The organism is Staphylococcus sp. FSL W8-1270 (genome assembly GCF_038007165.1).
GTDB classification, from domain to species: domain Bacteria; phylum Bacillota; class Bacilli; order Staphylococcales; family Staphylococcaceae; genus Staphylococcus; species Staphylococcus hominis.
Genome location: NZ_JBBOWQ010000001.1, coordinates 1 through 57671 on the forward strand (window position 1 = coordinate 1; position 57671 = coordinate 57671).

A 57671-nucleotide genomic window follows, 5' to 3' on the forward strand; every position below is an offset into this window, starting at 1 on the left:
ATGTCGGAACAAGAAATTTGGAAAAAGGTATTAGAAGTAGCTGAGTCAGAGATTTCGAAAACAACGTTTAATACGTTTTTAAAAGACACTGAACTTAAAGAAATTCGCGACAATGTTGCTTACATCTTTGTTATTCATGAGTTTTATGCTGATTGGTTAAACTCAAATTATAAAGATGTAATTCAAACAATTATGAAAGACATCATTGGTTATGAAGTTGATCCAAAATTTTACACTGCTGAACAACTCGCTGAACTTGATGAAACGAGTCGTAAACAATCAAATACTGTAAACAAAACGTCTGCCATTGATGATAGCCATGATGATATCGATCAATTTAATACGCATAATACGTTTGATACATTTGTGATTGGTCCTGGCAACCGCTTCCCACATGCAGCAAGCTTAGCTGTAGCTGAAGCACCTGCACAAGCTTATAATCCATTATTTATCTATGGAGGCGTAGGATTAGGGAAAACGCATTTAATGCATGCCATTGGTCATCACGTACTAAGTAATAAACCGAATGCCAAAGTGCTTTATACTTCAAGCGAAAAGTTTACAAATGATTTTATTAAATCCATTCGTAACAATGAACCTGAAGCATTTAGAGAAAAATATAGAAATATCGATGTATTATTAATTGATGATATTCAATTCATTCAAAATAAAGAACAAACACAAGAAGAATTTTTCCACACATTTAATGAATTACATCAAAATAAAAAACAAATTGTTATTTCAAGTGATCGTCCACCTAAAGAAATAGCAAAACTTGAAGATCGCTTACGTTCTCGATTTGAATGGGGTCTCATTGTTGATATCACGCCACCAGATTATGAAACACGTATGGCCATCTTGCAGAAAAAAATCGAAGAAGAGAACTTAGAAATTCCAGCAGAAGCATTGAATTATATTGCAAATCAAATTCAATCAAATATTCGTGAACTTGAAGGAGCTTTAACGCGTTTACTTGCTTATTCAAAATTACAAGGTAAACCGATTACAACAGAACTTGCTGCTGAAGCATTAAAAGATATTATTCAAGTTCCCAAATCTAAAAAAATCTCGATTCAAGATATTCAAAAAGTAGTTGGGCATTATTACAATGTACGCATCGAAGATTTTAGTGCTAAGAAAAGAACAAAGTCGATTGCATATCCACGACAAATCGCAATGTATCTATCTAGAGAATTAACTGATTTTTCATTACCAAAAATTGGTGAGGAATTTGGAGGACGCGATCATACTACAGTTATTCACGCACACGAAAAAATTTCGAATGATATTAAGGCGGATCCAATTTTCAAACAAGAAGTCGAAGATTTAGAAAAAGAAATACGTAAACAGTAATAGGAAATATGAATCTGTTATATAACAGCATTGCTAAAATATGACATTCAATATCAAAGATGATTGTGCTTCTAAATAATTTTATAAATATAGCAAGAATCTAGAAAAGGTTAAATTGTGGATAATGTGAAGAAGTAATACACATCATTAACAACTTATCCACATGTGTATAACTTTGATATAAAAGGCGTTTCATGAGATATCCACTAATCCACAAGCCCTACTACTATTACTATGATTTTAAAACCTATATAATTTAAGTATAAACGACTGGAAGGAGTTTAAATTAATAATGGAATTTACAATAAAAAGAGATTACTTTATCACACAATTGAATGATACATTAAAGGCAATCTCACCAAGAACAACTTTACCAATTTTAACAGGTATCAAAATTGATGCTAAAGATAATAATGTTATTTTAACTGGTTCTGATTCAGAAATTTCAATTGAAATCACGATTCCTAAACAAGTAGATGGAGAAGATATTGTTGATATTACTGAAACTGGATCAGTGGTTCTTCCTGGTCGTTTCTTTGTTGACATCATTAAAAAATTACCAGGCAAAGATGTTAAATTATCAACAAATGAACAGTTTCAAACCCTTATCACATCAGGACATTCAGAATTTAATTTAAGTGGTTTAGATCCTGAACAATATCCATTATTACCGCAAGTATCACGTGATGATGCAATTCAATTATCTGTAAAAGTACTTAAAAACATTATTGCGCAAACAAACTTTGCAGTGTCCACCTCAGAAACACGCCCAGTTTTAACTGGTGTGAACTGGCTTATACAAGATAATGAATTAATATGCACTGCTACGGATTCACACCGCTTGGCTGTAAGAAAATTAAAGCTTGAAGATGAATCGGAAAATAAAAATGTTATTATTCCAGGTAAAGCATTATCTGAATTAAATAAAATTATGAGTGATAATGATGAAGACATCGATATCTTCTTTGCATCTAATCAAGTATTGTTCAAGGTCGGTAACGTAAACTTTATTTCACGTTTATTAGAAGGTCATTATCCTGATACAACACGTCTTTTCCCTGAAAACTATGAAATCAAATTAGGATTAGATAACGGAGAATTCTATCATGCGATAGATCGTGCGTCATTACTTGCACGTGAAGGCGGAAATAACGTAATTAAATTAAGTACTGGAAATGAGGTTGTAGAATTATCATCTACATCACCAGAAATCGGTACAGTAAAAGAAGAAGTTACAGCAACTGATGTTGAAGGTGGCAATTTGAAAATTTCATTCAACTCAAAATATATGATGGACGCATTAAAAGCAATTGATAATGATGAAGTTGAAGTAGAATTCTTTGGTACGATGAAACCATTTATCTTAAAACCAAAAGCAGATGATTCAGTCACTCAACTCATTTTACCAATCAGAACATACTAGTCATTAAAGATTAATTAAAAAGTTAAAGTAGAACAGAGTTCTTATTGAATTACTGTTCTACTTTTTTATTGATTAAAACAGTAATTTTAAACTATCTCAGAGGTTCATAGTGAAGCTAAATTTAGTAAAACGTGGTTTTTATCTACAACTCATTATATTCGCTGAAATAGGCCTTAAAATTAAAAATTGAGATATTGTCTCTGATTATTTTTGTCATAATTTCAAAAAATCATCTATTTTTTACATAACAATTTAAAATAACAAAAACTTATTTAAAAGTAAACGGTTTCACACTTCATTTTAAATGAAATTTATTCCTAAAAAAGGTATAATATAGTAATGATATATAAAGAAATGGAGTGATTATTTTGGTTCAAGAAGTAATAGTTGAAGGCGAGATTACGTTAGGTCAATTTCTTAAAACAGAAGGTATCATCGAATCAGGTGGACAAGCAAAATGGTTCTTACAAGATTACGATGTTTTATTAAATGGCGAACGTGAAACACGTCGTGGAAAAAAGCTAGCTGACCAAGATCGTATCGACTTCCCTGATATTCCAGATATCGATTCATTTATTATTATTCATCAAGGTGAGCAATGAAGCTTAAAACACTCCAATTAGAAAACTATCGTAACTATGAAGCGGTTACGTTAAATTGTCATCCTGAAGTGAATATTCTTATTGGAGAAAATGCACAGGGAAAGACAAATTTACTTGAATCAATTTACGTCCTTGCTTTAGCTAAAAGTCACCGAACCTCCAATGACAAGGAACTTATACGGTTTAACTCTGAGTATGCTAAAATAGAGGGTGAGCTAAGTTATAGACACGGAACCATGCCATTAACGATGTATATAACTAAAAAAGGTAAACAAGTTAAAGTGAACCACTTGGAACAAAGTCGACTAACACAGTATGTTGGACATCTAAATGTGGTTCTTTTTGCACCTGAAGACTTAAATATTGTTAAAGGTTCTCCTCAAATTAGAAGACGATTTATAGATATGGAATTAGGGCAAATTTCTGCAGTATATCTCAACGATTTAGCTCAATATCAACGTATTCTCAAACAAAAAAATAATTATCTTAAGCAGTTACAACTTGGTCAAAAAACAGATAAAACGATGCTAGAGGTTTTAAATCAACAATTTGCACAATATGCGCTTAATGTCACTTTAAGACGTGAGCAATTTATTGAAGAATTAGAGGCTTTAGCACAGCCTATCCACGCTGGTATTACGAACCAACGTGAAACATTATCTCTAAAATATTTACCAAGTATTAAACTTAGCGATACAAGTAAAAATAAGAGTGAATTATTAGATGAAGTCATCACGTTATTGAATGAATATCAACAACGTGAAATGGATAGAGCAGTATGTTTATACGGTCCACATAGAGATGACTTAGGATTTAATGTGAATGACATGGATGCTCAAACCTATGGATCTCAAGGTCAACAAAGAACAACCGCTTTATCAATTAAACTAGCAGAAATAGAATTAATGAACATTGAAGTCGGAGAATATCCGATTTTATTATTAGACGATGTCTTAAGTGAACTTGATGATTCTCGTCAGACGCATTTACTCAGTACAATTCAACATAAAGTACAAACCTTCGTAACAACTACATCGGTAGACGGTATTGATCATGAAATCATGAATAATGCGAAACTTTACCGAATTAATCAAGGTGAAATTATTAAGTAATAGAAAGTGATGGTGAATACATTGTCAGATGTAAACAACACAGATAATTATGGTGCTGGACAAATACAGGTATTAGAAGGACTTGAAGCGGTACGTAAACGCCCTGGTATGTATATTGGCTCAACTTCAGAAAGAGGTTTGCATCATTTGGTATGGGAAATCGTTGATAACAGTATTGACGAAGCGCTAGCTGGATATGCTAATCAAATTGAAGTAGTGATTGAGAATGACAACTGGATTAAAGTGACTGACAATGGTCGTGGTATTCCTGTCGATATTCAAGAAAAAATGGGACGTCCCGCAGTAGAAGTTATTCTTACTGTACTTCATGCCGGAGGTAAATTCGGTGGTGGCGGATACAAAGTATCTGGTGGACTACATGGTGTAGGTTCATCTGTAGTAAATGCGTTATCACAAGATTTAGAAGTGTATGTACACCGTAATGAAACAATTTATCATCAAGCATACAAAAAAGGCGTGCCTCAATTTGATCTTAAAGAAATAGGTAGTACGGATAAAACAGGTACAGTGATTCGCTTTAAAGCAGATAGTGAAATCTTTTCAGAAACAACAGTTTATAATTATGAAACACTTCAAAAACGTATTAGAGAATTAGCATTCTTAAATAAAGGTATTTCAATTACACTAAGAGACGAACGTGAAGATGAAGAACAACGTGAAGACACGTATCATTATGAAGGTGGTATTAAATCTTACGTTGAATTACTGAACGAAAATAAAGAACCTATTCATGACGAACCTATTTATATTCATCAGTCAAAAGATGATATCGAAGTAGAAATTGCAATACAATACAATAGCGGTTATGCTACAAACTTATTATCCTATGCGAATAATATCCACACATATGAAGGTGGTACACATGAAGATGGCTTTAAACGTGCACTTACACGTGTCTTAAACAGTTATGGGACTCAAAGTAAGATTATTAAAGATGATAAAGAACGTCTTTCAGGTGAAGATACACGTGAAGGTTTAACAGCAGTTGTCTCTATAAAACATGGTAATCCACAATTCGAAGGTCAAACGAAGACGAAATTAGGTAACTCTGAAGTACGTCAAATCGTTGATCGATTATTTTCAGAACACTTTGAACGCTTTTTATATGAGAATCCAAATGTTGCAAGAATCATTGTTGAAAAAGGAATCATGGCGTCAAGAGCACGTGTAGCAGCTAAAAAAGCGCGTGAAGTGACACGTCGTAAATCAGCATTAGAAATTTCAAGTTTACCTGGTAAACTGGCAGACTGTTCAAGTAAAAATCCTGATGAAAGTGAAATTTTCTTAGTTGAGGGTGACTCTGCCGGGGGGTCTACAAAAGAAGGTCGTGACTCAAAAACACAAGCGATTTTACCGTTGAGAGGTAAAATATTAAATGTGGAAAAAGCACGTTTAGATCGTATTTTAAATAACAATGAAATCCGTCAAATGATTACAGCATTTGGTACAGGCATAGGTGGCGAATTTGATATTTCTAAAGCCCGTTATCATAAGATTGTTATCATGACAGATGCTGATGTAGATGGTGCGCATATTCGTACATTATTACTTACATTCTTCTACAGATTTATGCGTCCATTAATTGAGGCTGGGTATGTATACATCGCTCAACCACCATTGTATAAGCTAACACAAGGTAAACAAAAATATTACGTCTTTAACGATCGTGAATTGGATAAATTAAAAGCTGAACTAAATCCTACTCCAAAATGGCAAATTTCTCGTTACAAAGGTTTAGGTGAAATGAATGCCGATCAATTATGGGAAACAACAATGAATCCTGAAAATCGTATGATGTTACAAGTAAAACTTGAAGATGCAGTAGAAGCGGATCAAACATTTGAAATGTTAATGGGTGACGTTGTTGAAAATCGTAGACAATTTATCGAAGATAATGCAGTTTATGCTAATTTAGATTTCTAATTTAACTTAATGTGAACTGACTATAAAAGGAGGATATCTTGATGGCTGATTCTCTACCACAATCAAGAATTAATGAAAGAAATATAACCAACGAAATGCGCGAATCATTTTTAGACTATGCGATGAGCGTTATCGTTTCACGTGCATTACCAGATGTACGTGATGGTTTAAAACCTGTACATCGTCGTATTTTATATGGTCTAAATGAACAAGGAATGACTCCAGACAAACCTTATAAAAAATCAGCACGTATTGTTGGGGACGTTATGGGGAAATATCATCCACACGGCGACTCTTCAATTTATGATGCTATGGTAAGAATGGCACAAACCTTTAGCTATCGTTATCCTCTTGTTGATGGTCAAGGTAACTTTGGTTCAATGGATGGTGACGGTGCTGCGGCAATGCGTTATACCGAAGCAAAAATGACCAAAATCACATTAGAACTGTTACGTGATATCAATAAAGATACTATTGATTTCTTAGATAACTATGATGGTACAGAAAGAGAGCCCGAAGTCTTACCTTCTCGTTTCCCTAACCTTTTAGTGAATGGTGCTTCAGGTATTGCGGTTGGTATGGCTACAAATATTCCACCACACAATTTAACAGAAGTCATTGACGGAGTCTTACGTTTAAGTCAAAATCCTGATATCACAATCTCAGAATTGATGGAAGATATTCAAGGTCCTGATTTTCCAACTTCTGGCTTAATTTTAGGTAAAAGTGGCATTAGACGTGCCTATGAAACTGGTCGTGGATCAATTCAAATGCGTGCACGTGCATCAATAGAAGAACGTGGCGGTGGTCGTCAGCGTATTGTTGTGACTGAAATTCCATATCAAGTGAATAAAGCAAGAATGATTGAGAAAATTGCAGAATTAGCGCGTGAGAAAAGAATTGAAGGTATCACAGATCTTCGTGACGAAACAAGTTTACGTACAGGGGTAAGAGTTGTTATTGATGTACGTAAAGATGCCAATGCAAATGTTATTTTAAATAATTTATATAAACATACACCATTACAAACATCATTTGGTGTAAATATGATTGCCCTTGTGAATGGTCGACCTAAATTAATTAACTTAAAAGAAGCGCTTGTTGAATATTTAGAACATCAAAAAACAGTTGTACGTCGTCGTACAGAATACAATTTGAAAAAAGCGAAAGATCGTGCACATATCTTAGAAGGTTTAAGAATTGCGCTGGATCATATTGATGAAATTATTTCTATTATTCGTGAGTCTGACACAGATAAAGTGGCGATGGAAACATTGCAAGAACGTTTTAAATTGTCTGAACGTCAAGCTCAAGCCATTTTAGATATGCGTTTACGTCGTTTAACTGGGTTGGAGCGCGATAAAATTGAAAATGAGTATAATGAATTATTAAGTTATATTGCAGAATTAGAAGAGATTTTAGCAAATGAAGATGTATTACTTCAACTTGTTCGTGATGAGCTTACAGAAATTAAAGAACGTTTCGGTGACGAACGTCGTACTGAAATTCAATTGGGTGGTTTAGATCACTTAGAAGATGAAGACTTAATCCCTGAAGAACAAATTGTCATCACTTTAAGTCATAACAACTATATTAAACGTTTACCTGTATCTACATATCGTTCACAAAACAGAGGTGGACGAGGTGTACAAGGTATGAATACCTTAGAAGAAGACTTTGTCAGTCAACTTGTAACATTAAGTACACATGATAATGTTTTATTCTTTACGAATAAAGGCCGTGTTTATAAGTTGAAAGGATACGAAGTACCTGAATTATCTCGTCAATCTAAAGGTATTCCAGTCATTAATGCGATTGAGCTTGAAAATGATGAAGTGATTAGTACGATGATTGCCGTAAGAGATTTAGAAGATGAGAACAGTTTCTTAGTCTTTGCTACTAAAAAAGGTATTGTTAAACGTTCTGCATTAAGTAACTTCTCTCATATTAATAAGAATGGTAAAATTGCGATTGGCTTTAAAGAAGATGATGAATTAATCGCAGTTCGTCTTACTGATGGTAAACAAGATATTTTACTTGGTACAGCACATGCCTCATTAATTCGATTCCCTGAAAATAGTTTACGCCCACTAGGTCGTACAGCTTCAGGTGTGAGAGGTATTTCTCTAAGAGAAAATGACGTAGTCGTAGGTTTAGACGTAGCCTATGCTGAAAGTGAAGATGAAGTTCTAGTCGTTACTGAAAAAGGTTATGGTAAACGAACACCTGTAAGTGAATATCGTTTATCTAATCGTGGCGGTAAAGGTATAAAAACAGCTAAAATTACAGAACGTAATGGTAATGTTGTATGTATTACAACGGTAAGCGGTCAAGAAGATTTAATGATTGTAACAGATGGTGGTATTATTATTCGTCTACAAGTTGAAGATATTTCTCAAAATGGCCGTGCCACACAAGGTGTGCGATTAATGAAATTAGGCGATAATCAAGCCGTATCAACCGTTGCGAAAGTCATTGATAAAACTGAAGATGAAGCTGCAACTGAAGTGGCACAACAAACAGAAAATGTGAGTGCCCAAACTACAGAAAGCGCAAATGAACAAGTGATAGATGATACGACACCTGGTAACGCTTTGCATACTGAATCTGATGAAGATGATGAAGATGATGAACGCATCGAAGTAAGACAAGATTTCATGGATCGTGTAAATGAAGATATTGAGAATGATTCAGATCAGAATTAAATATAAAAATAAGACTTCCCACATATAGGGAAGTCTTATTTTTATTATTTATCGTTCTAATTCTTTCATTACATAAGGAATTTGATTAATTAATTTTGAAGGGGGCACAACGTACATTTTTTCAGAAAGTTTTTCACCAATATAACTGTGAATATAAGTTGCGCTCGTAACGGCATCTTGTAAGCTATCAAATTGACCTACAAAACTTGTAATCATACCAGCTAATGTATCACCCATACCACCTGTAGCCATTGCAGGTGTGCCAATTGGTAATTTGTATTCTTTATCTTTAAAGAAGATTTCTGTACCGTGTTTTTTTAGTACTACAGTAGCACCTAATTTATCCACAGCTTCTCTATTTCTTTCATACGTTTGTTCTTCAATAGGAATACCACTTAGACGTTCCCATTCTTTTTGATGTGGTGTAAAGATAACACGACATGTAGGAATATCAGGTTTAAGTTTACAAAATATTGTAATTGCATCACCATCTACAATTAAGTTTTGGTGGGGTTGAATATTTTGTAGTAAGAAAGTAATCGCATTATTTCCTTTAAAATCAACGCCAAGACCTGGTCCAATTAAAATACTATCTGTATTCTCAATCATTTTTGTTAACATTTTAGTATCATTAATATCTATTACCATTGCTTCAGGACAACGTGAATGAATGGCTGCATGATTAGTAGGATGTGTGGCTACAGTAATTAAACCACTTCCACTAAAAAGACATGCACGGGCAGCTAACATGATTGCTCCGCCTAAATTTGCACTACCACCAATTAAAAGAATTTTTCCATAATCACCTTTATGCGTTTCGTCATTACGTTTAGGAATTGTCACATTAGTTAATGTTTCCATATGATGAATCCTCCCTATTTAGATTCGAAAGTCATAACTTCTATATATTAAATCAATGAAATGATGAGTTATTAAGACAAGCGAAAATATCATGTGCATTTTAAATACAATAGAAAATATTATACCTGCTTAAGCGTTTCGTCAACACTATTTTAAATAAATTTATAAATGCTAAAATTGACAGAATTTTAACGTATGTAGTTTGTTATATTTGGTTGAGGTAACTGCTTGAAAATTATATATGACTTTGCTATATTAAAATTAACTTAATAAAGTATTGTTCGTAGGCTAAGTAACATAAGGGTATTAATTTCAGAGAGCTTGTGGTTAGTGTAAACAAGTAATTAATTTTTATGCGAATCTACCTACTTATATTGAACAATCGGTTTTAACCGTTATCGATAGTGGAGTGCAATTTAGTTTATTTAATTAAATTGTTAAATAGGGTGGCAACGCGTAGACCACGTCCCTTGTATGGGGACGTGGTCTTTTTTTATTTTAAATCGCTATGGTCACTCAATATAAATTTTTTGGAAGGATGAATATTATATGTTAGACATCAAGCAATTCAGAGACGAAACGGACAAAGTTAAGAGCAAAATTGAATTACGAGGAGATGATTCAAAGGTTGTTGATGAAGTATTAGAATTAGATAATCAACGTCGTGATTTAATTGGTAAAACAGAAGAAATGAAAGCACGTCGTAACAAAGTAAGTGATCAAATCGCTGAAAAAAAACGTAATAAAGAAGATGCAGATGACGTCATTAAAGAAATGCGTGAATTAGGCGATGAAATTAAAGAAAATGATGCAAAATTAAATGAAGTAGATAACAAAATTCGTGATATCTTAATTCGTATTCCAAACTTAATTGCAGATGACGTACCACAAGGTGCTGACGACACTGAAAATGTTGAATTAAAAAAATGGGGTACGCCTCGTGAATTTGATTTTGAACCAAAAGCGCACTGGGATTTAGTAGAAGAATTAAAAATGGCTGATTTCGAACGTGCTGCAAAAGTATCAGGTGCGCGCTTCGTTTATTTAACTAAAGATGGTGCTTTATTAGAACGTGCATTAATGAACTATATGTTAACAAAACATACAACACAACATGGTTATACAGAAATGATGACACCTCAATTGGTAAATGCAGATACAATGTTTGGTACAGGCCAATTACCTAAATTTGAAGAAGATTTATTCAAAGTTGAAAAAGAAGGCTTATATACAATTCCAACTGCAGAAGTGCCATTAACAAACTTCTATAGAAATGAAATTATCCAACCGGATGTGTTACCAGAAAAATTCACTGGTCAAACTGCATGTTTCCGTAGTGAAGCGGGATCAGCTGGTAGAGATACAAGAGGTTTAATTCGTTTACATCAATTCGATAAAGTTGAAATGGTACGTTTTGAAAAACCTGAAGATTCTTGGGATGCATTAGAAGATATGACTCAAAATGCCGAAGCAATTTTAGAAGAATTAAAATTACCATATCGTCGCGTGATCTTATGTACTGGAGATATTGGTTTCAGCGCAAGTAAAACATATGACTTAGAAGTATGGTTACCAAGTTACAATGACTACAAAGAAATTAGTTCTTGCTCAAACTGTACTGATTTCCAAGCTCGTCGTGCTAACATTCGTTTCAAACGTGATGCTTCTTCTAAACCAGAATTAGTACACACATTAAATGGTAGTGGACTTGCAGTAGGTCGTACATTTGCAGCTATCGTAGAAAACTACCAAAACGAAGATGGTTCAATTACAATTCCAGAAGCACTTGTACCATTTATGGGCGGCAAAACAGAAATTCGTCCAGTCAACTAATCATTAAATAGAATTCAACTCATAAAGTGATAGAGTGACATAGTCCTCTATCGCTTTATTTATTTTTATATTAAATAAGACTGCCCTGAGAAAGGTAAATTTAAAAATATCGAAAATTTCTGATATTTTTAAAACATTGAAGTATCAATATTTCTAAACGCCCTTCTCTCTAACCTCACTCAAACGGACGTCTAAAGATATTGAAGCGTCTATTAGATTATATTAGACTAAATTTAATTAAAATATATAGTCAATTTGAAAATACATATATAAAGGGGGAGCTAACATGACGTCACATGTAACATTTCAACAAGGAGTCAAAGAATGTATTCCAACACTACTAGGATACATCGGTATAGGACTATCATTTGGCATTGTGGCAGCTTCTCAGGATTTTAGTGTTCTAGAAATTCTTCTGTTATGTTTATTGGTTTATGCAGGCGCAGCACAATTTATTATTTGTGCTTTAGTTATTACTGGTACACCTATATCAGCAATCGTGTTAACAACGTTAATTGTGAATTCCCGCTTCTTTTTATTGTCTATGACATTATCACCTAATTATAAAGATTATGGTATATGGAATCGTTTAGCTTTGTCTTCTCTTCTTACTGACGAGACCTTTGGGGTTGCTATAACGCCACACTTAAAAGGGGAAACAATTAATGACCGATGGTTACATGGATTAAATATTACTGCTTATTCATTTTGGGCAATCGCTTGTGTGTTAGGAGCAGTCTTTGGGAAATACATCTCTCATCCTGAAATGTTAGGATTAGACTTTGCGATTACAGCTATGTTTATTTTCTTGGCTATGGCTCAATTTGAAACGATTACACGTTCCAAAATAAGTATATATATCGTATTAATTGCGTTCGTTATTGTAATGATGTTCATTTTAAGTTGGTTGATGCCCTCTTATGTGGCCATTCTTGTTACATCAATTTGTGCTGCAACACTTGGGGTGGTGATGGATCGATGACGATAACTGGACATATGCTTTTACTCATCGTTTTATGTGGATTAGTGACATTAATTGTACGTGTCGTACCTTTTTTAATGATTTCACGTATTCAACTGTCAGAAACAGTCATCAAATGGCTGTCGTTTATTCCAATTTCATTATTCACTGCGTTAGTTATTGATAGTTTTATCGTTCAACATAAAGGCATGCAGGGCTTTGAATTAAATATTCCATTCATTGTAGCAACCATTCCTACAGTCATTATCGCAATTGTGACGCGTAGTCTAACCATCACTATTATTGTAGGTATTATATTCATTGCAGGTATACGATGGTTCTTTTAACCCATTTATTTACTGCGCATTGAAGTTAACTAGACAATTGTATTAAAATAAATTTAAATTAAACAATGCAATCAATATATAGATACTCTTATTTTGAGAAGTAGAGGGAATTGGCCCTATGAAGCTTCAGCAACCGACAAATCATTGTACGGTGCTACAACCAACGAGATACTCGAATGATAAGTACTAAAGTATTATCGCTTCACACTTTTAAAATTAAGAGTAGAAGCGATTTTTTTATTCTAAGGAGGCATAGCATGACAAATTATACAGTAGATACATTACATTTAGGTGCTTTTACAACAGAATCAGGTGAAACAATTGAGAATCTAAAATTGCGTTATGAGCACGTAGGTTATTCGGGACAACCGCTTGTTGTGGTTTGTCATGCTCTGACTGGTAATCATTTAACTTATGGTACAGATGAACATCCTGGATGGTGGCGTGAAATCATTGATGGTGGTTATATGCCAATCTATGATTATCAGTTTCTTACTTTTAATGTTATTGGAAGTCCTTTTGGTTCAAGCTCCCCATTAAACGATGCTCATTTTCCTAAAACAATAACATTAAGAGATATAGTTAAGGCAATTGAATTGGGAATAAAGGCCCTTGGATTTACTAAAATCGATATTTTAATTGGTGGCAGTTTAGGTGGCATGCAAGTGATGGAATTATTATATAATCATCAATTCGAAGTAGATAAGGCAGTCATCTTAGCAGCTACAGATAAAACCTCTTCATACAGTCGTGCTTTCAATGAAATTGCACGTGAAGCGATTCATATTGGAGGTAAAGAGGGACTTAGTATTGCAAGACAACTTGGATTCTTAACCTATCGTTCTTCAAAAAGTTATGACGCGCGTTTCACACCAGATGAAGTAGTCAATTATCAACGTTATCAAGGTAATAAGTTTAAAGAATCCTACGATTTATCGTGTTACTTAACGATGTTGAATGTCTTAGATAGTCATCATCTTGATCGTCAGCGCGATGATGTGGATGAGGTCTTCCAATCTTTAAATACAAAAGTACTAACTATGGGCTTTACAGATGATTTGTTATATCCAGATGATCAAGTCAGAGCAGTAGGAGAACGTTTTAAATATCATCGTCACTTTTTTGTTCCAGACAACGTAGGCCATGATGGTTTTTTACTTAATTTTAATGACTGGGCGCCTAACTTGTATCATTTTTTAAAAGTTTCGAAATTCAAACGAAAATAATAGATAAGAGAACAGTTAACACATTTGTTTAATTTGAATATAGAGGTTAAAATAGACGTTATAGTCAAAAAAGTATAGGAGTGGCGAATGTGTTTTCAAAAGTACATCCTAAAGCAATGATTATAGGAACTATCGTGCTTGTAGCAGTTGCTTTAGTTACGTATGTATTGCCAATAATTGGTCTGATTCTATGTTTATTCGCTACCATTCCAGGGATTATCATGTGGCATAAATCAATTGCTACATTTGGAATTGGAGCTTTACTCACTGTAGTCATCACGACCTTATTAGGGAATACCTTTGTATTAAGTGCCATGATTCTAGTTTTATTACTAAGTTTTGTAATTGGCCAATTATTAAAAGAACGTACATCTAAAGAACGCATCTTATATATTACAACAATGTATATAAGTATTGTGACGTTAATTGCATTTATGTTATTACAAGCGTTCAAAAAGATTCCAAATACCGAAGTATTGATTAAACCAGCAAAAGACGCAATGAACAATGCGATTGTAAATTCAGGCGTTGAATCAGATTATAAGATCATCTTAGAAGAAGGATTTCGTCAAATGGCTGTTCAACTTCCAAGTTACATCATTATTATGGTCTTTCTTTTAGTTTTAATTAATATCATCATTACATTTCCAATTTTACGCAAATTCAAAGTAGCAACACCTATGTTTAGACCTTTATTTGCTTGGCAGATGAATCGCACATTATTATGGATTTACATGATTGTGCTAGTATGTGTGATGTTTGCGATGAAACCAAGTATATTCCAAAGTATCGTATTGAATTTCGAAGTTGTGTTATCATTATTAATGTATATCCAAGGATTGAGTTTGATTCATTTCTTTGGAAAGGCCAAACGATTACCTGATGCGGTATCTATATTATTAATGGTCGTGGGGACAGTGATTTCACCCTTTACGCATATCGTATCATTACTTGGCGTACTTGATTTAGGAATTAACTTAAAACGAATGATTAAAAAATGACTTTAAAAAGTGAATAGAGGTGGAAGAATGAACCGTCAATCCACTAAAAAAGCATTGCTTATTCCTTACATTTTGATGGTGCTTACGGCAATTGCAATTGTTATTGTAGGGTTTATATTTAAACCTTTAATTGCAACGTTTACGGCGATTGCTTTAACCATTATGATCGTCATTAGTGCGGTATTGATTAAACAAGCATTATCAAAAATGGATCATTATGTGGATAATCTGAGTGGTCATATTTCAGCAGGAAGTAATAAAGCAATTAAACGCATGCCAATTGGTTTAGTTGTGATTGATGCTGACGATCACATCGAATGGATCAACCAATATATGTCTGAACATCTAGAAACGAATGTCATCTCAGAACCAGTCAATGAAGTTTTTCCGAATATTCTTAAGCAACTTGAAAGAATACAAGAAATAGAAATCGAACATGGTCAGTACCATTATCATGTGCGTTATTCTGAAGAAGAACGTTGTTTATATTTCTTCGATATTACAGAAGAAGTACATACAAATGAATTATATGAAGAATCAAAGCCTATCATTGCAACGTTGTTTTTAGATAACTACGATGAAATTACACAAAATATGAATGACACACAACGTTCTGAAATCAACTCAATGGTGACACGTATTATTAGTCGATGGGCAACTGAATATAACATTTATTTTAAACGTTATAGTTCAGATCAATTCGTAGCGTATTTAAACCAAAAAATCTTAGCAGAAATAGAAGATTCTAATTTTGATATTCTAAGTCAGTTACGTGAAAAAAGTGTAGGCTATCGTGCACAATTGACATTAAGTATTGGTGTTGGTGAAGGTACCGAAGATTTAATTGAACTTGGTGAATTATCTCAATCAGGACTTGATTTAGCCTTAGGTCGTGGAGGAGACCAAGTTGCAATTAAAAACATGAATGGTAATGTCCGCTTTTACGGAGGTAAGACTGACCCGATGGAAAAACGAACACGTGTTAGAGCACGTGTTATCTCTCACGCATTGAAAGATATCTTAACTGAAGGCGACAAAGTGATTATTATGGGACATAAACGTCCCGACTTAGATGCGGTTGGCGCAGCTATTGGAGTATCTCGATTTGCGTCAATGAATAATTTAGAAGCATATGTGGTACTTAATGAAGAAGATATCGATCCAACATTAAGTCGTGTGATGGAAGAAATTGATAAAAAACCTGAATTGAAAGAACGATTTGTGACATCTGATGAGGCTTGGGATATGATGACGTCAAAAACAACGGTTGTTGTGGTAGACACACATAAACCTGAAATGGTATTAGATGAAAATATTTTAAATAAAGCGAATCGTAAAGTAGTCATTGATCATCATAGACGTGGAGAAAGCTTTATTTCAAATCCATTACTCGTTTATATGGAACCTTATGCAAGTTCAACTGCAGAACTTGTCACAGAGTTATTAGAATATCAGCCAACAGAACAACGTTTATCACGTTTAGAATCTACAATTATGTATGCAGGTATTATTGTTGATACACGTAATTTTACATTACGAACAGGTTCAAGAACGTTTGATGCGGCAAGTTATTTACGTGCGCATGGTGCCGATACAATCTTAACGCAACAATTCCTTAAAGATGATGTTGATACGTATATTAATCGTTCTGAATTGATACGTACAGTTGAAGTTCAAGATCACGGTGTCGCGATTGCTCACGGTTCTAATGATAAAATCTATCATCCTGTAACAGTTGCACAAGCTGCGGATGAATTGTTAAGTTTAGAAGGCATTGAAGCTTCTTACGTTGTAGCGAAACGTGAAGATAATCTTATTGGTATTTCAGCACGTTCATTAGGCGGTATTAATGTTCAATTAACAATGGAAGCCTTAGGTGGCGGAGGTCACTTAACAAATGCTGCAACGCAAATAAAAGGTGTCACTATAGAAGAAGCAATCGAGCAATTACAACAAGCAATTACTGAACAAATGAGTAGGAGTGAAGATACATGAAAGTAATATTTACACAAGATGTTAAAGGTAAAGGTAAAAAAGGTGAAGTTAAAGACGTGCCAGTAGGTTACGCAAATAACTTTTTATTAAAAAATAAATATGCTGTTGAAGCAACACCAGGTAATTTAAAACAATTAGAACAACAAAATAGACGTGCTGAAGCGGATAGACAACAAGAAATCGATGATGCTAAAGCATTAAAAGCAAAATTAGAAGATATCGAAGTTGAAGTAAGTGCTAAAACTGGTGAAGGCGGTAAATTGTTTGGTTCTATTAGTACAAAACAAATTGCTGACGCATTAAAAAATCAACACGATATTAAAATTGATAAACGTAAAATGGATTTACCACACGGTATTCACGCGTTAGGTTATACTAATGTACCTGTTAAATTAGACAAAGAAGTTGAAGGTACAATTCGCGTACACACTGTAGAAAAATAAAAAGATTTAGGACAAATAGGTAGTCCATTCTTTTAAAAGCAATTCATAGAAAGATATAATGTTGCACTAGCATGTCGAAAATTTTAAGATAGATGGGTGTAATGATTGATGGATAATATGTATGATCAAAGACAAATGCCCCATAACAATGAAGCTGAACAGTCTGTCTTAGGTGCAATTATTTTAGATCCAGAATTAATAGGTTCGACTCAGGAGGTATTACTTCCTGAGTCGTTTTATAGAGGTGCACACCAACATATCTTTAGAGCAATGATGAACTTAAACGAAGATGCTCATGAGATTGATGTAGTCACGTTAATGGAACAATTAACGAAAGAAGGTACATTAAGTGAGGCTGGTGGCCCTCAATATTTAGCTGAATTATCGAATAATGTACCGACGACACGTAATATTGAATACTATAGAAATATAGTTGCTAATCTTGCGCTTAAACGTCGATTAATTCAAACAGCTGATAGCATTGCGAATGATGGGTATAATAATGAGCTTGAATTAGATGCTATTTTAAGTGATGCTGAAAAACGTATTCTTGAACTCTCAGCAAACCGTCAAAGTGATGGATTTAAAGATATTAGAGATGTCTTAGGTCAAGTATATGAGACTGCAGAGGAACTTGATCAAAATAGTGGGCAAACGCCGGGTATTCCTACTGGATACCGCGATTTAGACCAGATGACTGCGGGCTTTAATAGAAATGATTTAATTATTTTAGCAGCCCGTCCTTCTGTAGGTAAGACTGCCTTCGCACTTAATATCGCTCAAAAAGTAGCTACTCATGAAGATAACTATACAGTAGGTATTTTCTCACTTGAAATGGGTGCTGATCAACTTGCGACACGTATGATTTGTAGTTCAGGAAATGTAGATTCTAACCGTTTAAGAACAGGGACAATGACAGAAGAAGACTGGAATCGATTTACGATTGCAGTAGGTAAATTATCGAGAACAAAGATTTTTATTGATGATACACCAGGAATTCGTATTACAGATTTACGATCAAAGTGTCGTCGTCTTAAACAAGAACATGGTCTTGATATGATTGTCATTGACTATCTACAACTTATTCAAGGGAGTGGCTCACGCTTTTCAGATAATAGACAACAAGAAGTCTCTGAAATCTCACGTACGTTAAAAGCCATCGCTCGTGAATTAGAATGTCCCGTTATCGCACTGAGTCAGTTATCTCGTGGCGTAGAACAACGTCAAGATAAACGACCAATGATGAGTGATATTCGTGAATCAGGATCAATTGAGCAAGACGCAGATATTGTTGCGTTCTTGTATCGTGATGATTATTATAATCGAGGCGATGGTGAAGAAGATGACGATAGTACGCAGTTCGAACCTCAATCCAATGACGATAATGGTGAGATTGAAATTATTATTGCCAAACAACGTAACGGCCCGACAGGCACAGTGAAGTTACACTTTATGAAACAATATAATAAATTTACAGACATTGATTATGCACATGCAGACATGTCATAAAAATATTTTTTACCGTACATTATTATTATTTTTAATATAAATGTACGGTTTTTATTTTGTTTTTAAAAAGGGAAGTTAAGTGAAGTATGTGTATTAAACATTTGTAAAACTGACTTGAAATACTGGTAAATTAACAATTTTAAAGGTTTTTTAATAAAAAATACGTATTTATTTGACTGATGTGAATGCTATTTTTAATGTTCGATTTTTATTTGCATTATATGAAACGTATTGATAGAATACTTAGTGGTTAATTGAGAAAACTTTGGAGGTGCTCACATGTCATCAATCGTAGTAGTTGGGACACAATGGGGAGACGAAGGTAAAGGTAAAATTACAGATTTCTTAGCAGAACAAGCAGATGTGATTGCGCGTTTTTCAGGTGGTAATAACGCAGGTCATACTATTCAGTTTGGTGGAGAAACATATAAATTACATTTAGTACCATCAGGTATTTTTTATAAAGATAAATTAGCAGTGATTGGTAATGGAGTGGTTGTAGATCCTGTTGCATTATTAAAAGAATTAGACGGTTTAAATGAACGTGGTATTTCTACAGATAATCTACGTATTTCAAACCGTGCGCAAGTCATCTTACCGTATCACTTAGCACAAGATGAATATGAAGAACGTCGTCGCGGCGATAATAAAATCGGTACAACGAAAAAAGGTATCGGACCAGCTTACGTAGATAAAGCACAACGTATTGGTATTCGTATGGCTGATCTATTAGAAAAAGATACATTTGAAAGACGTTTAAAAGAAAATATTGAGATTAAAAATGCATATTTCAAAGGGATGTTTAATGAAACTTGCCCACACTTTGATGAAATGTTCGATGAATACTATGCCGCTGGTCAACGTTTAAAAGAATTCGTTACAGATACAGCTAAAATTTTGGATGACGCTTTCGTAGCTGATGAAAAAGTTTTATTTGAAGGTGCACAAGGCGTTATGTTAGATATCGACCATGGTACATATCCTTTCGTAACGTCAAGTAATCCTGTTGCAGGTAACGTGACAGTAGGAACTGGCGTGGGTCCAACCTTCGTATCTAAAGTGATTGGTGTATGTAAATCTTATACATCTCGTGTAGGTGATGGTCCATTCCCTACTGAATTATTCGATGAAGATGGTCATCATATTAGAGAAGTAGGTCGTGAATATGGAACGACAACAGGACGTCCTCGTCGTGTAGGTTGGTTCGACTCAGTTGTATTACGTCACTCTCGTCGTGTAAGTGGTATTACAGACTTATCTATTAACTCAATTGACGTTTTAACAGGTTTAGATACAGTTAAAATCTGTACAGCATATGAGTTAGATGGTGAAACAATCACAGAATATCCAGCAAACTTAGATCAATTACGTCGTTGTAAACCCATCTTCGAAGAATTACCTGGTTGGACAGAAGACATTACAGGTTGTCGTACATTAGAAGAATTACCTGAAAACGCACGTAAATACTTAGAACGTATTTCTGAATTATGTGGCGTTCATATTTCAATCTTCTCTGTAGGCCCTGACCGTGAGCAAACAAACCTATTAGAAAAATTATGGTAAGAAAAGCGTATAGATCTAGAGCAATAACATGCTAAGAGCGAAAATCGGTTTTTGATTTTAGAGATTAGCATATGATGGATGAGAGAATTACGTTTCGAATCTCGTTAATAATAAAGCATTTAATGGTATACATCTAACGTTGTTAAAGTGACTCACTTTAGCAACGTTTTTTATATATAAAATAAGATAATGATAACCGTATCATTTAAATTTGAATATGAATTAATAATGTAAAAGTAAAGAAAAAAAGTATATTGTTATGTAATCTATCTTCAAAACAACTCTTTTTTTCTAAAAATTAAGGAATTATAAAAAAATATTAAAATTATGTAAAAAAGTTCTTGTCTTTAAAATAAAAGCTATGCTATAATCTATCTTGTGCTTAAGAACGGCTCCTTGGTCAAGCGGTTAAGACACCGCCCTTTCACGGCGGTAACACGGGTTCGAGTCCCGTAGGAGTCACCATTTTAGGTCTCGTAGTGTAGCGGTTAACACGCCTGCCTGTCACGCAGGAGATCGCGGGTTCGATTCCCGTCGAGACCGTATTGCTTATCCAAAAGGGTAGGCATTTTTTTTATGCTTTTTTAATATTGCGTCTTTATTTTTATAAATGTATAGATGTTATCATGAGTAAAACGATGTGTGTATTACAAATAGGTGACGTCGCAATATATTTTTAATATTTCTCTCTTTTTTTATACATCTTTTATATATCACTCTTAATTTTCAACGATTATCCTCTATCATCATTTTGTAACATTGTACCGTTTCAGTCTTCCTACGACTTTTGTCCAATATTCAAGGCGCTCAACTTATTTGTAATATAAAACGAGAGTGGTAAACTTTAAATTAATGTTATTCTATAATTTTAAATATGAAAATAGAATTAAGTGAATATTAATGTTAAATTATATAGTAGATAAACGTGCGTTAAGACGTAAGATAGCGCCATATAATACAGTTAATGTTTTACTCAAAATATAATAAACATTAAGGTTTAAACTACAATTTGAGAAATGAGGTTTATAGATATGGCTAGAAAAGTTGTTGTAGTTGATGATGAAAAGCCAATTGCGGATATTTTAGAATTTAATTTAAAAAAAGAAGGCTATGAAGTTCATTGCGCTTATGATGGTAATGATGCAGTCGATTTAATTTATGAAGAAGAGCCAGACATCGTATTGTTAGACATTATGTTACCTGGTCGTGATGGTATGGAAGTATGTCGTGAAGTACGTAAAAAATACGAAATGCCAATTATTATGTTAACAGCGAAAGACTCAGAAATTGATAAAGTATTGGGCCTTGAATTAGGCGCTGATGATTATGTGACGAAACCATTTAGTACACGTGAATTAATTGCACGTGTGAAAGCAAACTTAAGACGTCACTATTCTCAACCTGCGCAAGAATCAGAAGGTACAACGAATGAAATTGCGATTAAAGATATCGTGGTTTATCCCGATGCCTATTCAATTAAAAAACGTGGTGAGGATATTGAATTAACACATCGTGAATTTGAATTATTCCACTATCTTTCAAAACATATGGGTCAAGTTATGACACGTGAACACTTACTACAAACGGTTTGGGGCTACGATTATTTTGGAGACGTGCGTACAGTGGATGTAACCATTCGTCGTTTAAGAGAAAAAATTGAAGACGATCCATCTCATCCAGAATATATTGTGACACGTCGAGGCGTTGGATACTTCCTCCAACAACATGATTAGGAGTTGCAAACGATGAAGTGGCTGAAACAACTCCAATCCCTTCACACAAAACTCGTTATTGTTTATGTCTTACTGATTATTATTGGAATGCAGATTATTGGTCTGTATTTCACTAATAGTTTAGAAAAAGAATTAACAAATAATTTCATGAAGAATATTAAACAATATGCGACACAACTCGAAGTCAATATTGAGCGTATTTATAAAGACAATCCTTCAAATGCACAAAAGGAAGTTCAATCGCTACTGAATGAATACGCTAACCGACAAGAGATTGAAGAAATCCGCTTTATTGATAAAGACCAAATTATAATGGCTACAGCGAAGTTATCATCACATAGCTTAATTAATCAAAAAGTGAATGATAATTCTGTTCAAAAAGCAATCTCTCTTGGCGAAGCAAATAGTCATAATGTCTTAAAAGACTATGGTAATGGTAAAGAACGGATTTGGATTTACAACTTACCAGTTAAGAATAGTAATGATGTGATCGGTAATATTTACATAGAGTCAAATATTAATGATGTATATAACCAGCTTAACAATATTAACCAAATCTTTATTATTGGTACGGCTATTTCCTTATTTATCACGGTCATACTCGGTTTCTTTATTGCGCGAACGATTACGCGACCGATTACAGATATGCGTAATCAAACAGTTGAAATGTCGAAAGGGAATTATACACAGCGTGTTAAGATTTATGGCAATGACGAAATTGGTGAACTTGCGCTTGCGTTTAATAATCTTTCTAAACGTGTACAAGAAGCCCAAGCGAATACAGAAAGTGAAAAACGTCGACTCGATTCTGTCATCACACATATGAGTGATGGTATCATTGCGACGGATCGACGTGGTCGTATTCGCATTGTGAATGATATGGCGATTAAAATGTTAGGTATGGCGAAAGAAGACCTCATTGGTTATTACATGCTAAATGTTTTAAAAATAGAAGGCGATTTTTCATTAGAAGAAATTCAAGAGAATAATGATAGTATCTTAATTGATATGAACGAAGAAGAAGGTATTATTGCACGTGTCAACTTTAGCACGATTGTACAAGATACAGGATTTGTTAATGGTTATATCGCCGTATTACACGATGTTACAGAGCAACAACAAGTAGAACGTGAACGTCGCGAATTCGTTGCCAATGTATCACACGAATTACGTACGCCATTAACATCAATGAACAGTTATATTGAAGCACTTGAAGAAGGCGCTTGGAAGGATGAAAATCTTGCGCCATCGTTCCTTTCAGTCACACGTGAAGAAACAGAACGTATGATTCGACTGGTAAATGACTTACTTCAATTATCTAAAATGGATAATGAGACAGAACAAATTACAAAAGAAATTGTCGACTTTAATATGTTTATTAATAAAATTATTAATCGACATGAAATGGCAGCGAAAGATACAACGTTTGTACGTGAAATTCCAAATGAAACGATTTTCACAGAAATAGATCCAGATAAGATGACACAAGTATTTGATAACGTCATTACGAATGCGATGAAATATTCTCGTGGAGATAAACGTGTCGAGTTCCACGTGAAACAAAATGCACTTTATAATCGAATGACCATTCGTATTAAAGATAATGGCATCGGTATTCCAATTAATAAAGTAGATAAAATCTTTGATCGCTTCTACCGCGTAGATAAAGCACGTACACGTAAAATGGGTGGTACGGGTCTTGGACTGGCCATTTCAAAAGAAATTGTCGAAGCACATAATGGTCGTATCTGGGCAAACAGTGTTGAAGGACAAGGAACATCGATATTTATTACACTTCCATGTGAAGTGATAGACGACGGTGATTGGGATGAACAGTAAGGAACATATTAAATCAGTTATCCTTTTTCTTTTAGTCATGATGAGTATTGTCCTTACGTATATGATTTGGAACTTTACTCCAGATTTAAATAATTTAGACAGCGCGGATAGTAAAAAAAATAACACTAAAACCATTGGTAAACCTTTAGCAGCAAAGATGGACACAGTGATTTCACCTTATCAAGTTGTGTCAGTTAAAGGAGATAAAGTAAAAGGATTGACACCATCAAGATCTCAACTCGCTCAAGTTATTGATCCACTCAAGAATCATGAAGTGAGTAAAGTAGAATTGATGCAAAAAGGATATAACTTGCAAACTCCGATATTAGACCATGATTTTGTCGTGTTGGATTTTACGTATGATATGCCATTAACAACCTATTTAGGTCAAGTACTTAATAACTCTGCTAAAATTCCTAAACATTTTAGTTTTAATCGGATTTTAATTGATAAAAATCCTAAGGGTGATTTAGAATTATATGCGCTGAGTAAACATCATCAACAAGTCATGAAAGTGACGATAGATGCTAAGGCAACACCATTTACTAAAACCATTCATCATTTAGAAAAAGATATGGAAACCTATTCGGAAGTGATTACGAATAAGACGACGATTGATAAAGCAACGCATATTTTTGCGCCGAAACATCCAAAAGACCTACGCTCATATCGTATGGTATATGATACGATTTCAGTCGAAACGATGAACTCAATTTTATTTGATGATTCTGTCATTATTCGAAGCGGAAAAAGTGGTTCAACCACATATAATAATAATACTGGCGTCGCAAACTATAATGATGACAGTAAAAAGTACCATTATAAAAACTTATCGGAAGATGAATCAGGTTCGAAAGATATGGATACCTCCATCCCAAGTACATTCGAATATATTAATAATCATGGTGGTTTCTTTAACGATGATTTCCGTCTGTTCGATACGGATAATATGTCAGGAGAATTAACCTATCAATTATTCCTCAATGGACATCCTACGTTTAATGACCAGCAGTTAAATGAAATTAACGTGACTTGGGGAGAAAAAGGAATTTATGACTATAAACGTGCCCTTCTACGTTCAAGCGTGCCTTTAGAAGGTGCAACGACATCACTAGATAGTTTGGAAACTGTGCGTGCGTCACTTGCGAACAATCATAACATTGATTTTGAAAAAATATCGAATATTATCGTTGGCTACAAAGAAGATGATAAGCCAGATAAAGATGACATCGAAGTACAACGCAATAGTGAGTTTATTCCAACGTGGTATGTTGAGTATGATGGTGAATGGTATGTATATCAGGATGGGAGGCTTGAATAAATGAACTGGAAACTAACCAAAACATTGTTTATTTTCGTGTTTGTTCTAGTCAATATCTTTCTCATTCTGATTTATATTAATAAGGTGACTAAATCGCAAATTAATGAAACTGAAAGTGATAATGAAGTAAACTTCCAGCAAGAAGAGATTAAAGTATCGACAGATGTATTAAATAAAGATGTAAGTGGTACGAAGATGCAAATGATTACTGCTACTTCTAAAAACTTTAAATCATACGCTGAAAATAAATCTTCATTAGAAACAAGTGATTCTGGTTTCACATTAAGCGGTGATGTAGACAATACTGTAAATGTAAGTGATCGTAATCTTAGTGATTTAAAAGATTACATTATCAATCATATTTATAATGGTAAGGTCTATCAACTTGGCGATATTAATTCAAATACAGTTACCTATGAACAAACATATGATGGATACCCATTGCTTAATAACAATAAAGCACGCCTTCGTTTTAATATAGACGATGGTAAAGCGACAATGTATAAACAAACATTAATGAGTAAAATTGAACCTGCAAAAGGTGACAATAATCCTAAGAAGCAAGTCATTACACCGCGTAAAGCAATTGAAAGCTTGTATTTCAATCGTTACTTAAAAGCTGGCGATGAAGTATTAGATGCAAGATTAGGATATTACTCAGTAGTAAGAGAAACCAATGTTCAATTACTACAAGCAAACTGGGAAATCAAAGTGAAACATAAAGGTAAAGAAGAAACGAAAAAATATTATGTTGAAGCCACTTCAGTCAATCCTAAAGTGATTGATAACTAGAAAAGGGATTCATTTTAAATAGAGCAAAATGGCGTTCGAATTTGACCGTTGTTTTGCTCTTACATATTTAATATAAACAGAGAATTGGAATTTCTAGTTACAGGTTGGTATAGTATAATATAAAAGTACTTTTAGAGCGGAAAGTTTCGAACAAAGATACAGGTTCGAAACTATATTTTTTTAGAAAAAAAGTAAATATAAAATAATTAGACTGAAGGCACTCTAAATAATTAAAATTTAAGATAATGAGAAAGGATGAACCATCTTGATTCGAATGAGCGTATTAGCAAGCGGTAGTACAGGAAACGCGACTTATGTAGAAAGTGAGAAAGGCAGTCTATTAGTAGATGTCGGTCTTACGGGTAAAAAGATGGAAGATTTATTTAGTCAGATTGATAGAGATATGAAGAATCTGAATGGCATCCTAGTGACACATGAACATAGTGACCATATTAAAGGACTTGGCGTCATTGCACGTCGATATGGTTTACCCGTGTATGCGAATGAAAAAACTTGGAAAGCGATTGAGAAAAAAGACGATAAAATTCCGATGGACCAAAAATTTATTTTCAATCCATATGAAACAAAATCTATTGCAGGTTTTGATATAGAATCATTTAATGTCTCTCATGATGCGATTGATCCACAATTTTACATTTTCCATAATAACTATAAGAAATTTACGATGATTACAGATACTGGCTATGTGTCAGACCGAATGAAAGGTATGATTCAAGGTAGTGACGCATTTATGTTTGAAAGTAATCATGATGTGGATATGTTACGCATGTGTCGTTATCCTTGGAAGACGAAACAGCGTATTTTAAGTGATATGGGACATGTGTCAAATGAAGATGCAGGACATGCGATGGCGGATGTGATTACAGGTAATACGAAACGTATCTATCTTTCACATTTATCTCGTGATAATAATATGAAAGATTTAGCACGAATGAGCGTTGGACAAGTATTAAATGAACGTGATATCGATACTGAAAAAGAAGTATTATTATGTGACACAGATAAAGCACAAGCGACACCGATTTACACGTTATAAAATTGAAAAAAAGTATGAAGCTTAATGAAAACCTTGAGGAAATATGAGGTTTTTATTAAGCTCTTTTTTTGGAAAAATTAAAGATATGATCTAACAATTTGGACTATACATGAATATTCATTAAAAAGTGGATAATTAGAGTGATTTACTTAGAATATGTGAATAAATATAAAAGACGGTCGTGAAGTTATCCCCAAATCTGAAGAAAGTTATCCACTATTGTGAATAATACACATAGAAATACTCACATTATACACAGACTTATCCACAAAAATGGTGTATAAATGAGAATTTTTGTAGATAAATCTCAAATTTTCCACAGAATTTATATACATTACTGTTATAATTAGAGGGAATTCTGTTAACAAGTTGATAACTTGTGGATAAGTCGAATAACTATTATCAACACGGAGGACTATAATGAAGATTACTATTTTAGCTGTCGGCAAATTAAAAGAAAAATACTGGAAACAAGCGATTGCTGAATATGAAAAAAGACTCGGTGCATATTCTAAAATTGAGATGATTGAAGTACCGGATGAAAAAGCACCTGAAACTATGAGCGACAAAGAGATTGAACAAGTCAAAGAAAAAGAAGGACAACGATTATTAGCCAAAATTAAACCACAAGCCACCGTTATTACATTAGAAATACAAGGTAAAATGTTGTCATCGGAAGGTTTAGCTAAAGAACTACAACAACGTATGACACAAGGACAAAGCGACTTCGTCTTCGTCATTGGGGGATCAAACGGACTCCATCAAGACGTCTTAAATCGTAGCAACTACGCACTCTCATTCAGTAAAATGACCTTCCCACACCAAATGATGCGCGTCGTCTTAATCGAACAAGTGTATCGAGCATTTAAGATTATGAGAGGCGAAGCATATCATAAATGATGAGGTTTTTGATAGATCTATTATATTTAGTTGTAATTTTAATAGAAAAGGTTAAGTGAATTGAACATTCTGGGTGTATTTATAATATAAACTCCATTATCATAAAGATATATATTAAAAATCGATGTATGGAGAGGTTATATGAGTACCAACTTAATATATGAAATCAATGAGGTTCTAAATGGGGTTCTGTTGCAAAGTTAGAAAAATATAGCTAACTACCATTTTATCATGTCGTTGTTCCCTTAACTGGCTAACATATCCCTAATTTCGTGGCATGGCGAAAATCCGTAGATCTGAAGAGATCTGCGGTTCTTTTTATATAGAGCGTAAATACATTCAATACCTTTTAAAGTATTCTTTGCCGTATTGATACTTTGATATCTTGTCTTTCTTACTTTAATATGACGGTGATCTTGCTCAATGAGGTTATTCAGATATTTCGATGTACAATGACAGTCAGGTTTAAGTTTAAAAGCTTTAATTACTTTAGCTATTGCTACTTTCGTTGAAGGTGCCTGATCTGTAATTACCTTTTGAGGTTTACCAAATTGTTTAATGAGACGTTTGATAAACGCATATGCTGAATGATTATCTCGTTGCTTACGCAACCAAATATCTAATGTATGTCCCTCTGCATCAATGGCACGATATAAATAGCTCCATTTTCCTTTTATTTTGATGTACGTCTCATCAATACGCCATTTGTAATAAGCTTTTTTATGCTTTTTCTTCCAAATTTGATACAAAATTGGGGCATATTCTTGAACCCAACGGTAGACTGTTGAATGATGAACGTTTACACCACGTTCCCTTAATATTTCAGATATATCACGATAACTCAATGCATATCTTAGATAGTAGCCAACGGCTACAGTGATAACATCTTTGTTAAATTGTTTATATCTGAAATAGTTCATACAGAAGACTCCTTTTTGTTAAAATTATACTATAAATTCAACTTTGCAACAGAACCTTTTGGAGCATCCAAAATTTCCGTTTACGGAGAAGCAACGATTGAAGAATTAGAAAAAGCAGGTGCTTTTGAGAATCTTAAAGTGGCCTCTGAAAAACCTGTACGGCAAGCTACACAAGAGATTAACCAGGAAAAAGAGGATGAAAAAGAAGAAAAAGTGCCATTCTATAAAAAGCACAGTACTTTACTCTATTCGACCTTATTGATTGTTTTCGGATATCTTTCAGTCTTTGTTAATGGGGATGAGAACATTGTTACTACATTATTATTTGTAGCATCGATGTTAATAGGAGGATTATCGCTTTTTAAAGTTGGTTTCCAAAACTTGTTACGCTTTGAATTTGACATGAAAACACTTATGACTGTTGCAGTTATAGGTGGTGCGATTATAGGAAAATGGGCAGAAGTTTCTGTTGTTGTCATACTCTTTGCAATTAGTGAAGCTCTAGAACGATTTTCTATGGATAAAGCGAGACAATCAATTCGATCATTAATGGATATTGCACCTAAAGAGGCACTTGTTAGACGAAAAGGTCAAGAAATGATGGTTCATGTAGATGATATTGCAGTTGGAGATATTATGATTGTCAAACCTGGTCAAAAGATTGCCATGGACGGGATGGTTGTAAGTGGGTACTCTGCTGTTAATCAAGCTGCCATTACAGGTGAGTCAGTCCCTGTTGAAAAAGCGGTTGATGATGAAGTATTTGCAGGTACTCTAAATGAAGAAGGATTACTTGAAGTAGAAATAACTAAATTAGTAGAAGATACAACCATTTCAAAAATTATTCATCTTGTAGAGGAAGCACAGGGAGAACGAGCATCATCTCAAGCCTTTGTAGAAAAATTTGCGAAATATTATACTCCGATCATCATGATCATAGCTGCGTTAGTTGCTGTAGTTCCACCATTATTCTTTGGGGCTAGTTGGGAAACATGGGTTTATCAAGGTTTAGCTGTTTTAGTCGTTGGTTGTCCATGTGCGTTGGTTATTTCCACCCCGATTTCGATTGTTTCAGCAATTGGAAATGCAGCGAAAAAGGGTGTCCTAATAAAAGGTGGCGTTTATTTAGAAGAAATGGGTGCCTTAAAGGCCATTGCTTTCGATAAAACAGGTACTTTGACAAAAGGTGTCCCTGTTGTAACTGACTTCAATGTGTTGAACAAACAGGTAGATGAAAATGAAATGCTATCCATCATTACTGCATTAGAGTATCGTTCTCAGCACCCTCTTGCATCAGCAATCATGAAAAGAGCAGAAGAGGCGAATATTTCTTATTCAGATGTTGTGGTAGATGACTTCTCTTCCATTACAGGAAAAGGAATTAAGGGTACTGTAGACGGAACGACCTATTATATTGGAAGTCCAAAACTATTTAAGGAACTGTCAAACTCTAGTTTTGATAAGAATTTAGAGAAAAAAGTTGCAACTCTTCAAAATCAAGGGAAAACTGCTATGGTTGTTGGAACTGACAAAGAAATACTAGCTATTATTGCAGTAGCAGATGAAGTACATGAATCAAGTAAAGAAGTCATTCAAAAACTACATCAACTTGGCATCAAAAATACAATTATGCTTACCGGTGATAATAAAGGTACTGCGAATGCCATTGGAAGTCATGTCGGAGTAAAAGAAGTTCAGGCTGAATTAATGCCTCAGGATAAATTGGATTATATTAAACAATTGAAATCGGAATACAACAACGTAGCTATGATTGGCGATGGTGTCAATGATGCACCTGCATTGGCAGCTTCCACTGTTGGAATTGCAATGGGTGGAGCTGGTACTGATACAGCATTAGAAACGGCGGACGTTGCACTAATGGGAGATGATTTAAGAAAACTTCCGTTTACGGTAAAACTAAGTCGAAAAGCGCTAAACATAATAAAAGCTAACATTACTTTTGCAATTGCTATTAAATTTATTGCCTTATTATTGGTTATTCCAGGTTGGTTAACACTCTGGATTGCGATTCTTTCAGATATGGGTGCAACTCTTCTTGTAGCGTTGAACAGTTTACGACTTATGCGAGTGAAAGAGTAAGAGTAAAAAGGGCTTTCCATTTAGAAAGCCCTTTTAATCAAAATGTAGATTATTTTTTATAAATTGTCTAATAAGAGAAGAAAAATAGGTGAAAATAAGAAAAAGGTTAGACACATATTACACAACTATATTCTTGAGTACAAATAGTAATTATAGTTACTTATCAAAGGAGGAATCTAGGATGACTGGAGAAGTGAAAAAAGATGTAGACCTTTTAGTGATAGGAGCAGGGTCTGGAGGTTATGTGGCGGCAATACGTGCTGCCCAGTTAGGAAAAAAGGTGGTACTGGTTGATAAGGCGGAGTTAGGAGGAGTTTGCCTTAATCGAGGGTGTATCCCTTCAAAAGCTCTTATTAGTGCATCTGAACGAGTCAAACACATTAAACATGCCAATACAATGGGGCTTAAGGTTTCGGGTGAGGTTCAAGTTGATATGCCAGAAGTAGTAAAGTGGAAGGACGGAATCGTGAACAAGCTAACAGATGGGATTCGCACCTTGTTAAAAGGAAATGGTGTAGAGGTCATCAGTGGGGAAGCCTATCTCACTGAAGCACATATTGCAAAAATAAAAATAGAGGACGAGGAACAGATTTTTTCCTACAAAGATTTAATTCTTGCAATAGGTTCTTTGCCAGTCGAGTTAAAAAGTATGCCATTTGATCAAAAAAGAATCATTTCTTCAACGGAGGCATTGCAACTACAGGAAGTACCCAATCATTTAGTTGTGGTAGGTGGTGGTTATATCGGTTTAGAGTTAGGTACTGCTTATGCAAAGTTTGGGGCAAAAGTGACCATCCTTGAGGGATCGGATACAATTTTGTCCGGGACAGATCCTATCCTAACAAAAACAGTAAAACGTCATTTAAAGGAAATTGGAATCACTGTTATAACGGATGCCCTTGTTCAAGGTGGAGAAAATACAGGCGATGAAGTTAACGTCCATGTTCAAGTTGATGGAAAGGAAGAAATTATTCAAGGTGATTATTGCTTAGTTTCTATTGGGAGAAAACCAAACACAGGTAAAATTGGTCTGGAAAATATCGGAGTAGTATTAGACGACCAAGGATTTATTAAGATAAATAACAAATGTCAAACAAACATTGAACATGTTTATGCAATAGGGGATTGTGCTGGTGGTGACCTCCTTGCTCATAAAGCTAGTTATGAAGCAAAGATAGCAGCCGAAGTGATCAGTGGTCAAAATAGTGTGATTGATTTTCAAGCGATGCCTTTTGTTATCTTCAGCGATCCTGAAGTAGCCTATACAGGTTTAACAGAGAAGGAAGCAAAGGAAAAAGGATACGAAACAGTATCCAGTCGTTTTCCATTCCAAGCAAATGCTAGGGCGTTATCTGTCTCGGATGCAGATGGCTTTGTACAAGTTGTAGCCGAAAAGAATACGAAAAGAGTGTTAGGAGTACAGATGGTTGGACCAGAGGTATCCTCTCTGATTGCAGAGGCTGTTTTTGCGATTGAGGCTGGGGCAAATGCGGAAGATCTTAGCCTTACGATTCATGCTCATCCTACCTTACCAGAGACACTTATGGAAGCAGCAGAAGGTGTGATGGGACATGCTACACATATGTTGAATACAAAGCAATAATGTGAATGCAGGCCAACCTGCACTTTTTCATAAGTGCAGGTTGAATTTTTATTAATGGATGGAGACTCATGCACATTTTGTATTGATAGATGTATTACTGTATAAAATTCCTGATGGTATGGATTAATCACTATTCATGAATTTCTAATGAACTGGGTGGTTCTGTTGCAAAGTAAAAAATATAGCTAACCACTAATTTATCATGTCAGTGTTCGCTTAACTTGCTAGCATGATGCTAATTTCGTGGCATGGCGAAAATCCGTAGATCTGAAGAGACCTGCGGTTCTTTTTATATAGAGCGTAAATACATTCAATACCTTTTAAAGTATTCTTTGCTGTATTGATACTTTGATACCTTGTCTTTCTTACTTTAATATGACGGTGATCTTGCTCAATGAGGTTATTCAGATATTTCGATGTACAATGACAGTCAGGTTTAAGTTTAAAAGCTTTAATTACTTTAGCCATTGCTACCTTCGTTGAAGGCGCCTGATCTGTAATTACCTTTTGAGGTTTACCAAATTGTTTAATGAGACGTTTGATAAATACATATGCTGAATGATTATCTTGTTGCTTACGCAACCAAATATCTAATGTATGTCTCTCTGCATCAATGGCACGATATAAATAATTCCATTTTCTTTTTATTTTGATGTACGTCTCATCAATACACCATTTGTAATAAGCTTTTTTATGCTTTTTCTTCCAAATTTGATATAAAATCGGGACATATTCTTGAACTCAACGGTAGACCGTTGAATGATGAACGTTTACACCACGTTCCCTTAATATTTCAGATATATCACGATAACTCAATGCATATCTTAGATAGTAGCCAACGGCTACAATGATAACATCCTTGTTAAATTGTTTATATCTGAAATAGTTCATACAAAAGACTCCTTTTTATTAAAATTATACTATAAATTCAACTTTGCAACAGAATCATATTTAATATGATTAATATAGGTATTTGGCCAATGGTCATTCTAGCATTATTAATCATAGCTAATAGTATTTTTATGGTTTATAAGACAGTAGACGTTAAAAAACGCAAATGACAAAAAAGCAATCTCACTCTTAATTTATGTGAGATTGCTTTTATTTATCATAACAATATAATGATGTTTCAAGCACATTATTTAATGTTTCAAACACTTCTTCAACTGTATAGTTATAGTCATTTTCTACCCAACGTCGTAGTACTTCTATTACACCACTACTGTAAAAGTCAGCTACAATTTCAGGATGTTTACTTTCTCTAATCTTTTGCGCTAAGGGGTTACGCTTACGAGTTGAGTTATTTAACATCATTTCGCGACTCACATTCGTTAAACTTCTAAATACATCTGCCTGTCGAGACGAAACTAATAGATGCTTAAAAATCTTTTTATTATTACCAATGTAATAGATAAAGTCTTCAAATGATTCAGGGGTTGTAATGTCTGCTGATGTGTCACCTTTAGCTATAATTTGTTGTGTAATAAAGTCAGGTAAAGTGTAGAGTAATTCATATTTATCTTGGAAGTATCTGTAGAACGTACTGCGGTTGATTTCTGCAATATCACATATTTTTTGAACCGTGATTTCATCAAAATGATAATCATGTAAAAGTATAAACACTGTTTCATGAATATGTTTAATCATGCGCTTTTGATTTGCTGACGGCATTATCTGATTCTCCTATTTATTTAATCTAGTCAGATAGCCTGACGTAATAAGAGTAATTTATCACAATAAAGTTGATTTTTCCAAACATAATAACTGATACTACGTTTAAATTTGTTTATAAAAAAAGAGTAAATAAGTTATTTGAAACGTTTAATACTATAGGAGCGATATAAAAAAGTGGGAGCGAAACTGAGTTTAGTTTCACCCCCTCGCAATAATAGCTACGATTGAGAAGAGTTTGTCTTAAGCGCCTTCTCAACTCGATTTGCTACTGTAAATTTGCATTATGAGTTTTAAATATGCTACACCAAACGAGCATATTCTTTATTTGTCTTTCTTAACTTTGTAATTAGTTAGTCTCAATACCTTCTAACCATTCATCTACTTTATTATCATTATCATCTACATAGTCTTTAGCTACTTGTTCTGGATTTTTGTTATCAACAAAGATTTTTTTAGCTAATTTGTCTTCGTCAGATTTACTCCAATCATCTGCCATACGTGTTGCAATTGTGTATGCAGCTGGATGTGCTTCTTTAAAGTCTTTGTTAAATACTAAGTCAATATGTTGATTATTATTACCATAAATGTTGTCTGGATCTTTCAACATTTTAACGTCTAATTCTTTAGAGAACCAGCTAGGTTCCATTGCTGTGAAGACGATAGGTTCTTGTTGTTTAAAAGCAGATTGAATTTTCTTGAATTGGTCTTGGTCAGAACTTTCTTTCAAGCTATATTTATCCAAGTTGTCACTATCAAGTTCATCTTTAGTTTCTTGCATAACGCCATTACGTGCGTCTGTGCCTTGAATTGTCCAATCTACAGATTTTCCGAAGTCACTGTTTTTTAAGTCACTAATTGAGTCGACATCTTGCACGTACTTAGGCACGGCTAAACCTACTTTTGCGTTATCAATTAAATGTTTATCATCATAAATTGTTAATTTACTTTTGAACTTATCATAGTAACTTTTATCAGTAGTAGGGAAGATACCTGATTCATGGAATGAATCAGAGTTCTCTGATACAGCAGCATATAACGGGCCACTTGCTGTTACTGGTGTAGTTGTTACATCATAACCTGCTTTTTTCAATACTTCTGCTATAACTAGTGAACGTGGTGTTGAATTATCACTCGCGATATAAGGTATTTCGATTTCTTTATTACCAAGTGATGTTTGACTATCGTCTGATGAACCACTACTGCTACCACTATTACCACAAGCACTTAGCACTATGGCTAAGGCTAGTGTAGCTAGTAGTCCTAAGAATTTCGAACTACGTCGTTTTAACATAACGTGTTTCCTCCTTTTTAATATTAGTCTCTAAGCTCGTCATCATGACGATGTTGAGATGATCGGTTATATCTATCGTAAACACCTTTGTTGTTTTCACGAGCGTATAACATTAATGCTTTGAACAATACATCTTGATCAATATTGCTATCAGTTAATTCTTTGTATAAGTTTGTTGTTTTATCGAAATTTGAATCATGATAATCATGGTTATCATTTTGATGATCATGATTGTTATGACGATAATCATCGTTACTATCGTAATTGTCTTGATAGTGTCGATCATTATAATTACGTTCATCATGATGAGTATGGTCGCCATCTTGAGTATAAAGTGATTCATAGTCGATATCATCACGTTGATTATCATAATGATGTTGGCGATGATGCTGGTCATGATGATTATCTAAATGCACAGAACGGTTATAATCTTCGTCATTATAATTGCGATTGTGGTTACGTTTGTCATTTTGATAAACATAGTTATCTTTGTCTTGTCTAGCGTATTCATTATTTTTATCGTTGACATGACCTTTTTCAGAAGATGTGTCGTGATGTTTATCTTCTTCTAAAGCTTTACCTTCAACGTCAACGTTTGGCAATACTGCACCTAACCATTTAGGAAGGTACCATGAAGCTTTACCAAAGAGTTTCGTCAATGCTGGAATTAATGTCATACGTACGACGAATGCGTCGAATAACACACCGAAACCTAATGCGATACCCATTGACTTAATTGCACTGTCATCTTGGAAGACGAATGCGATGAATACACTGAACATAATAAGTGCAGCAGCTACGATAACAGGTCCACTTTCTTTGATACCTACACGGATTGAATGATCATTGTCGCCAGTCTTACTGTATTCTTCATGTACACGTGTCATTAAGAAGAGCTCGTAGTCGATGGCAAGTCCGAATAACAATCCAATTGTGATTACTGGAAGGAATGCAAGTAATGGTCCTGTGTTTTCAATACCAAATAAGCTACCCATAAAGCCATGTTGAATGACTAATGTTGTGAAACCTAGTGTAGCCATTAATGAAAGGATAAAGCCTAGTACTGCTTTTAATGGAACTAAGATTGAACGGAATACAATCATTAATAAGAAGAATGCTAATACAACGATAACGCCTGCAAATACTGGAATAGCGTTGTTTAGTTTTTCTGACATATCGATGTTAATAACACTTTGTCCTGAAATTTCAGTGCCATAGTCATATTTTTCTTGCGCTTGGCTATGATAATCACGTAAATCATATACTAGATTTTCTGTTGACTGTGAGTTCGGTCCTTTTTCAGGAATGATTGTGAATAATGCGTAATTGTTGTTGTCGGTTAGTTGTGCTTTTGAAACTGTATCAACATTATCAATGTCTTCTAAATCGCTACGCATATTATTTAAGTCACGTTCGATAGTGCTTTTACTTCCACCATCTTTTGTATTTACTAACATGACAATTTGTCCGTTATAACCTTCGCCAAAATTATCTGAGATTAATTTATAGGCTTTGTATTCTGATGAGTCAGTTGGTTTTAAACTATCATCTGGAATACCTAAACGCATGCCACTGACTGGTATAGCAGCTAAAATTAAAATAATTAAACTTACAATAACAGCGATAACTGGCTTACCAACAATAAATTTTGCCCAAGGATGATCTTTAGGGTCTTTACTTTTAGATGGTTTATCTTTAATTTTAATACTTTTATGGAAGATACTGATTAGGGCAGGTAATAGTGTTAATGCTGCTAATACCGCAAATAACACACTAATCGCTGAAGCGAATCCCATAACCGCTAAGAAGTCGATTCCTACAAGTGATAAACCACAAACAGCAATCATAACTGTAAGACCAGCGAATATTACAGCACTACCTGCTGTACCCACTGCTGTTGCGATAGCTTCTACAGTATCGACACCTTTTTTCTTAAGTTCTTTAAATCTAAATAGAATAAAGAGTGAGTAGTCAATACCAACAGCTAAACCTATCATTACAGCTAGTGTAAGAGTGAAGTTTGGAATATCAAAGATATATGTTAATAATGCGATGATACCAACACTTGAACCTAAACCGATGATTGCACTAATAATTGGCATACCAGCTGCGATAAGTGAACCAAAGGTAATAAGTAAGATTACGAATGCTACGACAATACCGACAATTTCTGATGTACCACCAGGTTCAGCATTCATAGCGCCACCTTGAGTTTTTTCAATTTGCACATTGTGGTTGTCAGTTACATCTTTTAATTCTTTGTCGATGATATGTTTAGAAGAATCTTTTAATCCAGTTTGTGGAACTACATAACTTACATTAGCGATAGCAGTATCGCCTTCATCATTAACTTGTCCACTGTCATATGGATTAGAGATATTTTGGATATAATCATCATTTTGTCTGATATTGTCTAAAGCATCTTCAATATCTTTCTTAGTATCTTTATTATTGAGTCCATCATTCTTATTAGAATGGAAGACTATTTTCATCGAGGCTTTCTCACTGTCCTGATGAAATTCTTTACTAATTTTATCGTTTGTGTCTAATGACTTAAGGCCGTTCATAGTGATGTCACTGTCAAACTTCGGTGAGTTTATCATTAATGGCGTGATAATGACACCTAGTATAACAAGCCATCCTATAACACTTAGCCATTTGTTCTTAGCTATAAATTTTCCTAGTTTGTATAATAGCTTTGCCAAGACATTTCCCCCTATTTCATTAATTTATATCGCTTAAAGTATGGGTAGTGTGTTGATGATTTGTGAGCAATTACATTAAATCGATACCTCAAATTAAGCATATTTAAAATGTTACATTTGATAATGTAACAAGTTATACCCACGTTCGGTACCATTAAAAGTTTTACGTCGTTGGAAAATGCAACACTTTGGAAAAATTGTCGGTTAAAATAGCGTGTATTAAGGGGATATATAAGAAAAGGTTCTGTTGCAAAGTTAAAATTATATGCACATCTATACAAAACTATAAAAGCAAATATTGTTTTAACAGTAAAGAGTTTTGTTAGTATTAATTATTTTTCGTTTTTCAGTATAAATATTACATGATTTTTAACTTTGCAACAGAACCTGTTAGGAGATGCTTATGAATATTTAATTGGTCAATTTGCGGCTAACGCAGGTAAAAAAGCAGGAGAATTCTATACGCCGCAACAAGTTTCTAAGATTTTAGCTAAAATTGTGACAACGAATAAACCGAACTTAAAAAATGTTTATGACCCAACATGTGGTTCTGGTTCATTATTATTGCGTGTGGGACGCGAAGCCGATGTTCGCTTCTATTATGGTCAAGAATATAATAATACCACCTTCAACTTAGCACGAATGAATATGTTACTACATGATGTAAATTATACACGTTTTAAAATAGATAATGATGATACCTTAGAAAATCCTGCTTTTAGAGGAGAAAAATTTGATGCGGTAGTAGCTAATCCGCCTTACAGTGCGAAATGGAGTGCCGATCCATCATTCTTAGATGACGAACGCTTTAGCGGTTACGGCAAACTAGCACCTAAATCAAAAGCAGATTTTGCCTTCATTCAACATATGATTCATTATTTAGATGATAATGGCACAATGGCTGTAGTTTTACCACATGGTGTGTTATTCCGTGGGGCAGCAGAAGGAACGATTCGTAAATATTTAATTGAAGAAAAAAATTATTTAGATGCAGTGATTGGATTACCAGCAAACCTATTCTTTGGGACAAGTATTCCAACCAGTATATTAGTATTCAAAAAATGCCGAGAAGACAGTAATAATGTATTATTCATTGATGCTTCACAATCATTCGAAAAAGGTAAAAACCAAAATCATTTGACTGATGAAGACGTTGATAAAATTGTTACAACATATCGTCATAGAGAAACCATTGATAAATTTAGCTATGTAGCATCCCTAGATGAAATCAAAGACAATGACTATAACTTAAATATACCAAGATATGTCGATACATTTGAAGAAGAAGAACCGATTGACTTAGATTTAGTTCAACGACAATTGTCAGATATTGATAAAGAAATCGTTAATGTTGAAGCAGAAATTAATGAGTATCTTAAAGAATTAGGAGTGTATAAACATGACTAATGAAGTGAAAAATATACCAGAATTGAGATTTTCTGGGTTTGAAGGCGAATGGGAAGAGAAGTTAATAAAAGACATTTTAGAGTTTGAAAATAATAGACGTAAACCAGTAACGTCTACCATCAGAGAAATTGGTAATTACCCTTATTATGGGGCTTCTGGAATAATTGATTATGTTAAAGATTACATATTTAATAACGAGAGGAGATTACTTATTGGCGAAGATGGCGCAAAATGGGGATCTTTTGAAGAAAGTAGTTTTATTGCTACTGGTAGATATTGGGTTAATAATCATGCTCATGTAGCGAAAAGTGAATTGAATAATTTGATTTTTTTAAATAACTCGTTGAATTATAAAGAGTTAAGAACTTATGTTACGGGAAATGCGCCTGCTAAATTAACATATAACAATTTGTGCAATATACCTATATTATTACCATCTATAGAAGAGCAAAACAAAATTGGTAATTTTTTTAGCAAACTCGACCGCCAGATTGAGTTAGAAGAAGAGAAACTTGAACTTTTAGAGCAACAAAAGAAAGGGTATATGCAAAAGATTTTCTCTCAAGAACTGCGATTTAAAGATGAGAATGGCAAAGATTATCCAGCATGGGAAATTAAAAAATTGGGAGACCTCTATAAATACCAACAGGGGCAACAGATACCAGTGGAAAATCAATATAAAATACCAACTAATAATATGAAAAGATTTATAAGAATAGTAGATATTACTGAAAATCCAAAAAAAAGATATATAAAAGACCGTAAAGAAAGTGGTTTAATAAATCGAAAAGATTTAATCATGATTCGGTATGGAGCATCAGCGGGCACGATATCAATGGGTTACGAAGGAGTTATAGCTAATAATTTATTTAAATTTGTAAAAAAACAAGATGTAGATAATAGATATTTCTATTTCTTATTAAAGAAAAGTCACTTTAAAATAAAATCTTTATCTAGTCAATCAGCTATGCCCGCACTAAATTTTAATGCTATGGATACATTAAAATTTAGTATACCGCAGTACTCAGAACAACAAAAAATAGGTGAATTTTTTAGTGAATTAGATAAATTGGTTGAGAAACAGGTTTCAAAGATTGAATTATTAAAGCAACGCAAACAAGGGTTACTACAAAAAATGTTTATCTAATACTGATAAAGTCCTATTATGTAAAATATTAAATAGAGATAATATTATGAAAGCGAGCCCAAGACATAAAGTTTTTTATAAATTTTTTGATTATTTTCAGCTGGTTGAGCTACTACTTTTCTCATATTGAGTGCCGTTCATACAAATCCCAATTCTCTTTTAACTTTATTTATTCCTCTTACGGACATTCGAGTGAAGCCCATTTCAATTTTATTAGAAGTAATTTAGGTTTGAACCTACCTAAATGAATATATGAGTTATTTTTTATACTATAAAATATATTCAGATTTCAATAGTGACATAAAATAGGCATCTTTATATTTACCTTTAGTGTAGAATTGCTCTTTGAGTAATCCTTCAGTTTTAAATCCTTGTGACTCGTATATATGAATAGCTTTTTTGTTATCTGCATCAACATATAGATAAATCTTGTGCATGTTTAAAATATCGAATGCATAAATTATCGCTTTTTCGAATGCGAATTTTGCATAACCTTTACCACTGAACTCAGGTTTAATAATTATTTGTATTTCACAATTACGATGGATGTAATTAATTTCTACTAATTCAACAATACCTACGACTTGATTTTCATCTTCGACAATAAAACGTCTTTCCGATTCATCTAATAAATGCTTATCAAATAAATGTTGAAGTTCCGTCAAGGATTCATAAGGCTCTTCAAACCAATAAGACATAATAGAATATTCATTATTTAATTCATGAACAAAAAGTAAATCACTATACTCTAATGCTCTTAGTTTCATAATTCCACTCCCAAAATTTCATATATATTTGCATTATAAATATAAATAACGAATAAGTCATCATTCACTGTGAACACTTTATTTTAACAATTCACTACATACTAATTCTCATTTTCTTGTTATTCTCGATTTATTACTCTTACTATGAAACCTATAAAATTCTCACATTTGTTTGTATTAAGAATAAATACGTCAATAGTAATAATAAAAAATAAATAATAGAGCATCCCTCACCGCTAAGTGAAGGATGCTCTAGTTTTATTAGAATATAGTTTTCATTTTAATAGATAATGGTTAATAATTGTCTGTAAATCATTATTAAGTACCGTTGTTATAGAGTCATCATCCATAAAATCATCATAGATTTTATTCAATATTTCCTCATCTTTAATTGCTGCGAAATGATGTACTAGTCCTTTTACAATTGAAATATAATTTTGCGATGCTAAGCAATTAGCAACCGTTCGCCAGTCTGAGTGTGTGGTTTCATGGTTCATAGATAATCCTCCTTTTATTTCAAAGTCCATTTTTGACGTGTTTTAGGGTTAAGTGGATGCATAATTTCATTTGTTGCTGGGTTTATAAGCTTTTTAATTTTCTTTTTGTGAGGCTTCAACATTTCCATCACTTGCTCAACACGTTCGACGACAACAGGTCGTTTCGCATAAGCACCATAAGCTAGAATCACTGTGTCACTTTCACTAATTGCTTTCATTAAATGTATGTCCGTGTGTTTATCGTAAGGTTCTTTATCTTTGAGATGCTTTATACTCATAGGTGTTTTAATATTAGAGAAAAGATTAGCGAGATAAACAGCGCCATATTAGCTAATTGATTGAGGATGAGAACCGTAGTAAGATCGAGTGATAATACACCATCTAAATGAGGATACATCGTTATCACAGTACAAGCCGGTTTCTTTTCATCCCACGTCTTTTTGAGTAAGTAGCGGTGGTGTTCATCATCGCTAAATATCGCTTCTGTGTATATTGTACTTTTAATTGTATTCATCATCGACACTTCCTTTAGTATTTTTCTGACAAAAGCATCACATAATAAAAAAGCGTCTACGTCATCTTTACGGATGACGTAGACTTTCTTAGGTAATGCATTTCCATTTTTTACATATTTTGTATACTGATATTCCAATTTATATACGGGTTGTTCTTATTCATATATGATTTACATAATATTATGATAAAATATTTTTAAAGATATTAATTATTTTTTGCAATATTTATATTTAAAAAGAGGTTTAAACATGTCAATGAAATACTGTGAAAGATGTAAAGAAGTACATGAGACGATCGAGCTATGTAATGATTTAAAAAAACAATTAAAAAACAATCCTGACTTAATTAGTGAGGCAATGAACTTTACTAATTTAGCTGCACAATATGAACTAATTAGTAGCCAATCATTAGATGGAGTTGCAAAATCTATAAATAAATTAGCTAACACTAATTTAACATTTGAAGGTAGTAAACAATGTGCGAGAGATATACAGGTATTTCATCAATTGAACGTAGATGCTTTTAGTATCAGTGGTGTTTTTAATGATCCTAAGTTAGCTCAACAATATATTCAATCAGGTGGACAACCAATAGAAGATAATTTAAAAAGAAGATTAACTGGTACAGCTCAAGAAGTGGATTTTTTAAGAGATAGAAATGGAAGTCTTAAACGACTTTTTGAAAAAACGAAATTAGTAGGTGAAGAGACGTCTAATGCCCCAGGTATTGATGGCATAGTGAAAAATCGACTTACTGGGGTAGAGAAAGGCGTTTCAGTGAAAAATGCTATTGGAAAAACTGGATTACGCACAAATGTTAAAGATATTTTAAAAGCAATAGATAAAAATACTATTAGTCCTAATGATATAATAGTCGGAACTGATGGTACTAAGCAATCTGTTGAAAAAATGTTAAATGAAAATATAGAAAAAGCTATAAGAGAAAATAATATAGAACTCTTGGAAAAGTTAAAAAATGCTAAAGAAAATATGAAAGTAAAAGAAATAGGAAACTTTGAAACGTCAAAAAAGTCTAGTGAACGTTTAATAAATAAAGTTAAAAATGGCCAAGCAAATAGTAAAATAACTAAAAATGCCGTTGCTAAACAAATGAAAAATGGCGGAATTGTTGGAGCTGTCGTAAGTTTTAGTACATCAAGTATTTTTAATTATTTAAAATATAAAAATGGTGAGATAACTAAAGAAAAGGCTTTTACGGAGATTGGACAAGAAACTTTGAGTGGAGCAGTTATTGGTTCGGCTATGGGAGGGTTAAGTTTATTCTTTCCTGCTGGAGTAATCGGTTTTGCAACAGGTATTATTGTTGGAATGTATGTAGGTAAAACTACTAAAAATATAATGGATGAAATATTTGGTAAAGGGGCATTTGAACAAATACTACATTCTAGTGGTTATATTTATGGTACAACAATGAATTTGAATACTTTAATAAATAAAATAGAGATAAATGAGAAAAAAATTAAAAAAAATCATACAATTATGAAAAATTTAGATAATAAAATAGATAGATCATCAGAAAATATTTCGAATATATTGGAGGATTTATAGGTGAGTCAGTACGAAGTTGAATTTAATTTAAATGATTTTGGTCAAAATAATAACGATATTCAATATCTAAAGACAGCTATTGACAAATTAACAAGTGAATCAGAAAAACAATTTCAAACTATAAAAAATGAGAAGTGGTACACTAGAATAATCGATTTAGCAACCTTATCAAATAAAAAGAATATTAGAATCTCTCAACAAATTTCTAGTCTGGCTCAAGCACAGGATGTATTAATAGAATTATTAAAAAGATTGTCCGCTACAGATGTAGAAATTGATAATATGTTATTAAATAACATGCATAAAGTTGAGAACCTATATAGTCATACAGAAAAATTAGCATTGAAAGTAAAAGAGTTAAAAGAACAGATGCTATTTGGCATTAATCAAAGTAAAAGTATAAATGATTTAAAAGAATTCGATAAAAAAATATTGTATACATTATTGCAAGAAGCTTCTAAAACTTTCGAAAATACAAGTGAAAATCAGAAGTACTTTGCAGATAGTTTGTTTAGATATTTAAACATCGAATATTCTACAATTAATTTAGTTGAAGCTGTAAATCAATTAGACTCTGTTACTACAAAAAAAGTATTATTACAATTATTGTTAGAATATGGTTTTTTAAACGATAATAATTTTGAATTTAATAGTAAATTTGAAAAGATTGTCGAATTATTTGATTTCGGTAATAAAACAATAAAAGAAATAAAAAATACAGTAAATAATATCTATAAGCTGAGAGGAATAGAAGGTTTTAGTTGGTTTAGTTCAGTTACAATAGATGACGAGTTTATTCTAGATTTAGATATTGAAGACGATTTAAGTCAAGAATCAGAAAGTGTTGAAGAAAAAACTTTATTTGAGTTAGAACAGATTATGGTTGTAAATCAAGATGAAGAAAAAATTATTAAAAATAAGGTTATTAACCTATCATCAATTATTACTGTAAAAGGGAGATTACAATTTAAAAATTGTGATATAAATATAAAAGATGATTTTGTCCCTATGACATTAAAATCAGGTATCTTAGACTTTGAAAATTGTAGAATTTATGTGATTAGTGGGCAAGATAGTTCAATTATAAAGAGTGATGATGATTCTGAAATTAATATATCGCATTCATTAATAAGAACTACTAGACCCCTATACGAAGGAGAAGATGGGAAAACAATTGTAAAGGATAGTCATGTAGATATTCAGAATCAAAATTTTTTAAAATGTAAAGATATTGAAATAAAAAATTGTATATTAAAAAGAAAAATACTTATAGATACAAATAAAGATAATTCTTATACTAGCAGTAGCTTTTTTGAAACTAATGAAGGATCGATTAAAATAAAGAATTCAACTTTTGAAAATTTAAAAAAATTGTTTTCATATTGGCCTAGACCTAAATACATAGAAATAGAAGATTCTATTTTTGATGATTTTTGCGAATTAGGAGATTTAAGGTGTTCTTATAATGCTGATAATAATGGAATAATAAAAAATACTATTATAAATCAAATAGATGAAGAATTAAACATAAGTAAATTTGACATAATAGATAGTGAAATTAAAAATAGTGAAAGTAAAAATATTGATATATCTAATAGTAAAGTAAACAATTTAAAGTTGAATAAAATGAAAAGTGTGACTTTTAGTTCATGCTCAATTGAGAATTTAAAGGCAACTAATATAGATTCAATAGAATTAGGTTATAATAATACGTTTTCGAAAACTTCATTTAATAATTGTTATTTTGAAACAATACGTAAGATGGGCAACGAATTTTATAATTCAGTATTCTCCAATGCTTCAATTGAACCTACCATGCTTAAAAAAGGTTATTTAGATTTTTTATTCACTAAGAATGACTTTTTAGATACAAAAATTGAAGGATGTTTATTTAAAAATATTGGCGTTAAAAGTGGATATGTCGTAAATTTAGGATGTTATGAAAAAATAAAAAGTAAACGATTCGAAATAAATAATTGTATATTTGAAAATTGCAAGTCAGAGAATTCATTACTTATAAGTTTAAAAGATACTTATTGGCCTAAACTTTCAAGAAATAGTAAAACGATTATTTTAGGAAGCGAAAGAAATAACGTAGGGCTTGAAAATTTACAAAACAAATAAAAGATAATAAAAAAACCACATCATTTATCGATACGCAGAAAATTATCATAAGTAGGTGGGGGATAAAAATTATGTTAAAGGAATATTTTGGATTTAAATAAAACAATCAACAATATTATTTTAGGAGATAAAAATGAGTAAAATATTTTTTTCTTGGCAAAGTGACTTACCAAACTCTGATAATCGTAATTTTATTGAAAATGTTATAAAAAAATCTATTCAGGAGTTAAATAATATAGAATTTTCATTAGTATTAAGTATTGATAAAGATACTAATAAATTAGCAGGATCTCCAGATATATCAAACTCTATTTTAACTAAAATTAATGAGTCATCTGCTTTTGTTGCTGATATTTCATTTATTAATAATCACAATATTGGACGAAAAACTCCTAATCCTAATGTACTGTTTGAGCTAGGCTATGCTACTAAACATTTAGGTTGGGAAAATATAATATGCATATTTAATACAGATTATGGTTCTATTGAAGATTTACCATTTGATATAAGGAATAGAAGAATATTAACTTACTCATTAAAAGAAAATAAAAAAAATGAAGAAAAAAAGAAACTAATAAAAATATTCGTAAATATTTTAAAAGAAAATGAGCAAAGAATGGCGTTATCAAAAGAAATAATCGATTATTATAATGTAGATATTTATAATCAAATGGTTTTATTATTAAAATCTATAAACTCATTATTAAGTTCAGATATTAACAAAGGATTCTCTTTGCAGGATATTACTATTTTACTTTCCATGAAATCCTCTGATATAAAGAATTTAATTACTAATAAACAAATGTTAGGTTTTAGTTTGTTAAAGGATTATTCAGAAATAGAAAAATCTTTAAATGACTCTTTAAACAAGATAGTGCAAGTAAGATACTTTAATGACAAACATTATCTTCCTTTAATCAAATTAATAAAAATCCTTAAGAAATGGAATAAATTACAAAATAGAACTATTGATTTTAAAGATTTTAAGAAGATTGAAAATATAGGAAATGATTATAAAGTCTTAAATAATAATGATATTAGAAGAGTTTTATTAAAAAAAATAGAGAAGGATTTACATTTTATAGTTATCGATCATGGAGATTTCAAAAAAAGCTACTTAGAAAAAGATTTGTTAAATAATTATATAATTTCTAATGAACAAATTTTAGAAAAATATCATGATTTTATAACAGAAGTTATTGAAAATATTAATCAGTGGATAACATTAAATGATGGAGAATTTTTAATTGATAATATATCTATGGAATTAAGAGGAAAAATTTAAAAAGGTAAACGTATTTACACCCCAGACAATTAGAATTTAAGTCTAATTGCCTGGGTTTATATGTAATAGTTATATCAAATCAAGCCACTTATGATTAGGATTTTGAATTTCGAAAGATTCTTTAAGCCAGTTTTTTTGATCAATGTTCAGGTAGTCTTTAACATTCAAAAAATCCTTAGGGTCCTTGCCTCTAATATTTTTAGATTTGTATAGTAATACTATCTCTGGAGCTAGATATGGGAGATCTGTTTTAGTAAATAATAATGCTGATTTTAATGAGTAACAGATTCGAGAGTCTCGTTTAAATATCCAATTTTCATTACGAGATTCGTTTAAAAGAATCTCTAACTCATAATTATTTAAGTTATTTATTGCATGTACTTCATGAATAGGTAATTCTAAATATTCATTGTTCCAAGGTATAATATTTCCGTTTAGAACTTTTTTAAATTCCCACTGATTTAAGAATCGTTTTAAATCAAATTGATCCTCTCTAAAGATACCAATTTCTATATCCTCGTGAATTCTAGTTTCTTTACCTAGAAAAAGATCTATTGCCCACCCACCAGCAAAAAAACAAGGTTGATTAAAGACTTAATGGATATATCTACATAGTATCTAAGATAACAACAGATTAAAATAGGATATAAGGGGAGTCTAGAATCAATGCATACTCTTCATCTTACTAATAAACTACTTTACTATTTTAGAATTGTATAAACCATTATAGATTAAGTAAAAATAAGCCCTCATTTAGAATAAGTAATAATAAGAGAGGGCTATTTTGTATTATTAAATCAGTTAGTGTTTTACATGATTTTTAAGACTTTCTAGCTTATTATCCCAGTACACATCAAAATATTGTAACCAGTCGTTTACTTTTTTCAGTTCTTGAGATTGTGTTTTGTATCTAGTTTCTCTACCAACTTTCTTTTTGGTTACAAGATTGGATCCATATAATATGGTTAAATGTTTATTGACCGCTGTTCTTGAAATTGAAAACTCGTCAGTTATTGATGTAATTGATTTTTCGTCATTAGCAAGCATTATTAAAATTTTGCGACGATGTTTATCAGCAATAGCATGATATACATCATGCTTTGATTTTATTGATTGCATTATGAAGTCACGTAATTTACTAAATGAGTGTTAACAATTTCATTCCAGCCATCGTCCATAAAGCCTTGAACAACAGAATGTGGTTGGCCAAATTTAGTTAAAATGTATATAGATTACTTTCGTTAAAATTAGCAAGATCTTGTATTTTATAAGAAAAACTCAGGTTGAGACGGCACTGAATCCTTAAAATGGGAACTTAATAAAAACACTATGTTCTAGGCTGCTAATTCTCTGTATTTTACAGGGGATAAGTAGCCTAGTTTTTGTTGAATTCGATTATTATTATAGTTTTTAATGTATTTTTCGACAATATCTATTACAATATGATTAGAGCTATTAAGCTGATTATTGATGTAAAAAGTTTCAGACTTTAGCGAGGAATGAAAACTTTCTATCGGGGCGTTATCGGCAGGTGTTCCCTTTCGGGACATACTTCTGATAATGCCTTTTTCTTCGCATAATTGATAATAAGCATAAGATGTATAAACGCTGCCTTGATCACTATGTAATATACACCCCTCAGGTATATCGATTTGATTTAATGTATCATTAACTAAACTTTGGTCTTGTTTATCATCTATTTTATACGCCACAATTTCCCCGTTATAAATGTCCATTATCGAAGATAAATACAACATAGAGTGACCAAATGGTAAATAAGTAATATCGGTTGTTAATACTTCCATGGGACAACTCGCTTTAAATTGTCTTTGTAATAAATTGTCTGTTTTGTAATATGGTTTACCTATCCTTGTCGTTTTTTTAAGTCTAACTCGGCAGTTCAAATGATGCTTCTGCATAATTCTCTGTACTCTTTTATGATTAATTGGTGATGTATAACATTGATTAATCAGTGCTGTAATCTTACGATAACCGTAGGTATAGTGGTTGGCTTCACATAATTCAATGACTTTTTGTGTTACATTATCATTTTTATAGGTTTTGTTTTTCCATCGATAATATGTTGATTTAGGTATGTTTAATACTTCTAGTATCAATTTGATTGAATAGTTTCCTTTTAATTGATCCACTAAATCTATGACTACTGTTGGTACCACTTCCTTTCCAATGCCTTGTACTTTTTTAAAATATCCAATTCTATATCTTTTCTCTTATTTTCTAATTTTAATTGTTCTACTTCTGACAGCTCTTCTAATCCTTTACCGTAGGTATATTGTTTACCAACGTGTTGTGAAAATCTATAACTTTCCCCATTTTGATACCATCGCCACCAAGTTTTCACTTGTGTTCTATTTCTAATATTTAATTCTTCCATAATTTCTTTTGTTGAAAATCCTGCTGCTTTCATTTCAACAGCTTTATACTTTGTTTCTACTGAATAAGAAACTCTTTTCATAGAAAAAACACCTCCGCATGATTCATTTTAATATGAATTCAACGAAAGTGTTTTTATATAATTCCCACTAATTGGGGTCAGTTTACAGAAGCGTATCGTAAGTGAGGGGTTTTTTTAGCCGCTTCTCAAAGTGGGGCGGACGTATCAGAACATATGAGGTTTATAAGAATTACTGTTATGTTTTTTGAACACATCAATAAATAAAAAAGGTATGCACTATGTAAAATATTTATTAAATGATATAAAGCGAGGATACATAAATGATTTTTAAATAGATATTTATCCAATAATATAAAAAAGGACTATAAGCTATATCTAATTACTTATAGTCCTTCTTCATTAGTATAAATATTAAGAAAGGTGTATATCTTTGTAACCTTCATTTACATTAATAATGTTGTGATAACCTTTGTGCTCTAAAATACCAATAGCTATAGAACTTCTAATGCCAGACTGACAGTGTACATAAATAACATCGTTTTTATTGAAAGGTAAATCTGTTTCTAAAAGTTTGCCGTGTGGTACATGAACCGCTTGAGATAAGTGGCCATTATTCCATTCATTATCATTACGTACATCTAATATATGTGATTCGTTACCTGTAATGTCTTCACTATGAATGGAACGTGTTTGAATCTTAGATTGAGGTAATTGATATCCAGCAACATCATCGTATCCAATGAGTTGTAAGGTGTGTGTTGCTTTTGAAACAAGGTGATAGTCTCCAATCAAGTTAATTTCTTGATCATAGTTTAGATACCAGCCAATTTGATTGATGAAATTTTTATCATATGGAATGTTGATTGTACCTTCAATATGTCCACCATGATATGCCTCCTTACTGCGGAGATCAAAAGTTAATCTGTTTGTATTGGTAGCTGGATAAACCGTATAAGGTTGATATAAATTCATACCGAATTGATTAATTTTTTTCATTTGTGCAAAATGATGTGGTGGTGCAGGTTGGTCAGAAATGAGTTTATCGATAAAGGTAGCTTCGTTATTTTCAGAAAAAGCCCAGTTCGTTTGTTTTTCATAGCCAAGCGTAGATGTTGGAATAGCACCTAAAGATTTACCACAAGGACTACCAGCGCCATGGCCAGGCCAAATTTGAATGTAATCTGGCAAGTCTTTAATACTTTCAATCGATTTAAACATTTGTTTAGCGCCTATTTCAGATGATCCTTTTACTTTAACCGCTTTTTCTAGTAAATCAGGTCTACCGATATCTCCTACAAAAATAAAATCACCACTGAATAGTCCCATTGGAACTTGTGCTCCAGCACCTTCGTCAGTAAGTAAAAAACTTATACTTTCTGGCGTGTGACCTGGTGTATGAAGCACTTTTAATTTTATATTTCCTACATAAATATCGTCATTATGTTGAACAAAATGAGTGTGGTTAGGCATATTTTTATAACCTAATGTGTCATCACTTTCACTCGATACATAAATATTAGCATTTAACTTTATAGCAACATCTCTAATTCCTGAAGCAAAATCTGCATGTATATGTGTTTCAGCTGCATGAGTAATGGTTAAACCTTCTTCATCAGCAACTCGAATATATGAAGATAAGTCACGAATAGGATCAATAATCATGGCTTCTCCAGTTTTTTGACAACCGATTAAATAAGATGCTTGAGATAAATGTTTATCATAAAATTGTTTAAAAAACATAATATCATTCCTTTCTAATTATATAAATAAATTGTGATTAGCTTGTTCTGTATATCCAATATATGCACCTACGCCACCGTATTCTACATCATCGCGTAATTCTTCTTTTGTAATGCCCATCACATCCATACTCATTGTACAAGCGATAAGTTTAACACCTTGCTCAACCGCTTGATCAATAAGAGAAGGTAAAGTATCGACATTTTTCTTTTTCATGACATAACGCATCATTAGATTGCCTAAACCAAACATATTCATCTTAGAAATAGGCATGTTAATTGGTGAATTTGGAAGCATGAAGTCAAAAAGTTTTGCGATACCTTTTTTCTTAATGCGTTGACTTTGAATTTTTTTAAGTGCATTTAAGCCCCAAAATGTGCAAAAGATGGTTACATCTCTACCTGCAGCTTTAGCACCATTAGCAATAATCATTGCTGCAACTGCTTTATCTAGCTCGCCGCTAAATAAAACAATCGTTGTTCCACTTTTCGTGTGTGTCACTTCTATATTTTTATTTTCTTCTTTTTGAATAATAGCGCGAATTTCATTACCAGAATCATTGAGTCTAACAAGTGTATGTCCAGTTTGTTTGACCCAACTTTTAATATCATTTAAAAATCCGTGATCAGTCACAACAACTTCTATTTGATCACCAATAGCGATGTTTTTGATTTCTTTACTAATATTAACAATAGGTCCTGGACATTGTAGATTACTATAATTGAACATCTTACGATTATCTTTAATTTCTCTATCTTCTTTTACTTTAGATAAATTATCATTATGATGTTGTTGTTCGTATGCGGTATAACCTCCGTCTAAATTCACCACATCGTATCCGCGTTGTGCAAGAAATTGACTGGCTTTTCTACTTCTATTACCACTTTTACAATAGATATAGTAAGTTTTATTTTTGCTTTGTTTAAAAGTCTCTATATTTTCAACTGAATGTAATAAAGCATTTTTAATGTGTCCTAATTCAAATTCTTCAGGCTGTCGAACGTCAATTAATTGACCCTTAGAACCCAATTCTTGTAATTCTTTTTTAGTGAAATCATTAATGTGTTTCGTTTTATATTGTGACATAATTACCTCCTTTTAAATACCTATGGGGGTATATTATAACGAATTAGATAGTTTGTCAAATACCTATGGGGGTATTTGACAAACTAAAATTTAATCAATATGATGTAATTATTAAAAATAAATGTGGAGTGAAATATATTGGAATATAATAAAAAGATGATTAATCGTATTCATCGCATACAAGGACAGCTTAATGGAGTCATTAAAATGATGGAGGAAGAAAAAAATTGTAAAGACGTCATTAGTCAATTAAGTGCCTCTAAAAGTTCTATTCAACGGTTAATGGGTATTATCATTAGTGAAAACTTAGTAGAATGCGTCAAAATGTCTGAAGAAAATAGTGAAGATTCTCAGGCACTAATTAATGAAGCAGTTGAATTATTGGTAAAAAGTAAATGATAAGTATAACAACAATTATAGTAATGTTAGTTATTGGTATCTTAGGAGGGTTTATTTCTGGATTAGTCGGTATAGGGGGAGCCATTGTTATTTACCCAGCTCTCTTATTATTACCACCATTATTTGGTTTACCTACTTATAGTGCTTATATTGCTTCAGGATTAACTTCAAGTCAGGTGTTTTTTAGTACATTGAGTGGATCTTTAAACGCATATAAAAATAAAAATTTTTCTAGAACGCTTATACTTAATATGGGAAGTGGAATGGTAATAGGTAGTATGCTAGGTGCAATCTTAGCGAATTTAATAAATGTTCAGTTTGTTAATACGGTTTATATTATTATTGCATTACTAGCTCTTATTCTAATGTTTATAAAAGTTACACCATCTACTAGTCATATTAAGTTTAATCGTCTACTTTTAATTACAATAGGTGGTATCATCGGTTTGGTATCTGGTATTGTAGGAGCTGGTGGCGCATTTATTATTATTCCAGTACTACTTGTTATATTTAAATTACCAATGAACATGGTAGTTACAAATAGTATTGTAATTGCATTCATCTCTTCTATTGGAGCATTTATGATTAAATTATTACAGGGTTATATTCCTATCAATAGTGCAATACCGTTAATTTTAGGTAGTATACTATTTACGCCTCTAGGTATGAAAATGGGCCAGAAAATACCTGACTATATTCAAAAAACGATAATATGTATTTTAATCGTCGTTGCAATTATTAAGTTGATATTTTAAAAACATGGGAGTGGGACAACATTCATTTTGAACTTGATTGAATATATAGTATATTTAATAAAATGCAGCTATTGTGGCGTAGAATTTAAGAATCAAAAAATGATTAATATAGTTTGAAAAGACTGAATATAAATACTAGAAAAATAGCCAGTAAATGAGTTTATTATGAATTCATTTACTGGCTTCATTAAATAATGATCTAGACAATTTGCTTTTCTAGACCTACTTTGAAATGCGTTATTTTCTTTAAGAATAGTAATATATGATTTGTGTTGATAATGCTAACCTTGGTCAGAGTGTATTGTCATGCGATAGTTCAGATGAGATTTTTTAATTAAAACCTTGTTTTAAACATCGATGACAAGGTCTAATGTAGGACGTGTAGACATCATTTTCAGAATGATATAAATAAATCCATAAATGGAGATAAATCGAAACTATTTATACCCTAGGGGGGTATATGTTATAGTATAAGTAGTTTTACTATAACATTTTTATTAGGAGGGGTTAATTTGAATAATAATGGTGAAGCGCATAATCATCAAAATCACATGAATCATTCCAATCACATGCATCATGATAACCATGAATCACATAATCATCATAGTGGCCATGCACATCATCATGGAAATTTTAAAGTTAAGTTTTTTGTTTCATTAATTTTTGGAATACCTATCATTTTTTTATCGCCACTGATGGGTGTTAACTTACCTTTTCAATTCACATTTCCAGGTTCTGAATGGGTAGTGTTAATATTAAGTACAATTTTATTCTTTTATGGTGGTAAACCGTTCTTGTCTGGTGGTAAAAATGAAATTGCTGAAAAAAAACCAGGCATGATGACCTTAGTTGCCCTAGGTATTTCAGTAGCTTATATTTATAGCTTGTATGCTTTTTATATGAATAACTTCAGTAGTGCAACTGGTCATACAATGGACTTTTTTTGGGAATTAGCAACCTTAATTTTAATTATGCTATTAGGACATTGGATAGAAATGAATGCTGTCGGAAATGCTGGAGATGCTTTAAAGAAAATGGCAGAACTGTTACCTAATAGTGCGATTAAAGTTATGGATAATGGCCAACGCGAAGAAGTTAAAATATCAGACATCATGACTGATGATATCGTCGAAGTAAAAGCCGGAGAAAGTATTCCAACAGATGGTATTATCGTTCAAGGACAAACATCTGTAGATGAATCCCTAGTTACTGGAGAATCTAAAAAAGTACAAAAAAATCAAAATGACAACGTCATCGGGGGTTCTATTAATGGGTCTGGAACAATACAAGTCAAGGTTACAGCTGTGGGAGAAGATGGATATCTTTCTCAAGTGATGGGACTTGTTAATCAAGCACAAAATGATAAATCTAGTGCTGAATTGTTATCTGATAAAGTAGCGGGTTATTTATTCTACTTTGCTGTAATTGTTGGCGTGATTTCGTTTATTGTCTGGATGCTCATTCAAAATGATGTTGATTTTGCATTAGAACGTCTTGTAACTGTGTTAGTCATTGCTTGTCCACATGCTTTAGGCTTAGCAATACCTTTAGTCACTGCACGTTCGACTTCAATTGGTGCACATAATGGTTTAATTATTAAAAATAGAGAGTCTGTAGAAATAGCTCAACATATCGATTATGTAATGATGGATAAAACTGGTACTTTAACTGAGGGTAACTTTTCTGTGAATCATTATGAGAGCTTTAAAAATGATTTGAGTAATGATACAATATTAAGCCTTTTCGCCTCATTAGAAAGTCAATCTAATCACCCATTAGCTATAAGTATTGTTGATTTTGCGAAAAGTAAAAATGTTTCATTTACTAATCCACAAGACGTTAATAATATTCCAGGTGTCGGATTAGAAGGTCTAATTGATAATAAAACATATAAAATAACAAATGTCTCTTATCTTGATAAACATAAACTTAATTATGACGATGACTTGTTTACTAAATTAGCTCAACAAGGTAATTCAATCAGTTATTTAATTGAGGATCAACAAGTCATTGGCATGATTGCTCAAGGAGATCAAATTAAAGAAAGCTCAAAACAAATGGTAGCTGATTTACTATCAAGAAATATTACACCAGTCATGCTTACAGGTGACAATAATGAAGTGGCACACGCTGTCGCAAAAGAATTAGGTATTAGGGATGTCCACGCACAACTCATGCCAGAAGATAAGGAAAGCATTATAAAAGATTATCAAAGTGACGGTAATAAAGTCATGATGGTCGGAGACGGTATCAACGATGCCCCGAGTCTTATAAGAGCCGATATTGGTATAGCAATTGGTGCAGGCACAGATGTTGCAGTGGATTCAGGTGATGTCATACTTGTTAAAAGTAATCCATCAGATATCATTCATTTCTTGACTCTTTCAAATAATACTATGAGAAAAATGGTGCAAAACTTATGGTGGGGTGCAGGTTATAATATTGTTGCTGTACCTTTAGCAGCTGGCGCATTAGCTTTTATCGGGTTAATATTATCACCAGCTGTAGGAGCAATATTAATGTCTTTAAGTACAGTTATAGTAGCGATTAATGCTTTTACATTAAAATTAAAATAAAAGAGGTAAACCTTATGTATAATAAAGTTTTTGCAATTTTAATTATAATTTTTTCCATAATAATTATTGCGTCTAATGATACTTTCGCAGAAAGTAAGAATGATATGATGAATATGAAAGAAGATAAGAAAAATACAATGGATATGACAAATATGAAACATCATGACGAAAGAAAGAAATTAAATTCTTCACAAGGAAAAAATGAAATAATATTTCCTGAAGTTGCAGAGTCAAAAAAAGATAACAATGGTTATAAAAATTATACATTAAAAGCTCAGGAAGGAAAGACAGAGTTTTACAAAAATAATTTTTCTAATACTCTAGGCTACAATGGAAATTTACTTGGACCAACTTTAAAATTAAAAAAAGGAGATAAAGTTAAAATTAAGTTAATAAATAACTTAGATGAAAATACAACATTTCATTGGCATGGATTAGAAGTAAATGGAAAAGTGGATGGAGGGCCTTCTCAGGTTATAAAACCAGGAAAAGAAAAAACTATAAAATTTGAGGTTAATCAAGATTCTGCTACGTTATGGTATCACCCCCACCCCTCTCCAAATACAGCTAAACAA

41 protein-coding genes, 2 tRNA genes, 6 pseudogenes, 1 riboswitch and 1 other annotated feature (1 of these 51 running past the window's edge) are annotated in these 57671 nt (G+C 32.7%); of the genes and pseudogenes, 34 read left to right on the forward strand and 15 right to left on the reverse strand.

Annotated features, from left to right (window positions below; genetic code table 11):
* The 6 genes from dnaA to gyrA all read left to right on the forward strand — a co-directional run.
* The coding region (dnaA, locus tag NSU06_RS00005) for a chromosomal replication initiator protein DnaA (protein WP_002488122.1) at positions 1–1353 on the forward strand (1353 nt) is incomplete at its 5' end.
* Between the two features lie 289 nt (positions 1354–1642).
* Positions 1643–2776 carry a DNA polymerase III subunit beta gene (gene dnaN, locus NSU06_RS00010; RefSeq protein ID WP_025987126.1) on the forward strand — a complete coding sequence of 378 codons (1134 nt, stop codon included), beginning with the start codon at positions 1643–1645 and terminating at the stop codon, positions 2774–2776.
* 359 nt (positions 2777–3135) lie between these two features.
* A complete protein-coding gene (gene yaaA, locus NSU06_RS00015) occupies positions 3136–3378 on the forward strand; it encodes a S4 domain-containing protein YaaA (protein ID WP_170999996.1) in 243 nt (80 codons plus the stop codon).
* On the forward strand, positions 3375–4490 hold the full coding sequence (recF, locus tag NSU06_RS00020) for a DNA replication/repair protein RecF (protein ID WP_017175622.1): 1116 nt from the start codon (positions 3375–3377) through the stop codon (positions 4488–4490). The genes yaaA and recF overlap by 4 nt, the downstream gene beginning before the upstream one ends.
* A 9-nt stretch (positions 4491–4499) precedes the next feature.
* Positions 4500–6434: a DNA topoisomerase (ATP-hydrolyzing) subunit B gene (gene gyrB / locus NSU06_RS00025; RefSeq protein WP_019834694.1), complete on the forward strand. Its 1935-nt coding sequence runs from the start codon at positions 4500–4502 to the stop codon at positions 6432–6434.
* A 41-nt stretch (positions 6435–6475) separates the two neighbouring features.
* Positions 6476–9139 (forward strand): DNA gyrase subunit A, encoded by a 2664-nt coding sequence (gene gyrA, locus NSU06_RS00030; protein ID WP_340778939.1) that lies wholly within the window; start codon positions 6476–6478, stop codon positions 9137–9139.
* Positions 9140–9187: 48 nt separating this feature from the next.
* Here gyrA and NSU06_RS00035 read toward each other — a convergent pair whose 3' ends face one another.
* Entirely contained in the window at positions 9188–10000 is an 813-nt protein-coding gene (locus NSU06_RS00035; protein ID WP_002488487.1) for an NAD(P)H-hydrate dehydratase, read from the reverse strand.
* Positions 10001–10270: 270 nt separating this feature from the next.
* Positions 10271–10474: a binding site (T-box leader), on the forward strand.
* Between the two features lie 75 nt (positions 10475–10549).
* On the opposite strand from NSU06_RS00035, the gene serS reads away from it, so the two are divergent.
* From serS to rlmH, 17 genes are all read left to right on the forward strand, one after another.
* Positions 10550–11833, forward strand: a complete 1284-nt coding sequence (gene serS, locus NSU06_RS00040) for a serine--tRNA ligase (RefSeq protein WP_077700137.1) — start codon at positions 10550–10552, stop codon at positions 11831–11833.
* A gap of 286 nt (positions 11834–12119) precedes the next feature.
* A complete protein-coding gene (locus NSU06_RS00045) occupies positions 12120–12815 on the forward strand; it encodes an AzlC family ABC transporter permease (protein WP_017175619.1) in 696 nt (231 codons plus the stop codon).
* Complete coding sequence (locus NSU06_RS00050; protein WP_048680094.1) at positions 12812–13141, forward strand: AzlD domain-containing protein; 330 nt, start codon at positions 12812–12814, stop codon at positions 13139–13141. The genes NSU06_RS00045 and NSU06_RS00050 overlap by 4 nt, the downstream gene beginning before the upstream one ends.
* Before the next feature lie 85 nt (positions 13142–13226).
* Positions 13227–13327, forward strand: a riboswitch (SAM riboswitch).
* 71 nt (positions 13328–13398) lie between these two features.
* The gene (gene metX, locus NSU06_RS00055) at positions 13399–14367 is read left to right on the forward strand and encodes a homoserine O-acetyltransferase MetX (RefSeq protein ID WP_017175617.1); all 969 of its coding nucleotides are present in this window, start codon (positions 13399–13401) and stop codon (positions 14365–14367) included.
* Between the two features lie 89 nt (positions 14368–14456).
* On the forward strand, positions 14457–15368 hold the full coding sequence (locus tag NSU06_RS00060) for a YybS family protein (protein ID WP_049420562.1): 912 nt from the start codon (positions 14457–14459) through the stop codon (positions 15366–15368).
* 27 nt (positions 15369–15395) lie between these two features.
* Positions 15396–17363, forward strand: a complete 1968-nt coding sequence (locus NSU06_RS00065) for a DHH family phosphoesterase (protein WP_131566595.1) — start codon at positions 15396–15398, stop codon at positions 17361–17363.
* Positions 17360–17806, forward strand: coding sequence for a 50S ribosomal protein L9 (rplI, locus tag NSU06_RS00070; RefSeq protein ID WP_002488452.1), 447 nt, complete (start codon positions 17360–17362; stop codon positions 17804–17806). The genes NSU06_RS00065 and rplI overlap by 4 nt, the downstream gene beginning before the upstream one ends.
* A 108-nt stretch (positions 17807–17914) precedes the next feature.
* Positions 17915–19315, forward strand: a complete 1401-nt coding sequence (dnaB, locus tag NSU06_RS00075; protein ID WP_002449507.1) for a replicative DNA helicase — start codon at positions 17915–17917, stop codon at positions 19313–19315.
* Positions 19316–19594: 279 nt separating this feature from the next.
* Positions 19595–20878 carry an adenylosuccinate synthase gene (locus tag NSU06_RS00080; RefSeq protein ID WP_017175614.1) on the forward strand — a complete coding sequence of 428 codons (1284 nt, stop codon included), beginning with the start codon at positions 19595–19597 and terminating at the stop codon, positions 20876–20878.
* Between the two features lie 390 nt (positions 20879–21268).
* Positions 21269–21343 (forward strand) — tRNA-Glu (locus tag NSU06_RS00085).
* Between the two features lie 5 nt (positions 21344–21348).
* Positions 21349–21421: transfer RNA gene (locus NSU06_RS00090), tRNA-Asp, on the forward strand.
* Between the two features lie 488 nt (positions 21422–21909).
* Entirely contained in the window at positions 21910–22611 is a 702-nt protein-coding gene (yycF, locus tag NSU06_RS00095) for a response regulator YycF (protein ID WP_048787705.1), read from the forward strand.
* Between the two features lie 12 nt (positions 22612–22623).
* Complete coding sequence (gene walK / locus NSU06_RS00100; protein WP_070672757.1) at positions 22624–24450, forward strand: cell wall metabolism sensor histidine kinase WalK; 1827 nt, start codon at positions 22624–22626, stop codon at positions 24448–24450.
* Positions 24440–25771: a YycH family regulatory protein gene (locus NSU06_RS00105; RefSeq protein WP_242275402.1), complete on the forward strand. Its 1332-nt coding sequence runs from the start codon at positions 24440–24442 to the stop codon at positions 25769–25771. The genes walK and NSU06_RS00105 overlap by 11 nt, the downstream gene beginning before the upstream one ends.
* Entirely contained in the window at positions 25772–26563 is a 792-nt protein-coding gene (locus NSU06_RS00110) for a two-component system regulatory protein YycI (RefSeq protein WP_242275404.1), read from the forward strand.
* Positions 26564–26837: 274 nt separating this feature from the next.
* Positions 26838–27620, forward strand: a complete 783-nt coding sequence (locus tag NSU06_RS00115) for an MBL fold metallo-hydrolase (protein WP_100442533.1) — start codon at positions 26838–26840, stop codon at positions 27618–27620.
* 420 nt (positions 27621–28040) lie between these two features.
* Positions 28041–28520 carry a 23S rRNA (pseudouridine(1915)-N(3))-methyltransferase RlmH gene (rlmH, locus tag NSU06_RS00120; protein WP_048760983.1) on the forward strand — a complete coding sequence of 160 codons (480 nt, stop codon included), beginning with the start codon at positions 28041–28043 and terminating at the stop codon, positions 28518–28520.
* Positions 28521–28765: 245 nt separating this feature from the next.
* On the opposite strand, the gene NSU06_RS00125 is transcribed toward rlmH, so the two are convergent.
* Complete coding sequence (locus tag NSU06_RS00125) at positions 28766–29440, reverse strand: IS6-like element IS257 family transposase (RefSeq protein WP_001105984.1); 675 nt, start codon at positions 29438–29440, stop codon at positions 28766–28768.
* 57 nt (positions 29441–29497) lie between these two features.
* Between NSU06_RS00125 and NSU06_RS00130 the strand changes: the two are divergent.
* Positions 29498–31540, forward strand: a pseudogene (locus tag NSU06_RS00130) (heavy metal translocating P-type ATPase); the annotation flags it as partial.
* 181 nt (positions 31541–31721) lie between these two features.
* Complete coding sequence (lpdA, locus tag NSU06_RS00135) at positions 31722–33143, forward strand: dihydrolipoyl dehydrogenase (protein WP_340778953.1); 1422 nt, start codon at positions 31722–31724, stop codon at positions 33141–33143.
* A 216-nt stretch (positions 33144–33359) separates the two neighbouring features.
* Here the strand turns inward: lpdA and NSU06_RS00140 are convergent.
* The 4 genes and pseudogenes from NSU06_RS00140 to NSU06_RS00155 all read right to left on the reverse strand — a co-directional run bounded on the left by NSU06_RS00140 (position 33360) and on the right by NSU06_RS00155 (position 38813).
* A pseudogene (locus NSU06_RS00140) lies at positions 33360–34034 on the reverse strand (IS6 family transposase).
* A 210-nt stretch (positions 34035–34244) separates the two neighbouring features.
* On the reverse strand, positions 34245–34814 hold the full coding sequence (locus NSU06_RS00145) for a TetR/AcrR family transcriptional regulator (RefSeq protein WP_002504079.1): 570 nt from the start codon (positions 34812–34814) through the stop codon (positions 34245–34247).
* 349 nt (positions 34815–35163) lie between these two features.
* Positions 35164–36108, reverse strand: coding sequence for a glycine betaine ABC transporter substrate-binding protein (locus tag NSU06_RS00150; RefSeq protein WP_002484621.1), 945 nt, complete (start codon positions 36106–36108; stop codon positions 35164–35166).
* A 23-nt stretch (positions 36109–36131) separates the two neighbouring features.
* Positions 36132–38813, reverse strand: coding sequence for an MMPL family transporter (locus NSU06_RS00155; protein ID WP_002484615.1), 2682 nt, complete (start codon positions 38811–38813; stop codon positions 36132–36134).
* A gap of 387 nt (positions 38814–39200) precedes the next feature.
* Here NSU06_RS00155 and NSU06_RS00160 point away from each other — a divergent pair.
* Both NSU06_RS00160 and NSU06_RS00165 read left to right on the forward strand, forming a co-directional pair.
* A pseudogene (locus NSU06_RS00160) lies at positions 39201–40220 on the forward strand (type I restriction-modification system subunit M); the annotation flags it as partial.
* The gene (locus NSU06_RS00165) at positions 40213–41367 is read left to right on the forward strand and encodes a restriction endonuclease subunit S (RefSeq protein WP_167805881.1); all 1155 of its coding nucleotides are present in this window, start codon (positions 40213–40215) and stop codon (positions 41365–41367) included. The pseudogene NSU06_RS00160 and the gene NSU06_RS00165, both read left to right, overlap by 8 nt.
* Before the next feature lie 269 nt (positions 41368–41636).
* Here NSU06_RS00165 and NSU06_RS00170 read toward each other — a convergent pair whose 3' ends face one another.
* From NSU06_RS00170 to NSU06_RS11560, 4 genes and pseudogenes are all read right to left on the reverse strand, one after another.
* Positions 41637–42134, reverse strand: a complete 498-nt coding sequence (locus NSU06_RS00170) for a GNAT family N-acetyltransferase (RefSeq protein ID WP_167805880.1) — start codon at positions 42132–42134, stop codon at positions 41637–41639.
* A gap of 275 nt (positions 42135–42409) precedes the next feature.
* Complete coding sequence (locus tag NSU06_RS00175; protein ID WP_172473808.1) at positions 42410–42631, reverse strand: hypothetical protein; 222 nt, start codon at positions 42629–42631, stop codon at positions 42410–42412.
* A gap of 14 nt (positions 42632–42645) precedes the next feature.
* Positions 42646–43145 (reverse strand): annotated as a pseudogene (locus tag NSU06_RS00180) (DUF1643 domain-containing protein).
* Positions 43146–43159: 14 nt separating this feature from the next.
* Positions 43160–43301: pseudogene (locus NSU06_RS11560) on the reverse strand (DUF960 family protein); the annotation flags it as partial.
* A gap of 94 nt (positions 43302–43395) precedes the next feature.
* On the opposite strand from NSU06_RS11560, the gene NSU06_RS00185 reads away from it, so the two are divergent.
* From NSU06_RS00185 to NSU06_RS00195, 3 genes are all read left to right on the forward strand, one after another.
* On the forward strand, positions 43396–44715 hold the full coding sequence (locus tag NSU06_RS00185; protein WP_242282639.1) for a hypothetical protein: 1320 nt from the start codon (positions 43396–43398) through the stop codon (positions 44713–44715).
* Positions 44716–46839 carry a hypothetical protein gene (locus tag NSU06_RS00190; RefSeq protein WP_172473810.1) on the forward strand — a complete coding sequence of 708 codons (2124 nt, stop codon included), beginning with the start codon at positions 44716–44718 and terminating at the stop codon, positions 46837–46839.
* A gap of 133 nt (positions 46840–46972) precedes the next feature.
* Positions 46973–48124 (forward strand): nucleotide-binding protein, encoded by a 1152-nt coding sequence (locus NSU06_RS00195; RefSeq protein ID WP_150885771.1) that lies wholly within the window; start codon positions 46973–46975, stop codon positions 48122–48124.
* Positions 48125–48193: 69 nt separating this feature from the next.
* Here the strand turns inward: NSU06_RS00195 and NSU06_RS00200 are convergent.
* The 5 genes and pseudogenes from NSU06_RS00200 to NSU06_RS00220 all read right to left on the reverse strand — a co-directional run.
* Positions 48194–48688: pseudogene (locus NSU06_RS00200) on the reverse strand (nucleotidyltransferase domain-containing protein); the annotation flags it as partial.
* A gap of 237 nt (positions 48689–48925) precedes the next feature.
* Entirely contained in the window at positions 48926–49243 is a 318-nt protein-coding gene (locus NSU06_RS00205; RefSeq protein WP_150885773.1) for an ArsR/SmtB family transcription factor, read from the reverse strand.
* A gap of 215 nt (positions 49244–49458) precedes the next feature.
* Positions 49459–50600, reverse strand: a protein-coding gene (locus tag NSU06_RS00210; protein WP_172473811.1) for an IS3 family transposase whose coding sequence is annotated in 2 segments (ribosomal slippage) — positions 49459–50330 and positions 50330–50600 — 1143 coding nt in all. Because the reading frame shifts where the segments join, the coding sequence is not laid out codon by codon here.
* Between the two features lie 351 nt (positions 50601–50951).
* Positions 50952–52280 (reverse strand): persulfide dioxygenase-sulfurtransferase CstB, encoded by a 1329-nt coding sequence (gene cstB / locus NSU06_RS00215; RefSeq protein WP_049415530.1) that lies wholly within the window; start codon positions 52278–52280, stop codon positions 50952–50954.
* Positions 52281–52298: 18 nt separating this feature from the next.
* The gene (locus tag NSU06_RS00220) at positions 52299–53366 is read right to left on the reverse strand and encodes a DsrE/DsrF/DrsH-like family protein (protein WP_015387315.1); all 1068 of its coding nucleotides are present in this window, start codon (positions 53364–53366) and stop codon (positions 52299–52301) included.
* Between the two features lie 138 nt (positions 53367–53504).
* Here NSU06_RS00220 and cstR point away from each other — a divergent pair, with 138 nt between their 5' ends.
* The 4 genes from cstR to NSU06_RS00245 all read left to right on the forward strand — a co-directional run.
* Complete coding sequence (cstR, locus tag NSU06_RS00225) at positions 53505–53765, forward strand: persulfide-sensing transcriptional repressor CstR (protein WP_049382303.1); 261 nt, start codon at positions 53505–53507, stop codon at positions 53763–53765.
* Positions 53762–54520 carry a sulfite exporter TauE/SafE family protein gene (locus NSU06_RS00230; protein ID WP_002473148.1) on the forward strand — a complete coding sequence of 253 codons (759 nt, stop codon included), beginning with the start codon at positions 53762–53764 and terminating at the stop codon, positions 54518–54520. The genes cstR and NSU06_RS00230 overlap by 4 nt, the downstream gene beginning before the upstream one ends.
* A 512-nt stretch (positions 54521–55032) precedes the next feature.
* The gene (locus NSU06_RS00240; RefSeq protein WP_049419869.1) at positions 55033–57096 is read left to right on the forward strand and encodes a heavy metal translocating P-type ATPase; all 2064 of its coding nucleotides are present in this window, start codon (positions 55033–55035) and stop codon (positions 57094–57096) included.
* A gap of 14 nt (positions 57097–57110) precedes the next feature.
* Positions 57111–57671, forward strand: the 5' end (the start) of a protein-coding gene (locus tag NSU06_RS00245) for a multicopper oxidase family protein (protein WP_049382181.1). The gene runs 873 nt beyond the window's last position; only the first 561 of its 1434 coding nucleotides appear in the window; its start codon is at positions 57111–57113; its stop codon lies off the right edge, out of view.

Excerpts from the sequence above, each read along its gene's own strand:
- NSU06_RS00165 (WP_167805881.1), top strand. The coding sequence starts at position 40,213 with ATGACTAATGAAGTGAAAAATATACCAGAATTGAGATTTTCTGGGTTT.
- NSU06_RS00045 (WP_017175619.1), top strand. The coding sequence starts at position 12,120 with ATGACGTCACATGTAACATTTCAACAAGGAGTCAAAGAATGTATTCCA.
- NSU06_RS00150 (WP_002484621.1), bottom strand. The coding sequence starts at position 36,108 with ATGTTAAAACGACGTAGTTCGAAATTCTTAGGACTACTAGCTACACTA.
- serS (WP_077700137.1), top strand. The coding sequence starts at position 10,550 with ATGTTAGACATCAAGCAATTCAGAGACGAAACGGACAAAGTTAAGAGC.
- yycF (WP_048787705.1), top strand. The coding sequence starts at position 21,910 with ATGGCTAGAAAAGTTGTTGTAGTTGATGATGAAAAGCCAATTGCGGAT.
- NSU06_RS00065 (WP_131566595.1), top strand. The coding sequence starts at position 15,396 with ATGAACCGTCAATCCACTAAAAAAGCATTGCTTATTCCTTACATTTTG.
- NSU06_RS00230 (WP_002473148.1), top strand. The coding sequence starts at position 53,762 with ATGATAAGTATAACAACAATTATAGTAATGTTAGTTATTGGTATCTTA.
- NSU06_RS00110 (WP_242275404.1), top strand. The coding sequence starts at position 25,772 with ATGAACTGGAAACTAACCAAAACATTGTTTATTTTCGTGTTTGTTCTA.
- NSU06_RS00105 (WP_242275402.1), top strand. The coding sequence starts at position 24,440 with ATGAACAGTAAGGAACATATTAAATCAGTTATCCTTTTTCTTTTAGTC.
- NSU06_RS00145 (WP_002504079.1), bottom strand. The coding sequence starts at position 34,814 with ATGCCGTCAGCAAATCAAAAGCGCATGATTAAACATATTCATGAAACA.
- NSU06_RS00170 (WP_167805880.1), bottom strand. The coding sequence starts at position 42,134 with ATGAAACTAAGAGCATTAGAGTATAGTGATTTACTTTTTGTTCATGAA.
- NSU06_RS00035 (WP_002488487.1), bottom strand. The coding sequence starts at position 10,000 with ATGGAAACATTAACTAATGTGACAATTCCTAAACGTAATGACGAAACG.
- gyrB (WP_019834694.1), top strand. The coding sequence starts at position 4,500 with ATGGTGAATACATTGTCAGATGTAAACAACACAGATAATTATGGTGCT.
- NSU06_RS00080 (WP_017175614.1), top strand. The coding sequence starts at position 19,595 with ATGTCATCAATCGTAGTAGTTGGGACACAATGGGGAGACGAAGGTAAA.
- metX (WP_017175617.1), top strand. The coding sequence starts at position 13,399 with ATGACAAATTATACAGTAGATACATTACATTTAGGTGCTTTTACAACA.
- NSU06_RS00125 (WP_001105984.1), bottom strand. The coding sequence starts at position 29,440 with ATGAACTATTTCAGATATAAACAATTTAACAAAGATGTTATCACTGTA.
- gyrA (WP_340778939.1), top strand. The coding sequence starts at position 6,476 with ATGGCTGATTCTCTACCACAATCAAGAATTAATGAAAGAAATATAACC.
- recF (WP_017175622.1), top strand. The coding sequence starts at position 3,375 with ATGAAGCTTAAAACACTCCAATTAGAAAACTATCGTAACTATGAAGCG.
- NSU06_RS00050 (WP_048680094.1), top strand. The coding sequence starts at position 12,812 with ATGACGATAACTGGACATATGCTTTTACTCATCGTTTTATGTGGATTA.
- NSU06_RS00220 (WP_015387315.1), bottom strand. The coding sequence starts at position 53,366 with ATGTCACAATATAAAACGAAACACATTAATGATTTCACTAAAAAAGAA.
- NSU06_RS00115 (WP_100442533.1), top strand. The coding sequence starts at position 26,838 with ATGAGCGTATTAGCAAGCGGTAGTACAGGAAACGCGACTTATGTAGAA.
- NSU06_RS00175 (WP_172473808.1), bottom strand. The coding sequence starts at position 42,631 with ATGAACCATGAAACCACACACTCAGACTGGCGAACGGTTGCTAATTGC.
- NSU06_RS00185 (WP_242282639.1), top strand. The coding sequence starts at position 43,396 with ATGTCAATGAAATACTGTGAAAGATGTAAAGAAGTACATGAGACGATC.
- walK (WP_070672757.1), top strand. The coding sequence starts at position 22,624 with ATGAAGTGGCTGAAACAACTCCAATCCCTTCACACAAAACTCGTTATT.
- rlmH (WP_048760983.1), top strand. The coding sequence starts at position 28,041 with ATGAAGATTACTATTTTAGCTGTCGGCAAATTAAAAGAAAAATACTGG.
- NSU06_RS00195 (WP_150885771.1), top strand. The coding sequence starts at position 46,973 with ATGAGTAAAATATTTTTTTCTTGGCAAAGTGACTTACCAAACTCTGAT.
- rplI (WP_002488452.1), top strand. The coding sequence starts at position 17,360 with ATGAAAGTAATATTTACACAAGATGTTAAAGGTAAAGGTAAAAAAGGT.
- NSU06_RS00205 (WP_150885773.1), bottom strand. The coding sequence starts at position 49,243 with ATGCAATCAATAAAATCAAAGCATGATGTATATCATGCTATTGCTGAT.
- cstB (WP_049415530.1), bottom strand. The coding sequence starts at position 52,280 with ATGTTTTTTAAACAATTTTATGATAAACATTTATCTCAAGCATCTTAT.
- dnaB (WP_002449507.1), top strand. The coding sequence starts at position 17,915 with ATGGATAATATGTATGATCAAAGACAAATGCCCCATAACAATGAAGCT.
- lpdA (WP_340778953.1), top strand. The coding sequence starts at position 31,722 with ATGACTGGAGAAGTGAAAAAAGATGTAGACCTTTTAGTGATAGGAGCA.